The organism is Streptomyces sp. ISL-98 (assembly GCF_018614055.1).
GTDB classification, from domain to species: Bacteria; Actinomycetota; Actinomycetes; order Streptomycetales; family Streptomycetaceae; genus Streptomyces; species Streptomyces spiramyceticus.
Map to the genome: position 1 here is coordinate 56,388 of NZ_JAGGPB010000012.1, position 56,714 is coordinate 113,101.

Consider the following 56,714-nt stretch of genomic DNA (forward strand, 5'->3'; position numbering starts at 1 on the left):
GGACCGTCCCTGCCGCACCTGCGGCAGCGAGGGCTGGATCGAGCTGGGCGGCTGCGGCATGGTCAACCCGAAGGTGCTCACCGCCTGCGGCGTCGACCCCGAGAAGTACAGCGGATTCGCCTTCGGGTTCGGCATCGAGCGGATGCTGATGTTCCGCCACAACGTTGAAGACATGCGAGACATGGTCGAGGGTGACGTCCGGTTCACTCGGCCCTTCGGGATGGAGATCTGATGCGGGTCCCGCTTTCCTGGCTGCGGGAGTACGTCGATCTCCCCGCCACCGAGACCGGCCGTGACGTACAGGCCAAGCTCGTTTCCGCGGGCCTGGAGGTCGAGACGGTCGAGCAGCTCGGCGCCGGCCTCAAGGGCCCGCTGGTCGTCGGCAAGGTCCTCACCATCGAGGAGCTGACGGAGTTCAAGAAGCCCATCCGCTTCTGCACCGTCGACGTCGGCACCGCCAACGGCACCGGTGAGCCGCAGGAGATCGTCTGCGGCGCCAGCAACTTCGCCGTCGGCGACAAGGTCGTCGTGGTCCTCCCGGGCGCCGTCCTGCCCGGCGACTTCGCGATCGCCGCGCGCAAGACGTACGGCAAGACCTCGCACGGCATGATCTGCTCCGGCGACGAGCTGGGCATGGGCGACGACGGCACGCACGGCATCATCGTGCTGCCGCCCGAGTACGAGGTCGGCACCGACGCCATCGAGCTCCTCGAGCTGGTCGACGAGGTCCTCGACATCGCCGTCACGCCCGACCGCGGCTACGCCCTGTCGATCCGCGGCGTCGCCCGCGAGGCCGCCACCGCGTACGGCCTGCCGCTGCGCGACCCGGCGCTGCTCGACGTCCCCGGCCCGAACTCGTACGGCTACCCGGTGAACATCGACGACCCGCAGGGCTGCGACCGCTTCACCGCCCGTACGGTCGTCGGGCTCGACCCCGAGGCCCACTCCCCGATCTGGCTGCGGCGTCGGCTGCAGAAAGCCGGGATGCGCCCGATCTCCCTCGCGGTCGACGTCACCAACTACGTGATGCTGGAGCTCGGCCAGCCCCTGCACGCGTACGACCGCTCCCGCATCGAAGGTGCGATCGGTGTCCGCCGGGCCGAGCCGGGCGAGCACTTCGTCACCCTAGACGGTGCCCACCGCGCCCTCGACTCCGAGGACCTCGTCATCACCGACGACCGCGGGCCCATCGGCCTCGCGGGCGTCATGGGCGGTGCCAACACCGAGATCGCCGACTCGGAGACGGACCCCGAGACCGGCGCCGTCAAGGGCACCACCGAGATCGTCATCGAGGCGGCGCACTTCGACGCGCTGTCCATCGCCCGTACGGCGCGTCGCCACAAGCTGTCCTCCGAGGCGTCCAAGCGCTTCGAGCGCGGCACCGACCCGCAGGCCGCGTCCGCGGCCGCCCAGCGGACCGTCGACCTGCTGGTGCTGCTCGCCGGCGGCACGGCCGAGGCCGGCGTCACCGAGGTCGTCGCACCCTCGGCGCCTCGCACGATCTCCATGTCCGCGGACCACCCGGACCGCGTGGCAGGCGTCGACTACGGCCGCGAGACCGTCGTACGCCGCCTCCAGGAGGTCGGCTGCGACGTGTACGGGCAGGACGAGCTCATCGTCACCGTGCCGTCCTGGCGCCCCGACCTGGCCTTCCCGAACGACCTGGCCGAAGAGGTCATCCGGCTCGAAGGCTACGAGAACCTGCCGTCCACCCTGCCGACGCCGCCCTCGGGCCGCGGGCTCACCGACCGGCAGCGGCTGCACCGCCGCATCGGCCGTGCGCTGGCCGGTGCCGGGTACGTCGAGGCGCTGAACTACCCGTTCATCGGCGAGACCGTGCTCGACCAGTTCGGTCTGGACGCCGACGACGCCCGCCGTCGTACGGTCAAGCTGGTCAACCCGATCTCCGACGAGGAGCCGGCGCTGCGCACCACGCTGCTGCCCGGCCTCCTCGGCGCGCTGCGCCGCAACGACGGCCGCGGCTCGCACGACCTGGCGCTCTTCGAGACCGGCCTCGTCTTCCGGCCGACCGGCGAGGAGCACAAGGCCGCGCGGCTGCCCGTCGACCGCCGCCCGACCGACGAGGAGATCGCCGGTCTCAACTCCACGCTGCCGCGTCAGCCGCGCCGCGCCGCCGTCGTTCTCGCGGGCGCCCGCGAGCAGGCCGGCTGGTGGGGCAAGGGCCGCCCGGCCGACTGGGCGGACGCCGTCGAGGCCGCTCGTACGCTCGCCCGCGAGGCCGGTGTCGAGCTGACCGTTCGCAACGACCAGCACGCCCCGTGGCACCCGGGCCGCTGCGCCGCGCTGTTCGTCACGGTCAACGGCGAGGAGACCCTCGTCGGGCACGCCGGTGAGCTGCACCCGCGCGTCATCAAGGAGCTCCACCTGCCCGAGCGCACCTGCGCCATGGAGGTCGAGATCGACGTACTGGAGCAGGCCGGCGACGGCGTGCTGCGGGCGCCGCGGATCTCCACCTTCCCGGTGGCTACCCAGGACGTCGCGCTCGTCGTCTCCGCCGATGTTCCTTCCGCGGACGTCGAGTCCGCGCTGCGCGAAGGCGCCGGTGAACTCCTCGAATCGCTACGGCTGTTCGACGTATTCACCGGCGAGCAGCTCGGCGAGGGCAAGAAGTCCCTCGCGTACGCGCTGCGCTTCCGGGCACCCGACCGCACGCTGACCGTCGACGAGGCCTCGGCCGCCCGCGACGCCGCCGTCGCGCTCGCCGCCGAGCGTACGGGAGCGGTGCTGCGCGGGGCGTAACGCCTGGTGAAGCAGTACTGAGGGGCGCGTCCGGAGTTACGGACGCGCCCCTCACTCATTCGGGTGAGAATTGCGGGCGATGTACGCAAACGGGTACGGACGGTCGACACAATCATTCCGGCCGCGAGGGCCAGTGTTGTACAGGGGCCAGGGCCTAGGGGGCCGTCGCGATGATCCGTACCAGGACGACCCGGCGGGGTGGATGCTCGGGTGTTCCGTACGCCCGGCGTGCCCTCGTTTTCGGCCTCCCCACCGTCTGGCTCGTCGCCGCCACCGTCTGGGAGCTGGCCTGCCCGTTCTCCTCCCACGACGGGATGGCACCCCGCTTCGTGACCTGCGCGGCCTTCCTCGCGCTGGTCGCGTATCTGCTCACCGGCGTCCGGCTCGGCCCGGTGCGGGAGTTGCGCCGGATCCGCGAGGTCGCGCGCGCCGCCCAGCAGGTGCTGCTGCGCCCGCTGCCGCCCCGGCTCGACGGGCTCGCCCTGGCCGCGGGGCAGCTGTCCGCCAGCCGTGGTGCGATGGTCGGCGGTGATCTGTACGAGGCCGTGGCCACCCTGCACGGAGTACGCGTCGTCATCGGCGACGTACGGGGCCACGGGCTGGCCGCCATCGGGGCGGTGGCCGCGATCCTCGGCAGCTTCCGGGACGCCGCACACGACGAGGACACCCTGGAGAACGTCATGCGGCGGCTGGAACGGGCGCTGCAACGGCATCTGCGGGACAGGTCGAGGTCCGAGCACCCGGCGGTGAACGGCACGGACCCGGACAATCCGCTGGCCGAAGAATTCGTCACCGTACTCCTGCTGGAGATCCACGAGGACGGAGAGGTACTCGCGCTCAACTGCGGCCACCCGTGGCCCTACCGGCTGCGCAGGACCGCCGAACCGCTCGCGGGCGGTGACCCGCTGCCGCCGCTGGGGCCCTTTCCGCTCCCCGCCGACCTGTCCGCACACCGGTGTACGCGCCTGCTTCCCGACGAGGCGCTGGTGCTGCACACCGACGGCGCCGAGGACGCCAGGGACGCGAACGGGCACTTCTTCAGCCTGCAGCGGGCGCTGACGGAGGCCGCCGCGCTCGGCTCGCCGGTCTCACCGGCCGTCGTGGTGCAGCGCGTTCACACGGCGCTGCTGCGGCACACGGGCGGGCGGCTCGCCGACGATGTCGCCCTGCTCGTGCTGCGCAACGACCGCAGGCGGGTCCCGGCGCAGCCCGGTGACCCGGCGCTGCGCCGCTCCCGCGTGGAACCCTCCAATCGGTGACCGGTGTCGTCGTTCCGGCCGCGACTCCGTCCGTCCTGCTGCGGAGTGTCGGGCAGACCAACAGGACGGACGGTGCGGGATCGGGCCGCCGCACTGTACGAGGGGGAGCCGGCGGCCCGGCCGCCTCCCGTGAGAGGCGCTTCAGTTAAGCGCGCGCATCGTGTGGCGCGGGAGAGCACGCGGGGTACGAATGCGGGCACTTGGTTCACACCCCGTGTGAAAGCAGCTCCACTACCCTGACGTACGGCGCCCACCGAGCCACCGGAGAGGCCATGCAGCCGAACACTCTGCTCGACGCCCTGCTCGACGAGGCGGGGATCTCCAACGCCGGTCTCGCCGCCCATGTGAACCAGGCGGGCTGCGCGAGAGGACTCGCGCTGCGGTACGAACACACCGCCGTGGCAAGATGGTTGAAGGGCCAGCGCCCGCGCGGCCAGGTGCCCGACCTGATCTGCGAGGTCCTCGCCGCCCGACTGCACCGCCCCATAACGCTGGACGACATCGGCTTCGGGGCGCCAGGCGAAACGGTCATGCAGCACGGATCGCCGCTGACCGGATTCGTGGAGCGGGCCACCGCCCTGTGGCGTTCCGACGAACAGCAGCGCCCGCACGTCCTGGGCGCACCCGCCGTTACCGGCACGCCTGCCGTGATGCCCGTATGGGAGTGGGAGAACCCGCCCGAGGACTCGGACGTCTCGCGCAAGGGCCAGATGCGGGTCAGCGTCGCCGACATACAGATGCTCCGCGCCGCCAGGGCGCACTACGAGCTGATGTACCGCAAGGCGGGCGGCGTCGCGACCAGGTCGCGGATCGTGTGCTTCCTCAACACCGAGACCGCCCCACTGCTGCGCGGCAGTTACTCCAACGCCATGGGACGCCATCTGCACCGCGCCACGGGCGGCCTGGTGGCGGTGGCCGGCATCTGTGCGTACGACTCGGACGCCCAGGGGCTTGCCCAGCGCTACTTCCACCAGGCCCTGCGGCTCGCGAAGGCCAGCGGGGACAGGGGACTTGGCGCGTACATCATCGCGCTGCTCGTCAACCAGTCGCTGTTCATGGCCGAATACCGGCAGGCGGTGGCTTTCGCGGAGGCGGCCCTGCGGACCGCGGGCAGCCAGATCACCCCGGCGCTGGCCGCCGATCTGCATGCGATGCAGGCCAAGGCGTACGCCCATCTCGGCGACGGCAAGGGGGCGTTGTCGTGCATCCGGCGTGCGGAGGCGGAAGCCGAGTGCATCAGGCCGGGGAGCGAGCCGGACGAGACCGGGTACGTACAGCCGGGCCTGGTGAACGTACAGGTGGCCGAGGCACTGCTCAGCCTGGGTGACCTGCCGGCCGCGCGGGAGCACGCGGACGCGGCGGTGGGCAGTCCGGCGCACGACCGGGGGCGCGTCCACCGGCTCGCCATGCTCACCCACATCGAGCTGCGCCAGGGCAAGGCCGACCGGGCCGTGGAGATCGCCACGGAGATGGCCGAGCGGGCCCGCGGAATGGAGTCGCAGCGGTTGCGCGACCGCTTGCGGGCGGTGCGCGAGCACCTGGTGGGGAGCGGATGCGCCGGTGCCGAAGAGGCGGCCGAACTGATCGACGGGGCACTGCGCGTTCCCCTGTGACCGTTCCGCTGTGACCGTGCTCCTGCTGCGATGTTGCCATCGACTTGTCGGAAGGTGGCAGAACAGTGCAGTGGACGAACTTAAGCGAACAAAGTGTGTACAAGAACCGCTGGTTCCAGGTCAACCTCGCGGATGTCGAGCTCCCCGACGGCCGGCACCTCGACCACTTCGTCATCCGGCTGCGCCCCGTGGCCGTGGCGACGGTGGTCAACGAAGCGAGCGAGGTGCTGCTGCTGTGGCGGCACCGCTTCATCACCGACAGCTGGGGCTGGGAACTCGCGGCGGGTGTCGTCGAGGACGGTGAGGACATACGGGACGCGGCGGCGCGGGAGATGGAGGAGGAGACCGGCTGGCGGCCCGGTCCCCTCCGCCATCTGCTCACCGTCGAGCCGTCGAACGGCCTCACCGACGCCCGGCACCACCTCTACTGGGCCGAGGACGCGACGTACACCGGCCATCCCGAGGACGACTTCGAGTCCTCACGGCGCGAGTGGGTCCCGCTCAAGCTGGTCCCCGACATGGTGGCCCGCGGGGAAGTCCCTGCCGCCAATATGGCGGCCGGACTGCTGATGCTGCACCACCTGCGCCTCGGATAGAGGGCAGCCCGCTAGGGGGTGTCCCCCTAGTGGCCGAGTGCCTGCCAGACAGTCACCGTCAGAGCTCCGACCGCGGTCAGCGCCGCCACGGTGGGCAGCGGCCAGCGGGTGTGCTCCAGCGCCGTCACGCGTGCGGCCAGGCCGGTCAGGTCGTTGTCGGCCTGACCGCTCCGCTGGGCCAGCAGCGCCAGCTGGCCGTCGATCTTCACCAGACCGACGTCCAGGTGGCGCCGTAACTCGGCGACTTCTTCTACGACCACGGTCTGATCGGGGTCGATACTCACGGTCCGCTCCTTTTCAACAAGGTCGTCCAGCGTCCTTGTGCATGTGACGCAGAGTCAACTAGCCCTGTGCCCATGGCGGGAGCGTGTGTGCGGGGCATATGCGTGTACGCCCCGCACACTCCGTGCGAATCAGGAGTACGGGTAGAACCCGGAGCCCGTCTTACGTCCGAGCCTGCCCGCGTCCACCATGCGCTGCAGCAGCGGGGGCGCGGCGTACAGCGGCTCCTTGAACTCGGCATACATCGAGTCGGCGACCGAGGCGACCGTGTCGAGGCCGATGAGGTCCGCGAGCTTGAGCGGGCCCATGGGGTGGGCGCAGCCCAGCTCCATGCCGTTGTCGATGTCCTCGCGGCTCGCGATGCCCGACTCGAACATCCGGATCGCCGAGAGCAGATACGGGATGAGGAGCGCGTTCACCACGAAGCCCGAGCGGTCCTGCGCGCGGATCGCGTGCTTGTCGAGCACGTTCTGCACGACGGCCTCGGCGCGCTTGACCGTCTCCTCGGAGGTGGTCAGCGCCGGGATCAGCTCGACGAGCTTCTGCACCGGGGCCGGGTTGAAGAAGTGGATGCCGATGACCTGGTCCGGGCGGGAGGTGGCGACGGCCAGCTTCACCAGGGGGATCGAGGAGGTGTTGGAGGCGAGGATCGCGTCCGGCCGGGTCACCACCTGGTCGAGGACCTGGAAGATCTCGGTCTTGATCGCCTCGTTCTCGACGACGGCCTCGATGACGAGGTCGCGGTCGGCGAACTCCCCGAGGTCGGTCGTGAAGCTGAGGCGGGCGAGCGTGGCGTCGCGCTCCTCCTCGGTGATCTTGCCGCGTTCGGCGGCCTTCGAGAGGGAGTTGTAGAGCCGGGTGCGGCCGATCTCCAGGGCCTCGCCCGTGGTCTCGGCAACCTTCACCTCGAGGCCGCTGCGGGCACACACCTCGGCAATGCCTGCGCCCATCTGGCCGCAGCCCACTACTCCGACGCGTTGCACATCCGCCATGGAGTCCGTCACATCGTGCCTTTCGCTGATCAACAGTTCGGCAGGCATACCGTGTGGTTACGGTGCCCGCCTCGGCCCCCGACGTTACTCCGGACCTACGTGTGCGTGAGGGGCCGGGGCGGGAATGCTCTGCGGGTACGACGGGACGTACACATCGACCGAGGGACGAAGCATGGTGCATATCGGGCGAAGAGGGCTATTGATGGGCGCGGCCGGGGCGCTGTCCGTGCTCGCGGTTTCGGGAGACGCAGCGGCGGCCGCCCGGCGGCGCCGCGACCCGAAGCGCGAGTTCCGCGGCATGTGGCTGGCGAGCGTCGTCAACCGGGACTGGCCGTCCAGGCCGGGCCTCACCGCCGACCAGCAGCAGACCGAGCTCCTGGCCCACTTGGACGCAGCGGTACGGCGCAGGCTGAACGTGGTGGTCTTCCAGGTGCGGCCGACGGCCGACGCCCTGTGGCCCTCGCCGTACGAGCCGTGGTCCCAGTACCTCACCGGCGTCCAGGGCAAGGACCCCGGCTGGGATCCGCTCGGGACGGCGGTGCGGGAGGCGCACGAGCGCGGCCTTGAGCTGCACGCCTGGTTCAACCCGTACCGGGTGGCGACGCACACGGACCCCTCGAAGCTGGTGGCCGACCATCCCGCGCGCGTGCACCCGGACTGGGTGCTGCCGTACGGCGGGAAGCTCTACTACAACCCGGGGCTGCCCGAGGTCAGGCGCTTCGTCCAGGACGCGATGCTCGACGCGGTGAGCCGCTACGACATCGACGCCGTGCACTGGGACGACTACTTCTACCCGTATCCGGTGGCGGGACAGACCTTCGCCGACGACGAGGCGTACGCCCGCTACGGATCCGGATTCCCGGACCGGGCCGCCTGGCGGCGCGACAACACCGACCGTCTGGTCAGCGAGATGGCCACCCGGATCAAGCAGGTCAAGAAGGATGTGCGCTTCGGGATCAGCCCCTTCGGGGTGTGGCGCAATGCCTCGACCGACCCGCTGGGCTCGCCGACCCGGGCCGGTGCGCAGACGTACGACGATCTGTACGCCGACACCAGGAAATGGGTCAAGGAGGGCTGGCTCGACTACATCGTCCCGCAGCTGTACTGGAACATCGGCCTCGAAGCCGCCGACTACGCCAAGCTGCTGCCCTGGTGGTCGGACGTCGCACGCGGCACGGGCGTCGACCTGTACATCGGCGAGGCCCTCTACAAGGCCGGCGACCCGGCCCAGCCCGCCGCCTGGCAGGATCCGGCGGAACTCTCGCGCCATCTGACGCTCGCCAAGAACCACGCCGAGGTGCGCGGCCATGTTTTCTTCTCGGCGAAGGAGGTCACGGCGGACCGCATCGGGGCAATGGACCGGGTAGTGGCGGACCACTACCCGGACAGGGTCAAACCGCCCCGCTGACTCTTATTGCCAAAGGTGCTGGGTGCTCGTGCTCGGTGCTTACTTTGTCGGGCCCTTGTGCTGTACGACAGCGTCCGGCCCCGGCGACACCACCGCCTCGTGTCCGTCGTCGAAGCGGACACGGAACGGCGGGTTGCCCTCGGGGCCCATCACCTCGACGATCTTCGCGACCTTGTCCTCGTGACCCACGGTCCTGCCATGCACCAGCAGCTGGTCGCCCACGCTCGCTTGCATCGGGAGTGCCCTTCTTGAGGCTTCCGGTAGGTACGGCCAGTCTAAGGCCGTGGGCGGGAGTTGGGCCTGTCCTGTTCAGCCGTTCAGGTCCGCGCGCGTTCAGGCCCGTGCCCGCTGGGTGACCGCGATGCAGACCAGCACGCCGACGGCGGCGAGCGGGGCGGCGGGGGAGAGGTGCTCGCCGAGCAGGGCGACCGACCAGACCAGGGTCAGCAGCGGCTGGGCGAGCTGGAGCTGGCTCGCCTTGGACACGCCGATCTCGGCCATGCCGCGGTACCAGACCACCAGGCCGAGGAACTGCGAGCCCGCGGCGACCCACAGGAGCCCCGCGATGCTGTGCGCCGTGAGGTGCACCGGTTCGCAGGTGAGCGCAACGGCCGCCGCGGGTACGGCGAGCGGCAGGCAGAGAACCAGCGCCCAGCCGATGACCTGCCAGCCGGGCATCTGCCGCGCCAGCCTGCCGCCCTCGGTGTAGCCCGCCGCGCACACCAGCAGCGCGCCGAAGAGATACAGGTCGCCGGCGGACAGTGCACCGCCGCTCTGCTGCACCGTGAACGCGATCACCACGGCGGCGCCGGCCAGGGCCGCCAGCCAGAAGGCGCGGGACGGCCTGGCTCCGGTGCGCAGCGCCGAGAGGGCGGCGGTCGTCAGGGGCAACAGGCCGACCACCACGGCGGCGTGCGAGGTCGTCGAGGTCTGGAGGGCGAGCGTCGTCAGCATCGGGAAGCCGAGCACAACCCCGCCGCCGACCACTGCGAGACCGGCCCAGTGGCGGCGGGCGGGCAGCGGGACGCGCAGGGCGATCAGGGCTGCGCCGGCTATGACGGCGGCGAGGACGCTGCGTACGGCGACGAGCGACCAGGGGCCGAAGCCTTCGAGGCCCCAGGCGGTGGAGGGGAACGTGAGCGAGAAGGCGGTGACGCCCAGCGCGGCGAGGAGGGTGCCGGTGCGGCTGCTGCTTCGGGCGCCGGGGGTCGGGCTGTCGCTGTGGGTGCTGGTCGCCGGGCTTTTGCTGCGGGTGCCGGTGGCCTGGCTGCCGCTGACCGCTACTGCGATTCCGTTGGTAGCGCTATTCTGTGCTGTCATGTATGAGCGTAGCAGTGTGGCCGAACTGGCGAAATCCCTCAGGCAAGAGCTCAACCGCTACTCGCCTGGTGGAAAGCTGCCGTCGAGCCGGGTACTTGTCGAGCGCTACCGGGTGAGCCCGGTGACGGTCTCCCGTGCACTCGCCCAGCTCGCCGCCGAGGGCCTGGTCGTCACCCGGCCCGGCGCCGGTGCCTTCCGGGCGCAGCCGCGTACGGACGCCGCCGATGCCGCGCCCGGTGACACGTCCTGGCAGGAGGTGTCGCTCAGCGCCGACGGAGCCATCGAACTCGTACCTCGCTCGGTCGACGCCTCGGGCGTCCTCGTCACGCTGGCCGCACAGCCGCCCGGCGTCATCGAGTTCAACAGCGGCTACCTCCACGCCTCCCTCCAGCCCGAGCGGGCCATGGCCGCCGCGCTCGCCCGCGCGGGGCGGCGGCCCGGCGCGTGGGGGCGGCCGCCCGTCGACGGCGTCCCCGAGCTGCGGGAATGGTTCGCCCGGGGGATCGGCGGCGCCGTGACGGCCGCCGAGGTGCTGATCGCTGCGGGCGGCCAGAGTGCGTTGACCACGACGCTGCGCGCGCTCGCCCCGCCCGGCGCACCGGTGCTGGTCGAGTCGCCGACGTACCCCGGCATGCTGGCGATCGCGCGGGCGGCGGGGCTGCGGCCGGTGCCGGTGCCGGTGGACTCGGACGGTGTACGTACGGACCTCCTCGCGGCGGCCTTCAAGGCCACCGGCGCCCGGGTCTTCGTCTGCCAGCCGCTCTTCCAGAACCCGACCGGCGCGGTGCTCTCCGCCGAGCGCCGGCCGGAGGTGCTGCGGATCGCCAGGGAGGCCGGGGCGTTCGTCGTCGAGGACGACTTCGTACGGCGCTTGGTGCACGACGATGCGGGGCCGCTGCCGAGGCCGCTCGCCACTGATGATCACGACGGTGTGGTGGTCCACGTCTGCTCGCTCACCAAGGCCACTTCGCCCAGCTTCCGGGTGTCTGCGCTGGCCGCGCGGGGGCCTGTGCTGGAACGGCTGCGTGCGATTCAGGTGGTCGAGAGCTTCTTCGTGCCGCGGCCGTTGCAGGAGGCGGCCGTCGAACTGGTCGGTTCGCCGGCGTGGCCGCGCCATCTGCGGAGCGTGGCGGCGGAGTTGAGGGCGCGACGCGAGGCGATGACTGCGGCGCTGCGGCTGAACCTGCCGGAGCTTGCTCTGCCGCATGTGCCGACGGGCGGCTACCACCTGTGGCTGCGGCTGCCGGACGGGGCCGACGAGGGTGCGCTGGTCTCGGCCGCGCTCCGGGCGGGGGTGGCGATCGCCCCGGGTCGCCCGTACTTCAGCGCGGAGCCGACGGCGGGGTATGTCCGGCTGAGCTTTGCGGGGGTGGCGGGGGTGGCGGAGATCGGGGAAGGGGTGCGGAGGCTGCGCAGCGCGGGGGAAGGGTTGCTGGGGAGGTAGGGGGGTGCGGGGCGGTTGAGGGTGTGAGGTGCGGGCGGTTCGGTGCGCGGTGCCGTGCGGGTTGCCTGCGGCGCGGTTCCCCTCCCGCCCCTTCCCGAATGTCACAGCGGGTACGGGCGGGTAGGGGAAAAGCGCCGCGGACCGGCAAAGCCTTGACCCGCCGCGCTTTCCGATCCACGATCGCCGCCATGAACATTCGGGTCACCCTCGTCGCCGCCGCCCGCAGCTCCGCGCGGCTTGCTGAGCGGTTCGAGGACGACCGGCCGCTCGACCGGACCGGCTGGGAGGAGGTGCAGCTCGTCGCGCACACCCTCGTGCCGCTCGCCGCGGCCGACCTGCGCTACTGCTCGCCCAGCGCCCGTAGCCGCGCCACCGGCGAGGCCCTCGGCCTCTGGCCCCTCGTCCAGCCCGCGCTGCGCGACTGCGACATGGGCCGCTGGCGCGGCCGGACGCTCGGCGAAGTCGCGGCGTACGAGCCGGACGCCGTCGACCTCTGGCTCTCCGACCCCCGCTCCACCCCGCACGGCGGCGAGTCCCTGCTGGCCTTCATCTCGCGCATAGGCCGCTGGCTGGACACCCGGCCCGCCGACGACGGGAGCGCCGTCGTCGCGGTCGCCGAGCCCGCCGTCGTACGGGCCGCGCTGGTGTACTCCCTGAAGGCGCCGCCGTCCGCGTACTGGAACGTGGACGTCCGGCCCCTTTCGACCGTGCGGCTCAGCGGGCAGCCTGGGCGGTGGAGTCTCTGCCTCGAAGCAGGGATCTGAGCGGTGGGATCCGACGTCAGCGCTTGACTGCTCGCAGCACTACGAACTTCGGGTCGCTCGCCACCAGCTCGCTGTTGCCGAAGATCCTGCGCAGCGTCACGTGGTAGCCCAGGTGCCGGTTGCCCACGACCCACAGCTCGCCGCCGGGGCGCAGCGCCGCCCGCGCGCCGGTGAACATCCGCCGGGATGTCGCGTCGGTCGTCGCCTGGTGGCTGTGGAACGGAGGATTGTTGAGTACGAGATCCACCGACCCCGCCGGTACGCCCGACAGGCCGTCCCCGACGAGGAATTCCGCCTTGGCGTCCGCCTCGGCGTTCGCCCGGAACGTGGCCTCCGCCGACGCCACCGCCTGGAACGACTCGTCGACGAACAGCGTCTCCGCCTCCGGGTTGGCCAGCGCCGCCGCCGTACCGACCACCCCGTTGCCGCAGCCCAGATCCACGACCCGCTCGGAGCCCCGGCGCTGCGGGAGGTGTCGCAGGAAGAACCTCGTACCGATGTCGAGACGCTCGGCGCAGAAGACGCCCGCGTGGTTCGTGACGGTCCGTCCGGACACCACTCCGACGTCGGCGGGCAGCGCATAGCTGTGCGGCCACGGGTTGCCGCCCCGGGGGAGCCCGGGGTCCGGCGTACAGAAGATGAGACGCGCCTTCTTCGCCGCCAGCGACGTCCTCGTCGTGCCGAGGATCCGCTCGAACAGCCTCAGCGTGGAGGTGTGGATCTCCTTGACCATGCCCGTACCGACGACGACGGTGTCCGCGTGGATGTGCGGCGCCAGACGGTGCAGCTGGTCCTCCAGCAGCGCGAGGCTCTTCGGTACGCGGATCAGCAGTACGTCGATCCGGTCCGGTGGCGTCTCCCGCGTCGAAAGCAGCCGCACCACCGCCGCGTCGATGCCGTTGCGCTCCAGGTTCGCCCGGGTGGCCCGCTGGGCGAGGTACGAGTCGGTGATCTGCACGGGGCGGGACCCGGCGAGCGCGGTGGCCAGCGCGCCCCACCGGTCGCCCACCACGACGACGGTGCCGGACAGGTCGGTCGCCGGACCGTCGCCCGTTCCCTCGAGATGCCGCAGCAGATATTCGTCGGCTGCGTCCCAGGCGCGAAGCCTGTCGCGGGGGTCCTCGGGGAAACGGGCGAGGGCGAACTCGCCCAGTGACGTCGTCAAATGGTTCATTGTGCCCTCAGGCTAACCGAGCCCCCGACCTGCTCACCCCGTGGTCACGGGCCTCGCGATCACGCTGAAGCGAGTGCCGAAGGGGTCGGTGATCTCCGCCGTGCGGCCGTACGGCGAGTCGGAGGTGGCACCGGCCGTTCCTCCCGCCGCGACGGCACCCTCCACCAGGGCGTCGGTGTCCGCGACCTCGAAGGTGGTCTGCCAGGCGGAGGACGAGGCACCGGGGTCACCGAAGATGCCGCCGATCTCGTGGCCGTCCGGGCGGCGCAGGAAGGTGAAGTCGAAACCGGGGAGGTCGTCGTTGCCGTCGAGGGTGAAGCCGAACACGGCCGTGTAGAAGTCACGGGCGGGTCCGGGAGCCGGGGTGGCGAGGTCATTGCGTACGAGCGAGGCGGGCTCGTTCACGATCTGGCAGCCGGGATGGGTGTCACCCTGCCAGAGCCCGAACTCGGCTCCGACGGAGTCCTTGGCCAGCGCCGTACGGGCCAGGGCCGCGACGCCAGGCGGGCTCGGCAGCAGGGTGCCGCCCGCGTCGACGACGCGTTTGGCGGTGTCGTCGCAGTCCTGCGTGGCGAAGTACATGCGCCAGAGGGGAGGGGCTTCGGAAGCCGGCGCGGGGCGCAGACCTGCGACGGGCAGGCCGCGCAGGAGGCATGTGGTGTAGCCGCCCGCTTCCGTCGGTGTCCGGCTGAACTCCCAGCCGAACAGCGTTCTGTAGAACTCCCTCGCGCGTGCGATGTCCGGGACGTCGAGGTCGATCCAGGTGGGGGTGCCGTCGGGCTGGTATGTCGTGACGAGGCTCATCCGCTGCGCTCCTGATGTCCGGGGCCGGGCGTTCGACGCTAGACCGGAAGGAGGTCAGTGGCTGTCCTAGAACCTCCGAAGTGCGGGTGGTGCCCTGCGGGGCTGTTCCCCTTCCCGCCCGTTCCCGAACTGGGGGCAAGCCCCCAGGCCCCGGGACGCCTTTGGGGGGTCCCCCCGGACGAAGTCTGGGGAGTGTCCTCAATCGCCGGATGGACTGGATTTTCCGGCCCGGCCGGAAAGTCTCAGCCCCTGGGGGTCCCCTGGACGTAGCCCTTGGGGGAGTTTGAGGAGCAGGGTCTTGGGCGGAGCCCCCGCGCGGCGGCAGCCGCAAACTGTCACAGCGGGAAGGGCGGGGCGAGGAAAGGCCCGCCCCCGCCTACCGCGCCCCCGGCCCCAGCCGCAATTGCAGCATCGCTTCGAATCGTGCCTCCGGGTCCGTGAGGTCGAGGCTCGCCACCTCCGCCAGGCGCTTCAGGCGGTACCGGAACGTGTTCGGGTGGACGTGCACCGCGGCAGACGCCGCGATGACGTCCCCGAACGTGCTCAGCCACGCCGCCAGCGTCTCCGTGAGCGCCGTGTTGTGTTCGGCGTCGTAGGCGCGCAGGCGTACGACGGGACCGTCGGGCAGGTCGTCCTCCGCCGCCATCCGGTCGCCGAGCTCGACCAGGAGGGACGCGACGTACACGTCCGAGAGCCGGGCGGCCCTGACCGGGGAGCGTCCGTCGCGCAGCACCCGCAGTGCCCGGTCCGCGTCCGAGCGCGACCTGCGCAGTTCGGCCGGCCGCATCGCCAGCCTGCCGATGCCGATGACCGCGGGGACGCGGGTGCCGATCCGGCCGAGAAACGTTTCCGCCACCCGTAGCGCGGGCTCGTCGGAGGCGGTCGGCAGGATCGCGTACGCGACGCCGCCGAGCGAGGCCGTGGCGGTTCGCGGGTGGATGGCGGCGAGGTGCAGAGCCAGCGCTTTGGAGACGCGGTGGCCGACCGCCACGCGGTCGGGGGCGGACGAACCGCCGGTCACCGCCAGCGCCAGAACGCAGGCGGGCTGGTCCGAGAGCCCCAGCCGTACCGCCGCGTCCGGCGCCCCCGCACCGCCCTCCAGAACCGTCGCGAGCAGGTCGGCCTGGAGCCGGTGCTCGACGTCTTCCCCCGCCCTTCGGCGCAGCAGATGCAACGCGGCCACCTTCGCCGCCTCGGCGAGGGACCGCTCCCGGTCCTCGGTGAGCGGCTCGCGGACCACGACCCAGATGGAGCCGAGGATTTCCCCGCCGGCCCGCACGGCGATCGCCACCCGGGGCTTCTCCGCGACACCCTCCACATAGACCGGCCGGTCGCTCCGGTAGAGCGCGTGGAAGGCGCCGCGTTCTTCCAGGATGCGGAGCTTCTCGCCGGGCACCTGGCGCTCCAGGATCGTGGCGATCCTGGCCTCGTCGCCCTCCTCCTGCCTGCTGGAGAAGGCCAGCACCCGGCCGTTGCGGTCCTCCACGGTCACCGGGCCGTCGAGCAGCGCGGCGACCGCGTTGGCCAGGGCGAACAGATCTCCGGCGAGCGGCTCGCCCGGGTCGTCCGCCTCGCCCGTACCGTCCACGGCGAGCAGTGACCGCAGCAGCGTGGCGACCGGGGCCCACGACGCGCCCGGCGTCAGGCCGAGGACCGGGATGCCGGTACGGGTGACGGCGTCCTTCACCGCGCCGTCCACCGCGACGGGGGACCGTACGATCACGGCCGCCGCCCCGAGACCCGCCGCCCGCTCGACCAGTGCGGCCACCTGGTCGGCGCCGTAGACCCCGACGCCCAGGACCACCGCGTCGGGCAGCCGGGTCGGTTCGTCCTGGGGGTCGTGGATGAGTACGCTGCCGACGGGCCGCGTCGGGTCCGGCTCGCCCGCCACGACCTCGACCAGCGTCGACCCGAGGTCGGTGAGGATGCGGCCAAGTACGGACCTCGGCGGCGCCGTCATGAACCGGGAATGTCGACCGGGATCCGGGCGGCGGCGGCAGTGCCGGTCAAGCGGTCGTCGGCGGGCGTCGCACCGCCCGCCTCGTCGACTTCGCTCACCGGCCTATCCACTCCGTGGACACGGTGACTTCGGCGAGCCGTTCGGGGACGGGCGAGACCCCGATCCCCGGGCCCTGCGGGACCAGTAGATGCCCGTCCTGGAGGACGAAGGGCTCGGTGATGTCGGTCATGTAGTACCTCCCAGAGGCCGAGGTGTCGCCGGGCAGAGTGAATCCGGGCAGTGCGGCCAGCGCGACATTGGCGGCCCGGCCGAGCCCGGACTCCAGCATTCCGCCGCACCAGACGGGGACCCCGTGCGCCGCGCACACGTCGTGGATGCGCCGGGCCTCCAGATAGCCTCCTACCCGGCCCGGCTTGATGTTCACGATGGAGCAGGCGCCGAGCGCGATGGCGTCGGCGGCGGCCCGCGCCGAGACGATCGACTCGTCGAGGCAGATCGGGGTGCGCACGAGTCGCGCGAGCTGTGCGTGGCCCCTGATGTCCTCCTCGTCCAGCGGCTGTTCGATGAGGAGCAGCCCGAACTCGTCGAGGCGGGCCAGGTGTTGTGCGTCGGCCACGGTGTAGGCGGTGTTGGCGTCCACCTGGAGGAGTACGTCGTCGCCGAAGCGTTCGCGGACGGCACGGACCGGTTCCACGTCCCAGCCCGGCTCGATCTTGAGCTTGATCCGCAGGTAACCGTCGGCGAGATAGCCCTCGACCGCGTCGAGCAGTTCCGGCACCGAGTCCATGATCCCCACCGAGACTCCGGCGGGCACCCGGTCGGCCGTCGCCCCGAGCCACTCCCCGAACGACAGTGCGCTCGCCCGTAACCAGGCGTCGAGCACCGCCGTCTCCAGGGCAGCCTTGGCCATCCGGTGGCCCTTGAACGCGGCGAGCGCCGGCGCCACCGCCCGCGGGTCGAGCTCGGGCGGCCCCAGCAGCGCGGGGACCAGGAAGCGGCGCAGTACGTCGATGGCCCCGTCGGTGTACTCCGGCGAGTACACCGGGTCGGTCATGGTCACGCACTCGCCGTAGCCTTCGCCGTCGGCGGTCTCGATCCTGACCAGCAGGATGTCCCTGGTCGTCTGCGTCCCGAACGACGTACGGAACGGCGACACCAACGGCATTGCGATTCGGCGCAGTTCCACACCGACAGGTTTCACCGGAATTCACCTCCCGTGGGCGGTGCGGGTCGCCCGGCTGACCTGCTTGTCCGGCCGGGGGTCCGGGGGTTGTCCCCCGGGGAAATGCAGCATGACCGCCCTTCCTGAGCTTCCTGAGGTCGTTCGATCACGTACCAGCCGTCCCGGATGAAGCCGGTAACGGCCCGCCCTTCGGACATTAGCCCGCCGAGCACCTCCCGAACCGCGGATCTCCAGTCCCGTGCGGCCTCCGGGTCGGCGCGGCGCAGCGCCTCGATGTCCGACGGCACCCGGACCAGGACGACTTCGCCGTCCCCCCGGCCCGCCACCGGCCGCCCGTCGGGCTTGGCGTCGAGGCCGACCACCGGCTCCGCGCCGAGCCCGGCGAGGTCCACGGCGGCCGGCTGCCCGGCGCAGGCGCGTGCGGTGCGCTTACCGGCCAGCTCCCAGTGGACGAGCAGGCGGTCGGTCTCGGTGCCCGCGTTCACCTCGTCCCGCATCGCGCCGTAGAAGTTCGACAGGTACTCGGCGGGAGTGGCGCCCAGCTTCGCCAGGTTGAAGTAGGCATTGCGGCCGACCAGCGGGTCGTACGTCCATGTCACCGTCGTGATGCCCCGCTCCAGCGACCACGCCCGCTGGTGCAGCTTGATCGCGAAGCCCACATTCCGGCCCCGCGTCACGCCCTCCACGGCGGCGATGTGCGAGTGCAGCCCCGCCGTCGCGAGGAAGCCGAGGCATGCCCCGACCATCCGGCCGTCCTCGTAGGCGCCGACGGCGTAGCTGCCCGAGTGCGCCACCACGCGCAGAAGTTCCGGCGTCATCAGCGGGTTGTCCGGCTCGGGCCGCCACACCCGGTCGAGGAGCAGGCACGCCTCGCGCATCTCCGTCAGCTCGTGCAGCTCGCGGATACGCACTCCGGCGACCGAGGCGGCCCGGTCCGCCGCCGTCACCGCGTCTCGCACCACGCTCTGCGGGTTCGGGTCAGTCACTTGCGCTCCCCGGCCAGTTCGTGGACCAGGGCGGTCACCAGGGCTGCGCGGCGCGGGAGTTCGGCCACGACCACGTGCTCGTCGTCGGCGTGTGCTCCTCCGCCGACCGCGCCGAGCCCGTCCAGGGTGGGTGCTCCCGCGCCGGCCGTGAGGTTCCCGTCGGAGCCGCCGCCCACCGATACGCCCTGGAGGTCCCCGTACCCCAGCGCGTCGTACAGCTTGCGGGCTCGTACGAACAGCGCCGCCGACGACTCGTGCTGCAGAGGCGCCCGGGCCGGCCCGCCGGACAGGCTGAGCGTGGCGCCCGCGAGCACCGGCGGCAGGCCGCGGAACGCCGCGTCCACGCGAGCCTGTTCGGCGGTGGTCCATGCCCGGACGTCCACGAGCACCTCCGCCGAGGCGGGGACCGTGTTGCGCGTGGTGCCCGACGTCAGCACGGTCGGGGTCACCGACGTACCGGCGCCCGGATCGGCGAGCGCGGCGATCGCGAGGACCTGGTGGGCGAGTTCGACACTCGCATTCACCCCGAGGTGCGGTTCGAGACCGGCGTGCGCCGCCCGGCCTGTGATCCGCAGGTCGTACGTCGAAACGCCCTTGCGCGCGGTCTTCAGGGCACCTTCCGCACTGGCCTCAAGGACGAGGACGGCGCCGGTGCGGCGTGCCGCGGCCTCGATGAGTTCGCGCGACGTCGCCGAGCCCGTCTCCTCGTCGCTGGTCGCCAGAACGGTCACCCCGTCGAGGTCGTCGAGCACCGACAGGGCGTGGAAGAGCTGAACGAGACCGGACTTCATGTCGAAGCAGCCGGGCCCGGTGAGCCGCCCGCCGGTGACGGCATACGGATGGGTGGCGAGCGATCCCACGGGCCACACCGTGTCGAAGTGGCCGAGCAGCAGCACCCGGTCGCCGGAGCCGAACCGCCACCGCAGATGCGGTCGTCCTCCGGCGGTGAGGCGCTCGGGCGCCGAGCCGGTCAGCCGGGCTCCCAGGGCCGCGACCACCTCGGCGCACTTGGCGACGGCCGCCGGGTCGGCCGTCGGTGACTCGGTGGTGACCAGTTCCTCGATGTCGGCGAGGATGTCCGGCAGCCGGGCCTCCAGCGCCGCGCCGATGCCGCGCATGTCAGCTCACCTTCGGGGTCGCTCGGCCGCCGTGGTGCAGATAGCGGGAGCCGTCGGCGAGGGCGTAGAAGACCACAGGGAACCACTCCTTCAGGCCGTCCCGCCGTACGACGAACAGGCCGGGCTCCACCGGGTGCAGCTCGTGCTCCTCCTCCGGCTCGACATGGTCGACGAGGTCGGCCAGCTCGGCCGTGATCCGGTTGTTCAGGACGAGCTTGCCGTCCCGCTCCAGGACCTCCATGCGGGCCGAGGTCCGTTCGTACACGCCGAGGTAGTCCGCCGGGTCCACCGGCACAGGTTCCTTCGCGGGCGCGATCGGCGTGGGCATCGTGACGCCTGCCAGCTCGGCGAAGATCTCCCGGAAGAGGTCCTCGTAAAGGCCCATCGTGTCGCCGCCGTTGGTGAGCAGGCACACCGCGAGCTCCGCGTCGGGGAGCACGCGCAGGAACGCGGACTGCCCGATGGTGTCGCCGTCGTGCCCGTACAGCCGCCGCCCGTCCCACTCGCACAGGATCCAGCCGAGCCCCCACGCGTCGCCGAACAGGTACGGGTCGGGCAGCTTCACCTGGGGACTGCGCATCGCCTCGGTGCTCCCGGGCGCCAGCAGCCGCCTGCCGTCGGCGGCGAGCCCGCCGCTCAGGTGCAGGGCCGCGAAGGCCAGCACGTCCCTGGGCGTCGAGCAGATCAGCCCGGCGGGTCCGGCCGACCGCATCAGCATCCAGCGCGGCGCCACTTCGAGCGGCTCACCGACATGCCCGGCGGCGGCCCGGAAGCGCAGGGCGTCCTCCGGCAGGGTCACCGTGTGGGTGAGGCCGAGCGGGCGGTAGAGGCGCTCACGCATCAGCTCGTCCCACTGGACGCCGGTGACCCGCTCCTGGACCCGGCCGAGCAGCGAGAATCCGGCGTTGCAGTACGACATGGTCGCGCCGAGCGGGTGGTTGGCGGCGACGCCGGGCAGCAGGGCGGCGTACTTCTCCAGGCAGTCGTCGCCCCGGCCCGTGTCGGCGAAGAAGTCTCCGTCGATACCGCTGGTATGGGTGAGGAGGTGACGCAGCGTCACGCCTTTGGTGAGCGCCTCGTCGGCCAGGCGCAGTTCGGGGAGCACCGAGACGATGGGCTCGTCCAGGTCGAGTACGCCCTCGTCCACGAGGATCATGGCGACCGTGGTGGTCCACACCTTGGAGATCGAGCCGATCTGCCACAGGGTCTCGGTGGTCGCCTCGATCCCGGCGCCCGCATTGGCCAGCCCGGTGGCAGCCTCGGTCAGCTGCCCGCGGGAGAGGATGCCGAGGCTCGCGCCGGGCACTCCGTGACGGGCTGCCAGCTCGGCGAGCCGGGCCGGCCAGTGGCCCGTGGTCTGTTCAGTCATGATCAGCTCCTGCCGTACGGAGGGCGGTGTGACCGGTGACCCAGCCGGCGAGGCGGCGGGAGTAGTCGGCGCGGTGAGAAGGCCTGCCGCTGAGGATGAACAGATGCGACGCGCCCGGATAGCGCACCAGGCGGACGGGTACGTCCCGGACCCGCAGCGCGTGGAACCACTGCTCGGCCTGGCCGACGGGACAAGTGTCGTCGGCTTCGCCGTGCAGGATCAGCGTCGGCGCGCGCACCGCGTCCACGTGGCTGAGCGGGGACAGCGCGACCTGCCGGTCGCGGTCGCCGATCTCGGTGGTGAACAGGTCGTGACCGGTGTCGGAGGTGCCGGCCATGCTGATCAGATCCGTGACGACTCCGCCCGGTACGACGGCGGCGAAGGCATCGCTGCGGGCCGACAGCCAGCAGGCCAGGTAGCCGCCGTAGCTGTAGCCGGTCAGTGCGATCCGCCCGGGGTCGGCGAGCCCCTCGGCGACCAGCTCGGCGACCGGTTCGAGTACGTCCTTCTCGTCGGCGTCGCCCCAGGCCCCGATCGCGGCGGTGTAGAACGCCTCGCCGTAGCCGTCGCTGCCCCGGATGTTCAGCGCGAGGATCGTCCAGCCGCGTGACGCGAGTTCCTGGTGGTAGAGGTGCACGGGGTCGGCGTGCGGAGACCAGGCGTTGTGCGGTCCGCCGTGCACGTCGACCAGCAGGGGGCCGTGCGGTGCCGCCTTGGGGTCCCGTACGACGAAACCGTGCACCCTGGTGCCGTCGGAGATGGTGAACTCCCGCTCGGTGGCGGGATGGAGCGTCACGCCGGGGAGGGCCTCCGCCGTGTGCTCGGTGACGCGGGTGGTGCTGCCGGTGTCGAGGTCGAGGAGTGCGATCTCGCCGAAACTCGACCGGTCGGACACCAGCAGCGCGGCTCGTCCGGCCTTCGCGGCGACCGAACAGCCGCCGACCCCGGTCCCTTCGGCCAGCGGGAATTCGGTGATTTTGTCTGCGGACAGCTGGTAGAGACGGGTTACGCCGCGGTCCCGGGCGCAGAAGACGATGTCGCCGCCCCGGAACTGCGGCAGTGCGCCCGGGTAACCGGGCCCGCCCGGCATCACGTTACGGTCCAGAGCCCCCGTCAGCGCGACGGGCGCCCCACCGTCCAGCGGCTGTCGCAGCAGGGCCAGATGACCGGCCGATACGGTCGTCCGCCCGACGACCAGAAGTGCGGTCCCGTCGGCGAACCAGTCGACGGGTCCTGTCAGGCCCGTGGCGGGCCCGGTGAGCCGAGGCATCGCGCCTTCCGCGTCCACGTCGATCACATAGGCGGCCGAAGCCCCCGTCACGTCGGTGTCGCCGCCGATCGACGCCGAGAAGGCGAGCCGGGAGCCGTCGGGCGACCAGGCGGGCGGGCCCGCGTGGAAGTCCCCGTCGGTCAGCTGCCGGGTCTCGCCCGTCGCCACGTCCGCCACGAACAGGTGCGTACGGACCGGGCCGAACGCCCCGTCGCCGTCGGCCTTGTAGCCGAGCCGGTCGATGACGACGGGCGCGGCCGGGTCGGGCCGGCACGCCGGTGCGGCGAAGGCGATCCGGGTCCCGTCCGGGCTCCAGACGGGCACACCGCCACCGTGCTCCTGCTCCCCGGTGGCCAGCGGCTCGGCCTCGCCGCCCGCGGCGGGCAGCAGATGGATCCGGCCCTCGCGCAGGAACGCCACCGTCGTGCCGTCCGGCGACCAGCGCGGCGCGGCATCGGCGGGCCCGCGGGTGAGGCGGCGTGCGGGGCCGCCGTCCGTGCGGACTTCCCACAGCGAGCAGGCGGGGCGGTCCTGTTCGGCGTCCTGGGTGGTCAGGGTGTAGACGACCCGGTCGCCGTCGGGCGACAGGACCGGGTTCGCGGGTATCGCGAACCGGTACAGATCGTCGATGTTCAGTGGCCTGGTCACGGGGCCTCCTCCAGGGTCGGCACGCAGGACAGCAGGGTCTTGGTCAGCTCGTGGTGGGGCCGCTCCAGCACGTCGTAGGTGGGTCCGCTCTCCACGACGCGGCCGGAGTCCATCACGGCCACCCGGTCGGCGAGATAGCGGACGACCGCCAGGTTGTGGGAGATGAAGAGCAGCGCGAAGCCCAGCTCGCGCTGGAGCCCGCGCAGCAGATTGAGGATGGCGCCCTGTACGGACACGTCGAGCGCCGAGGTGATCTCGTCGGCGATGAGTACGTCGGGCCGCGCGGCCAGCGCACGGGCCAGCGCCACCCGCTGCCGCTGACCGCCCGAGAGCGCCGCCGGAGTGAGGAGGGCGCGGCCGGGGTCGATGCCGACCAGCTCCAGGAACCGTGCCACCTCCCGGGTTCTGGCCGCCCGGCCGGTGCGCGGGAGGGCTTCCCCGACGGCGGCGCCGATGCTCATACGGGGATCGAGTGACGCGTACGGATCCTGGAAGACCAGCTGGACGGGGCCGCGGCCGGGACGCCTGCCGATGGGCCTGCCGTCCACGAGGATCTGGCCGGACGCGACAGGTGCGAGCCCCACGGCTGCCTTGCCGAGCGTCGACTTGCCGGACCCCGAGCCGCCGACCAGGCCGGTCACCGTACCGTCGAGGACATCGAGGTCCACGTCCCGCACTGCGGTGAAGCGCCCGTACCGCACGGTGATCCGGTGCATCTGGAGCGAGCTCACCTCGCCACCTCCAGTCCGGCCGGAGCCGTCACGGGGTACCAGCAGGCGACCCGCTTGTGCGGCCCGTGCTCGGCGAGGCCGGGAGCCGCGCTCCGGCACCTGTCTCTGGCCCGGTCGCAACGCGGCGCGAAGGGGCATCCTTCGGGCCGTTCGGCCGGTTCGGGCGGCCGGCCGGGGATGGTCGCCAGCTCGCGTTCCCGGTCGGTGGCCATGGTCGGGACCGCGCCGACCAGTGCGCGGGTGTACGGGTGCGCGGCCCGGGTGAGGAGGTCGTCGACGGGCAGTTCCTCGACGACGTGTCCCGCGTACATGACCAGGACCCGCTCGCAGACCTGCGCGACGACCGCGATGTCGTGGGAGATCAGCAGCAGCGCGGCCCCGGACCGGGCGCGTACCTCCGCGAGCAGGTCGAGGACCTGCTTCTGGACCAGCATGTCCAGTGCAGTGGTCGGCTCGTCGGCGATGATCAGCCTGGGTTCGCCCATCAGCCCCATGCCGATCATGGCGCGCTGCCGCATACCGCCGGAGTACTCGTGCGGCCGCTGTCTGGCCCGGCGGGCGGGTGAGGGGATCCGTACGGCCGTCAGCCGGTCGATCGCGCGGGCCGCCGCCCGCGAGCGGGAGGCGCCGAGGTGGACCTCCGCGACCTCGGCGAGCTGGCGGCCCACGCGCAGCGCCGGGTTGAGGGAGGCCATGGGGTCCTGGAACACCATGGCCAGGGACGTACCGAGTCGCGGGTTCGCGCGAAGGTCGTGGCCGTCGAAGCGGAGCGTTCCGGTCGAGACGCGGCCGGGGTGGGGGACCAGGCCCGCCAGCGCCAGGGCCGTGAGGCTCTTGCCCGATCCGGACTCGCCCACCAGGCCCACGGCTTCGCCCTCGGCGATGGCCAGGGAGATCCCGCGTACCGCCGCCTGACCGTCCGGGAACGACACCCGCAGGTCGTCGGCCTGGACCAGGACATCGCGCGGCGCCACCGGCTCCGGGGCCGGGACTTCATGGGCGGAGGCGCGCGGTGCGCTGTGCCCGCTGGCCTTGGCGACGACCTCGCCGGCCAGGCTGAACGCCATCCCGGTCAGTACGACGGCCACGCCGGGGGCCAGTGCGGCGACCGGGTTGACGTAGATACGGTCGAGCTCCTCGTTGAGCAGGCGTCCCCAGTCGTAACCGGGCGACTGCACGCCGAGTCCGAGGAACGACAGGCCCGAGAAGGCCACCACGATCCCGGCCGCCGCCTGCGCGGTGAACAGGACCGCCGGTTCGGCGATGTTCGGGAGCACATGGCGCAGCACCAGACGGAAACGGCCGACGCCCAGGATCCTCGCGGCCGCGACGTAGTCCGAACCCGCCACCGCTGCCGTCAGGTTCTGCACCAGCCGGGCCGACGGCGGGACCATCGCGAGGCCGACCGACAGCACCGCGCCGGTGGTCCCCACCCCGAAGATCGTCGCGAGGAAGAGGACGAAGAGCAGCCCCGGGAACGCCACAAGAACGCCCACGGCCGCCGTGATGAGACGGCCCGCGCGCCTGCCGAGCACCGCCGGGGCCAGGCCGAGCAGCAGTCCGCCCACGACGCCGATCGCCGTGGCCAGCAAGGTGAGTTGGAGCGTCAGCCGGGTCGCGACCACCACACGGGCGGCGATGTCCCGGCCCAGGTTGTCGGTGCCGAAGAGGTGTTCGGCGCTGCTGCCCTGGTTGATCGCGTCGGTGTTCACGCGGCTCGCGGCGGAGCCGAACAGCGGCGGGCCGAGGACGGCCACCAGGACGAGCACAGTGAGGGCGGCCAGCGCCGCGATGCCGAGTGGGGTCCTGAGGGTACGGCGGAGCCGGCCCGCGAACGACATATCAGCTCCCGCGGATCGTGGAACGGGGATCGGCGACGGCGACGGCCACGTCGACGGCGAAGGTGATGACGAGCGCCGCCGTCCCGTAGACCAGCACCACGCCCTGCACCAGCGGGTAGTCCTTCTGCGTGATCGCCTGGACGATGGTGGTGCCGAGTCCCGGCCAGGCGAATACGTTCTCGATCAGGACGGTCCCCGCGATCAGCGAGGTGAACAGCAGCCCGCCCAGCGTCAGTGAGGACGTCAGCAGATTCGGCAGCGCGTGCCGCAGGTAACGCAGCCGCGCGGGAAGCCGCTTGGCCCGGGCCGTACGCATGTAGTCCTCGCCGAGCACCCGGAGCGTCTCCACTCGTACGATCCGGGCCAGCACCACCGCCGGGATGATCGCGAGGGCGAGGACCGGCAGGACGTACGACGAAGGCCCGCCGCGCGACGCCACCGGCAGAACCGGGAACGCCACACCGAACAGCGCGACCAGCCCCACGGCCAGCAGGAATTCGGGCACCGCACCGAGCGTCCCGGTGACCGCCGTGAACACGAGCTCGCCGCGCCGCCGCTTCCCGTCCCTGGTCAGCACGGCCGCCGTCATCCCGACCGGGATCGCGATGAGCATGATCAGGACGAATGCCGGTACGGCGATCTCCAGGGTCGCGGGGAGGCGGCCGGAGATGATCTGCGACACCGGCAGGTCGGCGGTGATCGACTGGCCGAGACGGCCCTGCAACAGGCCGCTGACGAAGGCCCCGTACTGCTCCGGCAGGGACTGGTCGAGCCCGAGCGCGTGGCGCCGGGCGTCGACCAGCGCCGGATCGGCGGTCGGGCCGAGCGCCGCCCGTACCGGGTCCCCGGGAACCAGGTGGATCATCGCGAACGACGCGGTGACCAGCACGCCCAGCGACACGAACAGCCGCACGACCCGCCGTACGACGAACCCCGCCCACGGCCCCCGTACGCCGAGCCGGGCAGGCAGTGCCAGGGCCGCCATCAGCCCGACGTCCTTCGCAGACTCGACGGCACGATCCCGCCGTCGGACCTGAAGGTGACGCCCTTGCCGTAGACGGTCTGCGGGTTGGTCACGATCGGGACGACGTCGACGCGCTTGATGAGCGCGGCGTCCGCCGCGTCCCACAGGTCGCATCCCGCCTTGCCCGGCTTGGTGGCCGCCTCGGCGGTGAGGCGCTGGTACTCGGGGTTGTCGACGCGGCCGAAGTTGGTGCCGCGCGGCGGCACGGGACCGTCGAAGAACCTGGTGAGCTGATCGGGCAGGGACACACCGATCGGCGACCAGGCCACGTCCCAGGTGTCCGCGCTCAGCGTGGAGACCACCGTCGCCTGGTCCATCGTTCTGGTGGTCACCATCACCCCGAACTCGGTCCACTGCTGGGCGGCCAGTTCCATCGCGGAGCTCACCCGCGGCCCCTGGGTGGAGGGGTACGGCGCGGTGATGCTGAGCGGTTTCCCGTCCTTGGTCCAGGTCTTGCCGGTCTTCTTCCACCCCGCGGAGGTGAGGGCCTCGGCCGCCCGGGCGGTGTCGTGCGCGGGCAGGTTCCCGGTGACGGTGTCGCCGGTACAGGGAGTGGGGGCGATCTCGCCGAGGTTGGTGGCGGGCTTGCCCGTTCCGCCGGTCGCGACGGAACCGATCTGTTTCAGGTCCAGCGCACCCACCAGGGCTTTGCGCACCGCAGGATCGGCGGTCGGGTGTCCGGAACCCTCGTTGAAGATCAGCTCGCCGAAGAGGAGCCGGGTGCTCCGCGACATGACCTTGGCCGCCTCGAGACGGTCCCGGTCGGTCCCGTTGATCTGGGCCGCGTTGACCTCGCCCGCGAGCAGCAGGTTCGTGGCCGTGGACTCGTTGGCCACCACCTTGAAGACCACCGTGTCGGGCATCTCGTCGCCGGTGGCGCCGTCCGGGCCCCAGGTGTAGCCCTTGCGTTTGACGTACGTGAAGTGGTCGCCGGCCACCGCCTCCTTCAGCCGGTACGCGCCGGTCGCGTCGGAGGCGCGGGCCAGCGCCTTCGGGTCGGACAGCCCCTTCTTGCAGGTGAGGGGGAGCAGTTGGGCCATCTCCACGAAGAAGGGGGCGGGCTGCTTGGTGCGTACCGTGACCGTGCGCCTCGCGTCGTCGGCCTTGGCGGTGGCCGTCGGCGGTACGGCGACCCCGAGGAGCGGCGACTGGTTCTTCGGGTCGGCGACGTAGTTGTACACGGCCGCCACGTCCGACGCGGTCAGCGCCGAACCGTCCTGGCAGGTCACGCCCTTGCGTAAGGTGAAAGTGGCCGAAGTGGGGGTGGCCGACCAGCGCTGTGCGATGCCCGGGACCGTGGAGCCTTTGGGGCCCCGGTGCACGAGGGTGTCGTAGGCGAATCTGTTCATGGACAGTGCGGAAGAGGCCACTGTGCCCAGCGGGTTCAGGGTCCCGGGGTCCGAGGCGATCGCGATGGTGACGGTTCCGCTGCCGCCGCCTCCGGTCACGCCGCCGCTGCACCCGGTGGTGGCCAGTCCGATCGCCGCGATCGCCGCGGCTGCCGCACCGGTGGTCGTGGTGGTTCTCATCTCATCTGCTCCTCTGCCGGCCTGCGCGAGGGGACGGGGGATTCAGGCACTTCAGGCGTGGGGGTGTTGGAGCGGGCGCGTTGGTCGGGCGCGTGGTTCAGCGCGTCGGTCAGGCGCGTGGGACGGCGCGGCCCAGGTGCAGGAATTGAGCCCTGTCGCCGTCGCCGAGGAAGGTGTACGTCTGGTACCGGCCGTCCGTCTCTCTGAGGGCGACCAGCGTGCGGGCGTCCAGCGGCACCATGACCGTGCTGGACGGGGCGTCCTCGCCGGGCAGGGCGGCGGCCGGGCCGAGGGGCCGTACCACCACGGACAGGGCCTCGCCGACCTGCACGACCTCGGCCTCGCAGGTCACCGACTCGTACCGGCCGGTGAAGAAGCGCAGGTCGACCGTCGGCGGTTCGTCGGGCGGGACCGGCAGCGGCGGCACACTCACCCCGGCCAGGTCGCCCAGCAGCTCGGTGACCAGGACGTGCAGGCCGAAGAACCCGCCCCCGTTGGTGAGGATCGCGACGGCCACGTCCTGATCCGGCACGATGCGCAGGAGCGCGGACTGGCCGATGGTGCCGCCGTCGTGCCCGATGACCGGGCCGCCCTTCCAGTCGAACAGCTCCCAGCCGAGCCCCCAGTGATCCGCGAGCGGCCCGACGCCCGGCACGGCCGCCTGCGGCTCCCGCATCGCCCGGATGCTCGCCTCGGAGAGCACCCGCATGCCGTCGGGGGCCACACCGCCGCTGATGTGCATCTGCGCGAAGCGGAGCTGGTCCCGGACGCTGAGCGTCAGCGTCGAACCGGCGGGCGCGTTGGAACGCGGCATGTTCCACAGCGGCGCCTTGACCAACTCGCCGTCCGGGCCGGGCACATGACCCATCGCCACCCGGTACCGGATCGCCTCACCCGGCGAGGTCGCGAGCTCCGTCATGCCGAGCGGGACGGCGATACGCTCGCGGAGCGCCGCCTCCCAGGTCAGACCGGTGAGCACCTCGACGATCCGGCCGAGGACCACATAGCCGCTGTTGCAGTACGACCACAGCTCACCGCACGTGAACAGCTGCCGCGAAGGACCCGCCAGGCCGGCCACGAACCGCTCGACCGCATCGTCGCCCGGCCCGTGATCGTCGAAGATGTCGCCCTCGAAACCACCGGTGTGACACAGGAGTTGGCGCAGGGTCACGGACGCGCTCACGGCCTCGTCCGTGACCCGGAAGTCCGGCAGATAGCGCGCAACCGGCGCGTCCAGGTCGGCCAGGCCCTCGTCGACAAGCTGCATGATCAGCGTCGCCGTCCAGACCTTGGTGATGGACCCGGTCTGGAAGATCGAGTCGGTGGTCGCCGGGTAGCCGGTCTCCTTGTCGAGCACGCCGTAGGCCGCCTCGACGATCTCGTCGCCACGCTGGACGGCGACGGTCGCGCCGGGGATGCGATGCCTCTCGGCCAGTTCGGCAAGGCGTGCCCGCAGATCTTCGGTATTGACCATGACCACCTCCGTGGAGAGCAGTGAGGGCACAGTAGGCGCCGGCCCGGCGGCGCCGGATCGTCGTGGGAGACGAAAAAGGCGCCCGGGACCTGTGCGTACGTCCGATGACGCCCGATCGCCGGGGTCGGATGATGCCGGAGGCCACAGGAGAGGAGACCCATGGACGTCTACATCTCGGTCGACATGGAAGGCATTTCGGGGATCGCCACCGTTGACCAGATCGCGCGCGGCGGCCACGGATACCCGCGAGCCCAGCAGTTGATGACCGCCGAGGCGAACGCGGCGATCGAGGGGGCGTTCGACGCCGGCGCGGACTCGGTCGCGGTGAACGACAGCCACGGCACCATGGACAACTTCCTGCAGGAAGGGCTCGACGAGCGGGCCCGCCTGATCACCGGCAGCCCGAAGGCGCAGTGCATGGCGCACGGCATCGGCGGCGACCACGGGGTGGCGCTGTTCGTCGGTTACCACGCGGCGGGCGGCTGCCCCGGCGTACTCGCCCACAGTTTCTCGTCGTTCTTCGCCTGGCTGAAACTGGGCGACCGTATCGTGTCGGAGGCCGAGATCAACGCACTGCTCGCCGCCGAACACGGCGTCCCCGTAGGCCTGGTGACCGGCGACGACCAGATCTGCGCGCTGGCACAACGCCGGTTCCCCGGCGTGGTCACCGCCACGGTCAAGCGCGCCGAGGGCTACACCGCCGCCGACAGCCTCCACCCCCGCCGGGCACAGGCCCTGGTCCGCGCCGAGGCGGCCGAGGCGGTGAAGAACGCCGGCGCGCTCCGGCCGGTGGAGATCCCCGAACGGCTCGTGCTGACCGCAGGCTTCCAGATCCCGACGGCGGCCGAGTCCGCGGCGGACGTGCCGGGTGCGGTGCGGGTCGACGAAACGACGGTGACGTGCGAGGTCTCGGATCCCAGCAGCCTGATCGGCCTGATCAGGGTGTGGTACTCAACGGCGGCACTGGCCGCGAGATCGCGCCTGCCGATGATCGACGTGCGGTAGGTACCGACCGTCCGAAGGACGTCCTGGGTGGGGACGCCGGTGGGACGCCCTTACGCCGCTCACCTCGGCGGCGCCACCATCCCCGTCTCGTACGCGATGATCACAAGGTGAACCCGGTCGCGCGCGCCGAGTTTCGTGAACAGCCGCGCCACGTGCGCCTTTACGGTGGCCACGCTGATGCACAGATGGCTCGCGATCTCGCTGTTCGACATGCCGCGTCCGACAAGGGTCATCACCTCGCGTTCCCGCCCGGTGATGCCCTCGACCGACCGGGGCGGCCGGGCCGGTTCCGGGCGGGCGGCGAACTCCTCGATGAGGCGGCGCGTGACGCTCGGCGCGATCAGGCCGTCCCCGGCGGCGACCACGCGGATCGCCGCGAGGATGTCTTCCAGGGCCATGTCCTTGACGAGGAACCCGCTCGCCCCGGCGCGGAGCGCGGCGTAGACATAATCGTCGTCGTCGAACGTGGTGAGGACGAGGACGCGCGCCGCATCCGGGCCCGCCGTGATCAGCCGGGTGGCCTCGATGCCGTCCATACCCGGCATGCGGATGTCCATCACCACCACATCGGGATGTACGTCCCCGGCCAGCCGGACCGCCTCCGTCCCCGTTCCGGCCTCTCCCACGACGTCGATGTCCGGGGTGTCGGCCATCAGGACGCGCAGGCCGGCGCGTACCAGCGGCTGGTCGTCGGCGAGCACGATACGGACCGTCATCCGGCTCCTTCGGAGAGGGGCAGCCTGGCCGCCACGTGAAAGCCGCCTTCGGGCCGGGACCCGGCGGTGAAGTGTCCGCGCAGCAGGCTGACCCGCTCCCGCATGCCGACGATGCCCCAGCCGGTGTCGCCGCCGCTGCCGGGGACCGGGCCGCCGCGGCCGTCGTCCTCGACCTCTATGGACAGCTCGGCGTCCCGGTAGTCGACGGTCACCCGGCAGTCGCGGGTGCCCGCGTGGCGTACCACGTTGGTGAGCGCTTCCTGAAGGATCCGGAACGCCGCCAGGTCGATGTCGGCGGGCAGCGGCCGCCGCTCTCCCCGCCACCGCACATCGACCCGTACGCCTGCGTCCAGCGTCGACGCGGCCAGCCGGCCCACGTCGGCCAGCCCGGGCGTCGGGTCGAGCGGCGCGGCCCGGCGCCCGGGCCCGGATCCGGAGCGCGATTCGGAGCCGGGTTCGGAGCCCGGCTCAGTGCGGCGCAGCGCACCCAGCGTCCGCCGCAGCCCGGCGAGGGTTTCCCTGCTGGTGGCTTCGATGGTGGTGAGCGCGTTGCGCGCCTCGTCCGGCTGCGTGTCGATGACCCGGCTGCCGACACCTGCCTGGATGGCGATGACGCCGATGCTGTGCGCGATCATGTCGTGCAACTCGCGGGCGATGCGCAGCCGTTCCGCGGTGACGGCCTGAGCCGCGGTCTGCGAGCGCAGCGCCGCGGCGTGCTCGCGGCGCTCGCGGACCGAGTAACCCGCCAGCCAGGCGGCGAGGACCGCCAGAACGAGAAACACGACAGCATTGGTGTATTCGCCCGACCCGTCCGTGTAGTAGCGGACGGAGCTGATCTGCACGCCGAGCGTCAGGACGGCGGCCGCGATCGCGGTGCGGCGCGGACGGTTGGCCACGAGGAAGCCGACGGCGAGATCGTTCACCAGGACCAGCAGATAGACGATCTCCCAGTACGGCCATGTGGTCGCGGCGGCGAACGTACCGACGAGCATCAGCGCCACCGCAGGCAGCGGACTGCGCCGCAGCAGACCGACGACGAGGACGGTAGCGACGCCCGACAGAAAGACCCGCAGGGGAACGGAGCGATAAGGCCCGGCCTGCACCGAGAAGAACAGGACGAACGGGTACGCCACCGCCCCGCCCCAGGCCAGGACCGTCCACGCGACGGGCGGTCCGACGCTCCTCACCCGTGCAGGGCGTCGAGAACTCGTCGTCGTGGTGGGCATGAGGGGATCGTAACCGCCTGACCTGCGGCAGAGCATTGGTCCGTGGACCTACGCCCACGGGCTACAACGGCCCCCGAGAGTGTGGCCGACGGCCCGATGCCGTACGGGCACGGCTCCGGGCACCGTTGGCCGGGTGATCGAAGTCAACGAACTGACCAAGCGATACGGCGCAACCACCGCCGTGAACGGCCTGACCTTCACCGTGCGCCCCGGGCACGTCACCGGGTTCCTGGGCCCCAACGGCGCCGGGAAGAGCACCACTTTGCGGCTGCTCCTCGGTCTGAACGACCCCACGGGCGGAACCGCCACCATCGACGGCCGCCCGTTCCGCGACCGCCCGCGCGGCCTGCGCCACGTCGGCGCGCTGCTCGACGCGGGCGATGTCCACGGCGGGCACACCGCGCGGGCTCACCTGTCCGCCCTGGCCCGCAGCAACCGCATCCCGCGCGGCCGGGTGGACGAGGTCCTGCGGGAGGTCGGTCTTGCCGAGGCGGGGCGGCGCCGCATCGGCGGGTTCTCCCTCGGCATGAGGCAGCGCCTCGGCATCGCCGCCGCGCTGCTCGGCGACCCACCGGTGCTGCTGTTCGACGAGCCGATCAACGGCCTTGATCCGGAAGGTGTGTTGTGGGTGCGGCGCCTGTTCCGCCGACTGGCCGCCGAGGGGCGTACGGTCTTCGTCTCCAGCCACCTGATGACTGAGATGGAGCACACCGCCGACCATCTGGTCGTCATCGGCCGGGGCGAGCTGATCGCGGCGGAGAGCGTCACGGAGTTCGCGGCCCGCGGTACGCGTGCGAGCGTGACCGTGCGTACGCCGGAGAGCGCCGCGCTGACGGCCGTACTGAGGGCGGCAGGCGCATCCGTACAACCGGACGGACATCCGGACGGACATCCGGACCGCGGCGAGGCCCTCACGGTGACCGGCCTGACCGCGGCCCGTATCGGCGAACTCGCCCTCCACCACCGGATCCTGCTCCACGAACTGGCCACCCGCGCCTCCTCGCTGGAAGAGGCATTCATGGAACTCACCGCCGACAGCGTCGAACACCTCGCCGGAGAACCCCGATGACCACACTGACCATTGAGCCCCGCGCCCGCTTCGCCGACCTCCTCGCAGCCGAGTGGATCAAGCTCTGGTCGCTGCGCTCGACCCCCTGGGCCTTCGCGGTCGGCGCGCTGATCGTCATCGGCATCAATGTGAACGCCGCCGTCGCCGACCACAACAACTGGCCGGGCTACCCCGACGGCATCAAGGCCCTCTTCGTGCCCATCTGGGCCATGCGGGACGCTTACACGGCCGGGGCCTCCATGGTCCTCATGCTCGCCGCGGGCAGTATCGGCGCGCTCACGATCGTCAGCGAGTACAGCACCGGACAGTTCCGTACGACCTTCGCGGCCGTCCCCGCCCGTGGCTCGGTGGTGGCCGCCAAGATGTCCGTTGTGACGGCGATCATGCTGGTGTACGGCGCTGTCCTCGCGGTGACGTCGTTCGGCGTGACCCAGGCGATCCTGTCCGGACGGCACGTCGGCCTGCCCTTCGGCTACCCCGGCGCGCTGCGCGTCATGGCGGCGTCCGCCCTGCTCGCGCCGGTGTGCGCGCTGACGGGTATGGCTCTCGGCGCGGTCGTCCGGCACACCGCGGCCACCGTTGTCACGCTCACCTTCGTGCTCCTGGTGCTGCCGTCGCTCATCAACGCCCGCAACCACTTCTCGGCCACCGTCCTGCACGCCCTGCCCCAAGGGGCGTGGGAGCAGCTGACCGAGGTCGGCGACCACTCCTTCATGCCGGACCGCCACCCGGCGACGATCACCGGGTCGTGGATGGTGTTCGCGGCCTGGGCACTCGTATCGGCAGTCGTCGCCATGGCCGTCGTACGCCGCCGCGACCTGTGAACACACCGGCCCGGCGGCGCCCGATCCGCAGAATTCCCGGGGTCTAGATACCGAACGGTGCGGCGTAGCGGACGGTGCCGCTGGGCAGCGGGTGGCCGGCGTCGAGGGCGAGGGCCATCATGGCCTCGTCCGGGACGTCGACGGTGAGGCCGATGCCGTGGGCGGAGGCGCGGGTGAAGCCGAACCGCGGGTAGTACGCCGGGTGTCCGAGGACGGTGACGAAGTGTTCGCCCATGTCCTTGGCGGCCTGGAGGGCGGTGCGGATGGCGGCGGAGCCGGCGCCGGTCCTCTGGTACTCGGGGAGTACGGAGACGGGGGCGAGGCACAGCGCAGGGGTGTCGTCGATGTGACAGCGGGTCAGCAGCGCGTGGCCGACGAGCTTGCCGTCCTGGTCGGTGGCGACGATGGACAGTCCGTCGATCCAGGAGCTGTCGGTACGCAAAGCGTCGACGAGATCGGCTTCCAGCGCGGTCTCGAAGGCCGCCAGGACGATCTCGCGGACGGCGGAGACGTCGGCGCTGGTCTCGGCGCGCGTGTTCCAGTGGGTGCGAGTGCTCATGATGGGATGCAGATTAGCGGTGGGGGGGGTATCACTACCGGTTGTGACTGATTCCCAATCATGTTTGTCAAGGGTGCGAGTGACACAGGGTGAGGGTGTTATGCCGTGGCGAGGTTGGGGTGGGGCGGCTCGGTGGTGAAGGTGCGGTGGTCGCGGATGAGGGCCCATAGGACGTCGAGCCGGCGGCGGGCGAGGGCGAGGATCGCCTGTTTGTGGTTCTTTCCCTCGGCTCTCTTGCGGTCGTAGAACGTCTTCGACGTGGGGCAGAAGCGGGCGGCGATCTGGGCGGAGAGGTAGAAGACGCGCAGGAGCCGACGGTGGTAGCGATGTGGCCGCCGCATGTTGCCGCTGATACGCCCCGAATCCCGTGGGACGGGTGCGAGGCCGGCGACTCCGGCAAGTCGGCCCGCGCTGCCGAAGGCGTCCATGTCTCCGCCGGTGCAGGCGATGAACTCCGCACCCAGCAACGGGCCCATGCCGGGCATGCTGAGTAGCACTTCCGCGTCGCGATGCTCTCGGAACCGGGCCGCGATCTGTGCATCGATGGCGGCGATCTCTTGGTCCAGGGCCAGGACCGACCGGGCCAGGGTGTTGACCACGGCGGCGGCTGTGCTCTCCCCGGCCACGGCGGTGTGCTGGGCCTGCGCCGCGGCGACGGCCGCATCGGCCATCGCCTGGGCGCCACGGACTTTGCGATTCTTCAACCAGGTCGCGAGCCGGCTCGGGCCGACCCGGCGCAGGCCGGCCGGGGTCTGGTAGCCGGTCAGCAGGACGAGTGCCGCTTGGGAGGCTGCGTAGTCGAAGGCCCGTTCCAGGGCCGGGAAGTACTCCAGCAACTGGGCTCGCAGTCGGTTGATGGCGCGGGTTCTGTCGGCAGCGAGGTCGTAGCGTCGGGCGGTGAGGATCTTCAGGTCCACCGCGATCTCGTCCCACTCCTGCAAGGGCTGCAGGTCCCGGCGCATCCGTGCCTGATCGGCAATGACGTAGGCGTCCTTCGCATCGGTCTTGCCGTCGCCGCGGTAGCCACGGGAGGCGTGGTGGACGGTTCGGCCAGGGATGTAGAGCAGCCGCTGACCGTGGCTGGTCAGCAGAGCGATCAGCAGCGCGCCCCCGCCGGCGTTCAGGTCGACGGCCCAGGTGACCGGGCTGTCCTCAGCCAGTGCGAGGACGTCGCCTATCAGTTCCAACAGCTCGGGCTCATTGTTGGGGACCCGGCGCCGCCGGCGCGAGAGCACCTTCGTTCCGTCCGTGTCGATCACCGTGCAGTGGTGCGCGGCCTTGCCCGCGTCCGTCCCCGCCCAGAGCTCGGGCACCCGAGCCTCCCTCGTCGATCGGTTGACTGGTCCCTGCAGACGACCACGCCGACGTGTCCTTACGAAGCGATCTCTGTTCGCTCATCCCAATGAGTGGCCGTGTCGTCGCGGGGCACTGGGCGGCCAATCAGTCAAAGCCACAACCACGGCATGAGCGCTGTAAAGCCACACCCAGGCCCCTGGGTCTCCCGATCGTACGAAGGACCGGAATCAACCCGCCAACAAGGTAAGGAGCGCTGTAGCTGGCCGGGCCGGCCAACTACAGCGCTCATCGCGAAGTCAGGGGGTCCGCCGAGATCAGACCGCCGGGGCCGGGTAGGTCGGGTACTCCACCCCGGATACGTGCTGGACGACGCGGATGACCTGGCAGGAGTAGCCGAACTCGTTGTCGTACCAGAGGTAGAGGATCGCGTTGTCGCCCTCGACCTTGGTGGCGCCGGCGTCGACGATCGAGGCGTGGCGCGAGCCGATGAAGTCGCTCGAGACCGCGTCGGGTGCCGTGGTGAAGTCGATCTGGCGCTTGAGCGGCGAGGTCAGCGACACGTCGCGAAGGTAGTCGAGGACCTCCTCGCGGTTGGTCTCGCGCGCGAGCTGCAGGTTGAGGATCGCGATCGAGACGTCCGGCACCGGAACGCGGATCGAGCTGCCGGTGATCTTTGCCTTGAGGTCGGGCAGCGCCTTGGCGACGGCGGAGGCAGCACCGGTCTCGGTGATGACCATGTTGAGCGCTGCCGAGCGGCCGCGGCGGTCGGCACCGTGGTAGTTGTCCAGCAGGTTCTGGTCGTTGGTGAACGAGTGGACGGTCTCCACGTGGCCGCGCAGGACGCCGTACTCGTCCGCCATCGCCTTCAGCGGCGGGGCGATCGCGTTGGTGGTGCAGGACGCGCAGGACAGGATCTGCTCGTCCGGCTTGATCGTGTCGTGATTGACGCCGTGCACGATGTTGGGGACGTCACCCTTGCCCGGCGCGGTCAGGACGACCTTGTCGATGCCGGGGCGCAGGTGCTTCGACAGGCCCGCGCGGTCGCGCCACTTGCCGGTGTTGTCGATGAGGATGGCGTCCTTGATGCCGTACGCCGTGTAGTCGACCTCCGACGGGTCGCCGGCGTGGATCACCTTGATCTCGTTGCCGTTGGCGATGATGGTGCCGTTCGCCTCGTCAACGGTGATCGTGCCCTGGAACTGGCCGTGGATGGAGTCGCGGCGCAGCAGCGAGGCGCGCTTGACGAGATCCTCGGCGGCCCGGCCGCCGCCCGGGCGGACGACGATGGCGCGCAGCCGCAGGCCGTTGCCGGAGCCGGCCTTCTCGATGAGCAGGCGGGCGACGAGGCGGCCGATGCGGCCGAACCCGTAGAGGACGACGTCGCGCGGCTCGCGGCGCTCGATCTTGTTGGCACCCGTGGCGCCGACGACGGCCCCGGCGGTGAACTCCTCCACCGAAAGACCGCGGTCGTCGGTCTTGTACGTCGCGGCGAGCATGCCGATGTCGATCTGGGACGGACCGAGATCGAGCGTGGTGAGGGCCTGCAGGAACGGCAGCGTCTCGGTGACCGAGAGCTCCTCACCGGCGATCTGCCGGGCGAATCGGTGGGTCTTGAGGATGCTGACCACCGACTTGTTCACCAAGGAGCGGCTGTGAAGCAGGACGGTGACGTCCCGCTCCCGGTGCAGCTTCCCGATGATCGGGATCATCGACTCCGCGATCTCCTCGCGGGTCTTCCAGTTGGTGAACGAGTCATCATTGACAGTCACAGGTTTATCTTTCGAGCTAGGCGGCGCTCATATGCTAACCCCCCGCCATTTTGATCGTTCATACGGTGTCACTTGCGTGAACCGCCCCTTGATGTCATTGCATAAAAGTGCGGTGCTGCGTATAGTCATGCCATCGACGAGGAGGGCTCGATGACGGTACGTGCAGCAGTGGCTGGAGCGAGTGGGTATGCGGGCGGGGAGCTGCTCCGCCTGCTCATCGCTCACCCCGGGGTCGAGATCGGCGCCCTGACCGGCCATTCCAACGCAGGCCAGCGCCTCGGCGGACTCCAGCCGCACCTGCTGCCGCTCGCCGGGCGGGTGCTGGAGCCGACCACCGCAGAAGTGCTCGCAGGGCACGACGTCGTCTTCCTCGCGCTCCCGCACGGCCAGTCCGCCGCCGTCGCCGAGCAGCTCGGCGACGATGTGCTCGTGGTCGACATGGGCGCTGACTTCCGGCTGACGGACGCCGCCGACTGGGAGACGTTCTACGGTTCGCCGCACGCCGGTACCTGGCCGTACGGCCTCCCCGAGCTCCCCGGAGCCCGCGCCGCCCTGGCCGGTTCCAAGCGCATCGCCGTGCCCGGCTGCTACCCGACCGCCGTCTCGCTCGCCCTCTTCCCGGCGTACGTCGCCCAGCTCGCGGAGCCGGACGCCGTGATCGTCGCCGCCACCGGCACCTCCGGCGCGGGCAAGGCGCTCAAGCCGCACCTGCTCGGCAGCGAGGTGATGGGCTCGATGACGCCGTACGGCGTCGGCGGAGGCCACCGGCACACCCCCGAAATGATCCAGAACCTGAGCGCGGCGGCGGGGGAGCGGGTCACCGTCTCCTTCACGCCGACGCTGGCGCCGATGTCCCGCGGCATCCTCGCCACGTGCAGCGCCAAGGCGAAGCCGGGGACGACGCCCGAGAGCGTACGGGCCGCATACGAGAAGGCGTACGCCGACGAGCCGTTCGTGCACCTCCTCCCCGAGGGGCAGTGGCCCGCGACGGCGTCCGTCTACGGTTCCAACGCCGTTCAGGTGCAGGTCGCGTACGACGCAGCGGCAGGCCGCATCATCGCGATCAGCGCCATCGACAACCTCGCCAAGGGCACGGCCGGCGGCGCGGTGCAGAGCATGAACATCGCCCTCGGACTTCCCGAGGACACCGGACTTTCCACTACGGGAGTGGCTCCGTGAGCGACGCACGCGCAGCCGCCGGGCTGCAGGCAATGACGAAAGCCGCGCCGCTGCGCTGCGCGGGCGACAGTGACATCAGCCGCTACCGCGGCGGGGCGAACGAGGAGATGCAGTGAGCGTCACGGCAGCAAAAGGATTCACCGCGGCGGGCATCGCCGCGGGGATCAAGGACAGCGGTAACCCCGACCTGGCCCTCGTGGTCAACAACGGGCCCCGTCTGGCCGCCGCGGGCGTCTTCACCTCCAACCGTGTGAAGGCCGCCCCGGTCCTCTGGTCCGAGCAGGTCGTCAAGGGTGGTCGGATCTCCGCCGTCGTGCTCAACTCCGGTGGCGCCAACGCCTGTACGGGCCCGAAGGGCTTCCAGGACACACACGCGACGGCTGAGAAGGCCGCCCAGGTTTTGAACAAGGGGGGCCTGGAGGGGCACAGTGCCGGCGAGATCGCCATCGCCTCCACCGGCCTCATCGGCATCAACCTCCCCATGGACAAGCTCCTCCCCGGCATCGAGAAGGCCGCCACCGAGCTCTCCGCTCACGGCGGTGAGAAGGCCGCCATCGCCATCAAGACCACCGACACCGTGCACAAGACGGCGGTCGCGGGCGGCGAAGGATGGACCGTCGGCGGCATGGCCAAGGGCGCGGGCATGCTCGCACCCGGCCTTGCCACGATGCTCGTCGTGCTGACCACCGACGCCGACGTCGAGGCCGACGGACTTGACACGGCGCTGCGCGACGCCACCCGTCAGACGTTCGACCGCGTCGACTCCGACGGCTGCATGTCGACCAACGACACCGTGCTGCTGCTCGCCTCCGGCGCGTCGGACGTGACGCCCGGCTACGACGAGTTCGCCGCGGCCGTACGCACCGTCTGCGACGACCTCGCCCGCCAGCTCATCGGCGACGCCGAGGGGGCCAGCAAGGACATCCGGATCGAGGTCATCAACGCCGCGACCGAGGACGACGCCGTCGAGGTGGGCCGCTCCATCGCCCGTAACAACCTCCTCAAGTGCGCCATCCACGGCGAGGACCCCAACTGGGGCCGTGTCCTCTCCGCGATCGGCACCACGCAGGCCGCGTTCGACCCCGACAAGCTCAACGTCGCCATCAACGGCATCTGGGTCTGCAAGAACGGCTGTGTCGGCGAGGACCGCGACCTCGTCGACATGCGCTACCGCGAGGTCAAGATCACCGCAGACCTCGCCGAAGGCACCGAGTCGGCCGTCATCTGGGCCAACGACCTCACCGCCGATTACGTCCACGAGAACAGCGCGTACAGCTCATGAGCACTCGTAAGCACACCGCACTGCCCAAGGCGCAGATCCTCGTCGAGGCGTTGCCGTGGCTCACCCGCCACCACGGCCGTACCGTCGTCATCAAGTTCGGCGGCAACGCCATGATCGACGAGGACCTCAAGGCCGCCTTCGCCCAGGATGTCGTCTTCCTGCGCCACGCCGGCCTCAAGCCGGTCGTCGTGCACGGCGGCGGGCCGCAGATCAGCGCGCAGCTCGACCGGCACGGCCTGGTCAGCGAGTTCAAGGCGGGGCTGCGGGTCACCACGCCCGAGGCCATGGACGTCGTACGCATGGTCCTGGCCGGGCAGGTGCAGCGCGAGCTCGTCGGGCTGCTCAACCAGCACGGGCCCCTCGCAGTCGGCATGACCGGCGAGGACGCGCACACCATCACTGCCACCCAGCACTTCCCGCAGATCGACGGCGAGTCCGTCGACATCGGGCGGGTCGGCGAGATCACCGAGATCGACACCGGCGCGATCCAGGCGCTGCTCGACGACGGCCGCATCCCGGTCGTCTCCTCCATCGCCCGCAGCGCCGACGACCACCACGTCTACAACGTCAACGCCGACACGGCAGCGGCCGCGCTCGCCGCCGCGCTCGGAGCGGAAACGCTGATGGTGCTCACCGACGTCGAGGGTCTCTACGAGGACTGGCCCAACAGCGACGAAGTGATCAGCAGGCTCACCGCGAAGGAGCTGGAGAAGCTGCTGCCCGACCTCTCCAGCGGCATGGTCCCCAAGATGGAGGGCTGCCTGCACGCCGTACGCAACGGGGTCAACACCGCCCGCGTCATCGACGGCCGTGTCCAGCACTCGATCCTGCTGGAGATCTTCACCGACGAGGGCATCGGCACGATGGTCGTGCCCGACGAGCACGAAGGGGGAGCGAAGTGACCGAGAACCAGACCGAGAACCAGGAGCTGACGCAGCGCTGGCAAGGCGTCATGACCGACAACTACGGCACGCCCAGACTGCCGCTCGTACGCGGTGAGGGCGCCAAGGTCTGGGACGCCGACGGCAAGGAATACGCCGACTTCGTCGGAGGCATCGCCGTGAACGCTCTCGGCCACGCCCACCCGGCCATCGTCGAAGCCGTGTCCCGCCAGATCGCCTCCCTCGGCCACGTCTCGAACCTGTTCGTCGCCGAGCCGCCCGTCGCGCTCGCCGAGCGGCTGATCCAGATCTCCGGCCGCCCCGGCCGCGTCTACTTCGCCAACTCCGGCGCCGAGGCCAACGAGGCAGCCTTCAAGATCGGGCGGCTCACCGGCCGTACGCACATGGTGGCCACCGACGGCGGCTTCCACGGCCGCACCATGGGCGCCCTCGCACTCACCGGCCAGCCTGCCAAGCGGACGCCGTTCCTGCCGCTCCCCGGCGATGTCACGCACGTCCCGTTCGGAGACGTCGACGCCCTGCGCGCAGCCGTCACCACCGAGACCGCGCTGCTGGTCATCGAGCCGATCCAGGGTGAGATCGGCGTCGTGGTCCCGCCCAAGGACTACCTGAAGGCCGCCCGCGAGATCACCCGCGCCACCGGCACCCTGCTCGTACTCGACGAGGTCCAGACGGGCATCGGGCGCACGGGCCACTGGTTCGAGTACCAGGCGCACGACGGCGTCGATCCCGACATCGTCACCCTCGCCAAGGGCCTCGGCGGCGGACTGCCGATCGGCGCGACCCTCGCCTTCGGCGCGGCCGCCGACCTCCTCAAGCCCGGCCAGCACGGCACGACCTTCGGCGGCAACCCCGTCGCGTGCGCCGCCGGACTCGCCGTCCTGGACACCATCGCGGCCGACGGACTCCTCGACCACGTCAAGCGGATCGGGGAGAAACTGCGCGATGGAATCGAGTCACTGGGGCACCCTCTCGTCTCCCACGTCCGTGGTGCGGGACTGCTCCTGGGTATCGTGCTCACCGAGTCCCTTGCTCCCCAGGTGCAGCAGGCGGCTCAGGACGCCGGTCTCCTGGTGAACGCGCCCGCCCCCGATGTCGTACGCCTCATGCCGGCGTTCGTCATCGGCGACGAAGAGGTGGAAGCGTTCCTCCGGGCCATCCCCGGCGTTCTCGACACCGCACACGGGGACCAACGATCCGGAGAATGACACCGATGACCGAGGCGCAGGCGCAGGACCACGAGCACGGCGGCCCTGCCGTACCGCAGACCCGCACCGCCAGGCACCGCCGGATCGTGGACATCCTGAACCGGCAGCCGGTGCGCTCGCAGAGCCAGCTGGCGAAGCTCCTCGCCGACGACGGGCTGAGCGTCACCCAGGCGACGCTCTCCCGAGACCTCGACGAGCTGGGCGCGGTGAAGATCCGCAACACGGGCGGCGAGCTGATCTACGCCGTCCCGAGCGAGGGCGGCTACCGCACCCCGCACGCGCCGCTCGGCGAGTCCGCCAAGGAGGAGCGCATGCGGCGCCTCTCCGGCGAGCTGCTGATCTCCGCGGAGGCCTCGGCGAACCTCGTTGTCCTGCGTACGCCGCCGGGGGCCGCGCAGTTCCTGGCCTCGGCCATCGACCAGGCGGAGCTGAACGCGGTCCTCGGCACGATCGCGGGCGACGACACGCTGCTCCTGATCAGCCGCGACCCGGCGGGCGGCCAGGCGCTGGCCGACCACCTCCTGCGCCTGGCCCAGAACGACCGCTAGCCCGCCTGCGGCCACGGGCTGAATGCAGCCCGTCCGCAGGTGGCCAGCGGGTCAGTAACGGGTGATCGCGACCGGCCCCGACCGCGTCCCGATCGCGATGTGCGGATCGCGGTCCGGATCCGCCCACGCCAGGATCCGGGCCATCGCCGGCGCCGGCACGGACACGCAGCCCGCGGTAGACCCGGGCCCATTGACGTGCAGGAAGATGCCCGCGCCCCGCCCCCGCACAGGCCGGTCGTAGTTGAACCCGATGACCATCGCCCAGGCGTACTGCTCTCCGTACGAGATGAGCCGTTCCGACTCACTCGCCAGGCAGTCGTCCGGCAGCCCCTCGGCCCACCGGTTGTACAGGTGCGAGCGATTGTCCTGGCACCACCACGACTTGTCGGTCACCCGGCGGTACGCCATCTCGGTCCCGGCCGGCGCCGGCTTGATCCCGAAGGCGTACGGCAGGTCGTAGAGCCCGGTGGGCGTCGTGTTCGTGCCTTGCTCGCGCGCGCTGCCCGCCACGAGCCCCTTCGAGCCGAACCTCGCCTCGGAGGACCCGACGGCGACCCACCGCCCGTACCGCCGACCGCCCCGCCGCTCCCACCACGTCACCCGCCCCGTGCTGGAGCCGGTGCGCGGAGCCTCGGCCGTGATCAGCTGGGTGCCGCCGCCCGTGTCGGCCATCCGCTCGGGCAACAACTCGTCGCAGCCGGGCGCGGCGGCGACGGAACAGACGGACAGGAACGCGGCACCCAGTGCGAGAGCCGCTGTACGCACGATTCGCATGCGGCGACCGTAAACGGCCGACGACGGCCTCCTAAACCGCCGTTCGGCTCAATCCGTACGCATCGGCAGCGGAAGCGGCAGCGCAGGCAGCCCGTCCAGGCTCACGCCGATGGTGTCCTTCTTCTCGCAGTACGCCGCGAACTCCTCGTCCGTCTTACGGGCGAAGTACTCGGCGTGCTGCGTCCGCTCCTCCTGATACTCCATGAAGGGGACGGCGAAACCGCAGCTGTCGCTGATGCGCCGGGCATGAACCACGACAATGGCACGCGCACTCGGCCCGTCGACGCCCGCGTCCTTGAACCGCATGATGAGCTCCGCCCACCGAGGATGGTCCCGGAACACGGCCTCCCCCTCACCGTGCACCCGCAGCACCTTCGGCGGCCCGTTGAACGCGCACCACATCAGAGTGATCCGCCCGTTCTCCTGCACATGCGCGACGGTCTCGGCGGTGCTGCCACCGAAGTCCAGATACGCGAGCGTCATCTCGTCCAGCACGACAAGCGTCCCGGCCCGGCCCTTGGGCGAAAGGTTGACATGCCCGCCGGCGGCCAGCGGAGCAGTGGCTGTGAAGAAGACGGGCTGATCCTCGATGAATGTACGAATCCTGCCGTCTATTCGTTCGTAATGCTTTCCCATGCCACGCATTATGCGTGTCAACTTCCCGCGTCGGCGTGGTATTTCACCTGCTGGGCGCGGCACAGGACCGGTAGTGATCACTGGTGTCCAGCAGTTCCTCATGACTTCCCGTCGCTACGACCTCGCCCCCGTCGAGGACCACGATCAGATCCGCTGCGCGGATGGTCGAGAACCGGTGTGCGATGACCAGCAGCGCGCATTCGGCGGAGGTCTGGCTGATCGAACGGCGGAGCGCCGCCTCGTTGACCGCGTCCAGGTGGGCGGTCGGCTCGTCGAGCAGCAGGAGGCTGGGGCGGGTGAGCAGGGAGCGGGCTATGGCGATGCGCTGGCGTTCGCCGCCCGAGAGCGCCATGCCGTGTTCGCCGGCGTCGGTGTCGAGCCCGCGGGGGAGCCGGGATGTCAGCTCGGTCAGCTGGGCCAGCTCCACCACGCGGTCGAGCTCCGCCTCGCCGGCGTCCGGGGCGGCGTAGAGCAGGTTTTCGCGCAGTGTGCCGTACAGCACCGGGGCGTGCTGCTCTACGAGACCGATCCGGGCGCGGTGCTGTGCGCGGGTGAGGGTTCGTACGTCGCCGCCCTCGAACAGGACGAGGCCGCCGTCGGGGTCGTAGAAGCGTTCCGTGAGCGCGAAGACGGTCGATTTGCCGACGCCGGAGCTGCCGATCAGGGCGACGTGGCCGCGTGGTGGCACCTGGAACGAGACCCCGCGCAGTACCGGCCGGTCCGGGTCGTAGCCGAACCACACGTCCCGGAACTCCAGTACCGGTGGGCGGCGGGCGTCGACGTCAGGCCGGGAGGTGAGGTGATTGTGGTGCTGGGCGGCGGGCTCGGTGTCCGGTTCCTTCGGCAGGTCGAGGATCTCGGTGATCCGTCGCAGCGCGCCCGCGCCCTGCTGCATGGTGCTCACCGCCTGGAAGACCGCGCCGACCGGCCCCACCAGATAGAGCATGTAGAGCAGGAAAGCGGCCAGGTCTGCGACGGAGCCGCCCTCGCCCGCGACCCGTACGCCACCGATGAGCAGGACCACCAGGAAGGAGCCGTGGATCGTCAGTTCGATCGCCGGCGCGACCACGGCGTCCAGCTTCCCCACCCGTACGCCCGCGGTGAAGGCGGACCTGGCCTCTGCACCGATGCGGTCCGCCTCCCGCCGTTCGGCGCGGCTCGCCCGTACGGTGCGGATGGCGCCCAGGGCCCGCTCCAGTTCCGCGGTCATCGCGCCGGTGGCCTGCTGGGCGCGGAGCGAGGCGCGGGCGATTCCGTGCAGCACCGAGGCGATCATCAGTGCCCCGAAGGTGATCAGGGCGATGACGACGAGGAAGAGAGCCCAGTCGAGCCAGACCATCAGGGCGACCACACCGACGAGGCCGATGCTGCCGGTGACCGCGTCGGTGAAGCCCTGGGCGATGAGCAGGCGCAGGGCCGTGCTGTCGGTGCCCGCGCGCGAGATCAGGTCGCCGATCCGATGCCGGTCGTACGTCCTCATGGGCAGCCGCAGCAGGTGGTCGATGAGGTCGAGGCGCACGCCGAGTACGACCCCTTCGCCGGTACGCGCCAGGACGTAGCCCGCCACGGCCTGGACGAGCGCCTGGGCGGCGAACAGTGCGATCAGCAGGCCGACGGGGTCGGCGATGCCCGTCCCCGCACCGGACGACTCGATGACGCGTTTGACCACGAGCGGCTGGGCCAGCCCCAGCGCCGAGGCGAGCAGCGTCAGCGTCACCGCGCCGGCGACCCACCGCCGGTGCCCGCGCAGTACGCGAAGGACCTCCCGGGGTCCGGTGAGGCGTTCGCCGCTCATGCCGCTCACACCTCTCATGGCACGGTGAAGAAGGCACGGAAGTAGTCGGGCGGGACGCCCTCCCCGACCGGCACCCCTTCGGCCTCCACCCAGGCGTGCGCGGCGAACGGCGGCAGCATCCGGGCCCCCACGCACCAGGTCGGCCACCGCCCGTGCAGGCGGCACAGCATGGCCGTGGCCAGTGACCTGGCCAGGCACCCCTCCGGCGCCGCGCAGGTGAGGCTGACCGCGACCACCGCATCGCGGGCCGCCCGGGCTTCACCGTAACGAGCCGGACGGGCACCGTGGCTCACCCTGCGGAGCACCGCGCGGATACGTCGCGGAGGGCGGCCCGCCAGCAGCCGTGCCAGTACGACGACAAGACGGACCTCGACCCGGCGACCCAGAGGCACCGTGCGCGGTTCGTGGGTGACAGCTTCGGGAAGGGTCACCGGAACTCTCCTCTCACCGGCCTGACGAGTCGCTACCGTTCCACCAGCCCGGACGAGTCGAGCGCCTCGACCAGATCCTGTACGTCCTCACGCGCGGTCGCCGCATCGACGTCGCAGGCACCGCTCAGCTCCTGCGCCGCCTCCTCCGAGGTGTTGCCGGACAGCAGGCTCCGCAGGACCTGGGCACCGGTGGGGTTCAGTTCCCAGTACTCGCCGTTGTCCTCGTCGAGCAGCGCGATCCCGTACTCGGTATCGGCACAGGACACGCCGGTACGCAGCTTGAGTGTCATGGCTTCGCTCCCGCCTTCGGGTGGGTGGTGGCCCGTTCCCAGGCGCGCAGCCACACTTCACAGGCCACGGTCTGGTAGAGCCCGCCGTGCAAGTCGTGGGGATGGTGCGGGTCGAGCGGGCGCGTGCACAGCCTGCGCAGTTCCCCCGCGTCGATCAGTCCGAGCCGGCCCAGCCGGGAGTCCTCCCACAGGGCGAGCAGATCCGCCCGGTTCGACCGCAGCGCTACATTCAGGTCGCAGATGCCCCCCGACTTGGTCTGCCGCGTCAGGCTCTCCGCAGGGACGATGCCGCGCATCGCCTCCAGGATCAGCGGCTTGTACCGCCAGGGAGTGTCCTTCTCCTCCGGACGGACGGCGAGGCCGGCCTCGAACACCCGGTCGTCGAAATAGGGCGCGGCGAGGGTGATCCCGTTCCGGGCTGCGAGCCGGCCGATCTGACGGACGGGACGGGCCGCGTACTGGATTCCCTCGATCTCCAGGTGCTGCCCCTGGCGTTCGGCCAGCGGCTCGCTGGTGGGCGCTGCGGCGCGGATCAACTCCCGTACGGCGTCCACCGCTTCCGATGTCACCCATGGCGGCAGGCTGGGTGCGGGCCCCCAGCCGAGTACGGGCCCTCCCTCCGGCGGCGGTGTGGTGAGCCGGTCCGCCGTTCCCCTCAGCCAGCTGCGGTACGGGCGGCTGTCCGCGAGCTGTCGGAGCATCTGCTTGCGGGACCATCGGTGCTTCGCCGCGAGGGCATTGAGCTGCCGCAGTGCGACGGCCGGACGCGTGCGCAGCACCGTACGCAGATGAGAGGTCGAGGAGGCCAGCAGCTCGTCTCCGCCGAAGCCCGTCAGATGCAGCCGGGATCCGCGGGCCGCGCCGCGGCGGGCGATCGTGAGCCAGCGTGCGTAGTCCGCGATGCTCCCGCACGGCTCGTCCAGCAACTCGTCCATGTCCAGCAGCCCGTGGTAGATCAGCGGCATCTCGTCCTGCGCGATGACGTGGTGCTCCACGCTGTCCAGCGCGGCGGCCGTGCGGGTTGCCCAGAGGACGTCGTCGTCGAGCGGATCCGGGCTCGCCGCGGTGCAGGCGACCACCTTGGACCGCCGGGCCGCCAGACTGCACACCGAGGTCGAGTCCAGCCCGCTCAGATCGCAGCTGACCAGCTCACGGCCCCCGGTCCGGACGTCCACGGCGGCCGTCAGCGCCGCCCGCAGCTTTTGACCGCCTTCGGCCAACGGCAGCTCGGGCTCGGGTGGCGTCCACCAACCGACCTGCTGTGCATGCCCGTTCTCGTCGAGCAGCAGAAAGTGATCGGTGGGCAGGAAGGTCACACCGCGCCACACCGGTTCGTTCGTCAGAGGATGAAGAAGGGACGGCACCAGCAGATGGACCGCGAGTCGCCGTTCGTCCATAGCGGATCCGAGGAGGAACGCCAGGACATCGGCCCGGTCAGATGCGGCCGCGACTCCATTGATATCGGCGGAGAACACCCGCCGGAACCCGGTGACGGTTCCCTGAACGCGTACCTTCCCGTCCGCAGAAGCGACCAGATGCGAATTGCCCGCCAACTCACCGGCCGGCCCGTCGAGATCGCGGGGCGTCCGCACGCGCGCAGCGGAGTCCGCCAGCCGGCGGCCGACGACCGCGTGCTCGCCCAGCACCACGATTTTGTTACGTCCCGCCTCGCCGACGGCCATCTCTTCCGCGGCCCACCGCCCCAGCAACCAGGGCCGGCCTGACGGATGATGAATTCTGTTCTCTGCGACGTCGCGCAACGCCGATTCAAGAAATCCGGCTGCTGCGCAATCGGGAAGAACGACGAACCATGAGGGAACGGAAGCGAGTCCGGTGAATCCCGCCATAGGTGCGCCGCCTTCGCTGGACGAGTGCTGGACGAGCCTGGCGGCGGCAATCACAGCCGCCACCAGAATTTCCGATTCCTTCGGGTCGCTTTCCAGTCAGCTCCCGTTCGTTCCCAGTCAGCCGATGAGACGGTGACGGCCCAGAATGTCCGGAGGTCCTGTTCGCTTGACCAAGCCGGTCATCTTCCGGAAGGAACCCACCGAAGACAAGGTCGGGCGCTCGTAGCTGCGCATCTCGGTACACCTCCTCTCGCTCTCGTTCCTCACGGCGTGCGCCTCTCGCGCAGGCATAAGCGCGTGAGGGCAAAGGAACCTTGAACCTGAGAGGGTCTTGGCCGGACACCAGCACTTACGCAGTCGCTTACGCATTCAACTGCGAGGCGTCGTCAGCCCTGCGGCGCCGGCACCGTGCCTCGATGGGCCCGATCGCCTTGCCGCACTTCAAGGCTAGACCCCTGTCCATGTTTGTGCCATTTCGTTCCGTTGTCCGCGACGCCCGGCGGAACCTCGAGAGGCAAGGTTGACGAAACATACGGACCACTGCATACTTATACCCATCACCGCATGCATCGTAAGGAGAAACCCGTGACCGAGCGCGTCGTACTCGCCTACTCGGGCGGCCTGGACACCTCCGTCGCCATCGGCTGGATCGCCGAGGAGACGGGCGCCGAGGTCATCGCCGTTGCCGTGGACGTCGGCCAGGGTGGCGAGGACCTGGACGTCATCCGCAAGCGCGCTCTCGCCTGCGGTGCCGTCGAGGCCGAGGTCGCGGACGCCAAGGACGAATTCGCCGACGAGTACTGCCTCCCGGCGATCAAGGCCAACGCCCTCTACATGGACCGCTACCCGCTGGTCTCCGCCCTCTCCCGGCCGACGATCGTCAAGCACCTCGTCGCCGCCGCCAGGAAGCACAACGCCGGCATCGTCGCCCACGGCTGCACCGGCAAGGGCAACGACCAGGTCCGCTTCGAGGCCGGTATCTCCGCTCTCGGCCCCGACCTGAAGTGCATCGCGCCGGTCCGTGACTACGCGATGACCCGGGACAAGGCCATCGCGTTCTGCGAGCAGAAGAACCTCCCGATCGCGACCACCAAGAAGTCCCCGTACTCCATCGACCAGAACGTCTTCGGGCGCGCTGTCGAGACGGGCTTCCTGGAGGACATCTGGAACGCCCCGATCGAGGACATCTACGAGTACACCTCGAACCCGGCCGTCCCCCGCGAGGCCGACGAGGTCGTCATCTCCTTCAAGGAGGGCGTCCCGGTCGCCATCGACGGCAAGCCCGTCACCGTCCTCCAGGCGATCCAGCAGCTCAACGAGCGGGCCGGAGCGCAGGGCATCGGCCGGATCGACATGGTCGAGGACCGGCTCGTGGGCATCAAGTCCCGTGAGGTGTACGAGGCCCCGGGCGCGATCGCACTGATCACCGCCCACCAGGAGCTGGAGAACGTCACCGTCGAGCGCGAGCTGGCCCGCTACAAGCGGCAGGTCGAGCAGCGCTGGGGCGAGATGGTCTACGACGGCCTGTGGTTCTCCCCGCTCAAGCGCGCCCTGGACGGCTTCATCAACGAGGCCAACCAGCACGTCACCGGCGACATCCGGATGACCCTGCACGGCGGCCGCGCCGTCGTCACGGGACGGAAGTCCGACGAGTCGCTGTACGACTTCAACCTGGCGACGTACGACTCGGGCGACACGTTCGACCAGTCCAAGGCGCAGGGCTTCATCGAGATCTTCGGCCTGTCGTCGAAGATCGCCGCGAAGCGTGACCTCGCCTGATCACGACTCGTTCGACAGCCGCCTCCCCGTTCTTCGCCTCGGGGAGGCGGTCGTACATCCCCACCCTTGAGGAGCAGTAGCTGTGAGCAGCAACAACGGTGACGTCCGGCTCTGGGGCGGCCGCTTCGCCGACGGGCCGGCCGAGGCCCTCGCCAAGCTGTCCGCGTCCGTCCACTTCGACTGGCGTCTCGCGCCGTACGACATCGCGGGCTCCCGGGCCCACGCGCGCGTGCTCCACAAGGCGAACCTGCTCACCGCGGACGAACTCCGGCGCATGCTGGCCGGACTCGACCAGCTCGAGGCGGACGTCGCGGCAGGCACCTTCGTCGGCACCATCGCCGACGAGGACGTGCACACCGCCCTGGAACGCGGCCTCCTGGAGCGCCTCGGCGCCGACCTCGGCGGCAAGCTGCGCGCGGGCCGGTCCCGCAACGACCAGGTCGCCACCCTCTTCCGGATGTACCTGCGCGACCACGCCCGCATCATCGGCGGCCTCGTCGCCGAACTCCAGGACGCGCTCGTCGGCCTCGCCGAGGCGCACCCGGACGTCGCCATGCCCGGCCGTACGCACCTCCAGCATGCCCAGCCGGTCCTCTTCGCCCACCACGTCCTGGCCCACGTCCAGTCGCTGTCGCGGGACGCGGAGCGGCTGCGTCAGTGGGACGAGCGGACGGCCGTATCGCCGTACGGTTCGGGGGCCCTGGCCGGTTCGTCCCTCGGCCTGGACCCGGAGGCGGTGGCCGCCGACCTGGGCTTCGAGCACGGCTCGTCCGCGAACTCCATCGACGGCACGGCGTCGCGCGACTTCGTCGCCGAGTTCGCCTTCATCACCGCGATGATCGGCGTCAATCTCTCCCGGATCGCGGAAGAGATCATCATCTGGAACACGAAGGAATTCTCCTTCGTCACCCTCCACGACGCCTTCTCCACCGGGTCGTCGATCATGCCGCAGAAGAAGAACCCGGACATCGCCGAGCTCGCGCGCGGCAAGTCCGGCCGCCTCATCGGCAACCTGACCGGCCTGATGGCCACCCTCAAGGCCCTCCCGCTCGCGTACAACCGCGATCTCCAGGAGGACAAGGAGCCGGTCTTCGACTCCTGCGACACCCTTGAGGTCCTGCTGCCCGCCTTCACCGGCATGATGGCCACGCTCACCGTCAACCGCGAGCGCATGGAGGAGCTGGCCCCGGCCGGGTTCTCGCTCGCCACGGACATCGCGGAGTGGCTGGTCAAGCAGGGTGTGCCGTTCCGGGTGGCGCACGAGGTCGCGGGCGAGTGCGTCAAGGAGTGCGAGCTGCACGGCATCGAGCTCGACCAGCTCACCGACGAGCAGTTCGCCAAGATCTCCCCGCACCTGACCCCCGAGGTCCGTACGGTCCTGAACGTCGTGGGCGCCCTCGCTTCCCGCAACGGCCGCGGCGGCACCGCGCCCTCCGCGGTCGCGGCACAATTGGCCGAGGTGAAGGACGATTTGGCCGCCCAACACGCCTGGGCCACCGCCAAAAAGTAAGCCACGTGTCCGATTGAGTACGGTGGGGAAGGACGTACTGGACCGTACTCGATCGCATACGCGCGGAGGCCCCGATGCCCTTTGCCCGTCTGGCCAAGGCGACCACTGCGACCGCCCATGTCGGACTCGGCCTCGCAGCCGTCGGACGCCCCGGGTACATCACCCTCGGCCGGGACCGTGACCTGCCGGAAGACCGCACCCCCGACGCCCTGCGCGAGCGCGCCCACGAACTGCTGGACGCCTCCTACGCGCAGGGCGTCCGGTATTTCGACGTCGCCCGGTCGTACGGCCGCGCCGAGGAGTTCCTCGCCGGCTGGCTGCGCGACCACCCCGACGTCCAGGACGTGGTGATCGGCAGCAAGTGGGGCTACGCGTACACCGCAGACTGGCGCACCGACGCCGAGGTGCACGAGGTCAAGGACCACAGCGTGGAGGCGTTCGAGAGGCAGCGCGCCGAAACCGGCGAGCTGCTCGGCGAGCGGCTCGACCTGTACCAGATCCACTCCGTCACGCCCGACAGCCCGGCCCTCACCGACACCGCGCTGCACGCCCGCCTGGCCGACCTCGCCGCCTCCGGCGTGACCGTCGGCATCTCCACGAGCGGCCCCGCCCAGGCCGACGCGATCAGGGCGGCGCTGAGCGTCGTGGTCGGCGGCAAGCCGCTGTTCCGTACGGTGCAGGCCACGTACAACCTGCTGGAGACCTCGGCGGCGGAGGCGTTGGCGGAGGCCCATGAGGCGGGCCTGACCGTGATCGTGAAGGAAGCCCTGGCCAACGGCCGCCTGACCCCGGACGCGGCCCCGCCGGCCCTGCGAGCCGTCGCCGCGGAAGCCGACGCCACCTGCGACGCCGTCGCCCTCGCCACGATCCTGCGGCTGCCGTGGGCGGGGGTGGTCCTGTCGGGCGCGGCGACCGTGCTCCAGCTCGCGTCGAACCTGCACGCCGCGGTGGTGGACCTCGACGACGACCAGCTGGCCCGCCTCGCCGGGATGCGGGAGGAGCCGGCGGCGTACTGGAAGCACCGCTCGGGGCTGCCCTGGAGCTGACACGGCCACAGGGCACTAAATGACAATACTGACATAAGTGGTCACTCTCTGTTTCACTGTCGCTGAGTTGCCGGTTGCGGCACCCGTGAAGGAGAGAGAAGCAGTATGAAGATCACGAGCGGCATCCTGAAGCGTGTGGCCGTCCCGGCCGTCGTCATGGGCATGGCACTGCCCCTTACCCTCGCCACGTCCGCTGCCGCGCAGCAGCCGGGCCCCGCCTCTACGGTTTTCCGCATCTTCGGGTACGTCGCGTACTCCGCGTACAGCGGCGAGAACAACAAGGTCACCGTCAGCGTCGGCCCCGGCAACACCCTGGTTGTCGAGGACAAGGAGGGTATCGTCGCCGGACGGGGATGCCAGCAGGCGACCGACTTGGTTGCCGTGTGTGGGGCCGCCCAGACGGTCACGCGGATCGTCGCGCAGCTGCGTGACGGCACGGACGTCCTGTTCGTCGGAGTGGACAAACCCAGCTCGGTCGACGCCGGACCCGGTTCCGACGTGGTGGAGACCTCGGGCGGCAACGACACGATCGATGTCCGGGACGGCGTGAACAACAACGACACGGTGACCAGCTGCGGCGGGGGCACCGATACGGCCGCCGGTAACCCCGGCGACTACCTCGACCTTTCCTGCGAGCGCCGGATCATCAACTGACGCGGAGCGCGAGGCGTATGACCCTGGCGACGCGCACGGGCTCCGGACGGACGGGGCGTACGCCGTGCGCGTCGCGCGTTTCGAGACCTGCATTCCGAGCATTTCGAGACGTGCATGTCTCATTCGGGTTATGGTCGTCTCATGACTGTCGACCGCGAGCAGGTGCTCCGCACCGCTGCCGCCCTCCTCTCCCGCAAGGCGACCGCGACCATGGACGAGGTCGCCAAGGCGGCCGGCATCGGCCGGGCCACCCTGCACCGGCACTTCGCAGGGCGTGAAGCCCTCGTCAAGGCCCTCGAAGACCTGGGCATCCGGGAGTTCGAGGCGGCGCTCGACGCCGCCGGGCTCGACGAGGGAACCGCCGCGGCGGGGCTGCGCCGCCTCGTCGCCGAGATCGAGCCCGCCGCCGGCCTGCTCGCCTTCCTCGTCACCGAGAACCAGCTCTTCGAGGGCACCCAGGTGCACGAGGGATGGGGCCGACTGGACGCCCGCGTCTCCGCGCATTTCCGGCGCGGACAGGAACAGGGCGAGTTCCGGATCGACCTCACCCCGGCCTGGCTGACCGAGGCCCTGTACGGGCTGATCGGCACGGCCGCGTGGGCCGTCCAGGACGGGCGGGTCGCCGCGAAGGACTTCCAGTACATGATCGTCGAGTTGCTGCTCGGCGGCGCCCGACGGAGCGTGGAGCAATGACCAGTACCGCCCGGCCCGAGGCGGAACCGGGGGCCGGGCACCGCGCGAGCCGCTGGCTCGCGCTGTCCGTCCTCGTCCTCGCCGTGCTGCTGGTCGCCGTCGACGCGACCGTACTCGGCCTCGCGACGCCCTTCCTCAGCGAGGACCTCAAGCCGTCCGGCACCCAACTGCTGTGGATCGGCGACGTCTACTCGTTCATCATCGCCGGCCTGCTCGTCTCCATGGGCAGCCTCGGAGACCGGATCGGCCGCAAGAAACTGCTGCTCACGGGCGCGGTCGCGTTCGGTGCGGTCTCCGTGCTCAACGCCTATGCCACCAGCCCCGAGATGATGATTCTGGCCCGGGCGCTGCTCGGTGTGGCCGGTGCGACGCTGATGCCGTCGACCCTCGCGCTCATCCGCAACATCTTCCACGACCCCAAGGAACGCAGCGTCGCCGTCGGCATCTGGGGCGCGGCGGCCTCCGCCGGAGCGGCAGTCGGCCCGGTCGTCGGCGGCTTCCTGCTCGAACACTTCTGGTGGGGCTCGGTCTTCCTGATCAACCTGCCCGTCATGGCGATCCTGGTCCTCGTCGGGATCAAGCTGCTGCCCGAGTCGAAGGACCCGGCGCCGGGCCCGTGGGACCTGACCAGCGTCGGCCTCTCGCTGGTCGGCATGGTCGCCGTCGTATACGCCGTCAAGGAAGCGGCGGTGCACGGCTTCCGCTGGGACACCGCGGCGGCGGCGGTCCTCGGGCTGGGTGCGCTCTTCTGGTTCGTACGACGCCAGCTCACGCTTCCCGCGCCGCTGCTGGACATGCGGCTGTTCCACCACCGGGGGTTCTCCGGCGCGGTGCTTGCGGATCTGCTGACCATCCTCGGGCTGTCCGGCCTGGTCTTCTTCCTGTCCCAGTTCCTGCAACTCGTCCAGGACCGCTCGCCCCTCGAAGCCGGGCTCATCGAGCTGCCCGCCGCGATCGGCGCGGTCGGAGCGGGCCTGATGGCCGGATATGCGGCGCGCAGGGCATCGGTCCGCAGCACCGTGTCCGGCGGCCTTGTGGCGCTCGGCCTCTCCCTGGCGGCCTGCACACTGATCGCGGCGGACACGGGCGTGGTGGCGCTGGGCGTAGCCCTGTTCGTGGGTGGCATGGGCGCGGGTCTGGCGTTCACCGTGACGGCGGACGTCATCCTGTCCAGCGTTCCCAAGGAGCAGGCGGGGGCCGCGTCGGCCGTCTCGGAGACGGCGTACGAACTGGGCGCGGCGCTCGGCATCGCACTGCTCGGGTCCATCGTGACCGGCATCTACCGCGACTTCGCTGCCCCCGCCGGCATCCCCGGCGACGTGTCCGCCGCGGCGCACGACTCGCTGGGCGGCGCCGTGGAATCGGCGTCGGCACTGCCGCAGGAGCAGGCCGCGGCGCTGCTCGCGGCGGCGCGGGACGCGTTCACCGACGGTTTCCAGACGGCGGCCATGGCGGGCTCGGCGGTGCTGTTCGCGACGGCGGCCGCGGCGTGGTTCATGCTGCGGGGCCAGAAGCTGGAAGACGGCGTCGAGCACTGAGCGAAACGTGGGAGGGGCTTGTGCCACCGACCGGTGGCACAAGCCCCTCCCACGTTCTGACCACGTTGCTCAGGCGGCCTTCGCCTTGGTGGCGCGGCTCTGTCTGCCGTCCTCGCGGGCTCGGCGCCGGGGGCGCCTCACAAGCTTCGGAACGGCTGCGCCGGCCTCCGGCCGTCGGGCAGCGCTCAGGCGGCCTTCGCCTTCGTGGCGTACATGTCCACGTACTCCTGGCCGGACAGCCGCATGACCTCGGCCATCACCGAGTCCGTCACCGCCCGCAGCACATAGCGGTCGCGGTCCATGCCCTCGTAGCGCGAGAACTCCATCGGCTCGCCGAAACGGACCGTGACCTTGCCCGGGCGCGGCAGCCCCGCGCCGCCCGGCTGCAGCTTGTCCGTACCGATCATCGCGAACGGCACCACCGGAGCGCCCGTCATCAGCGTGAGGCGCGCGATGCCCGTGCGGCCGCGGTAGAGCCGGCCGTCGGGGGAGCGGGTGCCCTCCGGGTAGATCGAGAAGATCTTGCCCTCTTCCAGCACCCGGCGGCCGGTCATCAGTGCCGCGACACCGCCGCGGCCGCCGTCCCGGT

At 70.9% G+C, this 56,714-nt stretch carries 52 protein-coding genes (2 of these 52 cut by a window edge); 22 read left to right on the forward strand and 30 right to left on the reverse strand.

Annotated elements, in window-relative coordinates; all coding sequences use genetic code 11:
- The 5 genes from pheS to J7I98_RS08990 all read left to right on the forward strand — a co-directional run.
- On the forward strand, window positions 1-232 hold the end of the coding sequence (gene pheS / locus J7I98_RS08970; RefSeq protein WP_214920077.1) for a phenylalanine--tRNA ligase subunit alpha. It extends 908 nt beyond the left edge of the window; the window shows 232 of its 1,140 coding nt (coding positions 909-1,140); its start codon lies beyond the left edge, outside the window; it ends in the stop codon at window positions 230-232.
- Window positions 232-2,760, forward strand: coding sequence for a phenylalanine--tRNA ligase subunit beta (pheT, locus tag J7I98_RS08975; RefSeq protein WP_214920078.1), 2,529 nt, complete (start codon window positions 232-234; stop codon window positions 2,758-2,760). Before pheS ends, pheT begins: the two co-directional genes overlap by 1 nt.
- 170 nt (window positions 2,761-2,930) lie before the next feature.
- Complete coding sequence (locus tag J7I98_RS08980; protein ID WP_214920079.1) at window positions 2,931-4,019, forward strand: PP2C family protein-serine/threonine phosphatase; 1,089 nt, start codon at window positions 2,931-2,933, stop codon at window positions 4,017-4,019.
- Window positions 4,020-4,291: 272 nt separating this feature from the next.
- The gene (locus tag J7I98_RS08985) at window positions 4,292-5,632 is read left to right on the forward strand and encodes a lipopolysaccharide assembly protein LapB (protein ID WP_214920080.1); all 1,341 of its coding nucleotides are present in this window, start codon (window positions 4,292-4,294) and stop codon (window positions 5,630-5,632) included.
- Window positions 5,633-5,697: 65 nt separating this feature from the next.
- A complete protein-coding gene (locus J7I98_RS08990; protein WP_214920081.1) occupies window positions 5,698-6,228 on the forward strand; it encodes an NUDIX hydrolase in 531 nt (176 codons plus the stop codon).
- Window positions 6,229-6,254: 26 nt separating this feature from the next.
- On the opposite strand, the gene J7I98_RS08995 is transcribed toward J7I98_RS08990, so the two are convergent.
- Together J7I98_RS08995 and J7I98_RS09000 are read right to left on the reverse strand one after the other, a co-directional pair.
- On the reverse strand, window positions 6,255-6,512 hold the full coding sequence (locus J7I98_RS08995; protein WP_214920082.1) for a hypothetical protein: 258 nt from the start codon (window positions 6,510-6,512) through the stop codon (window positions 6,255-6,257).
- Between the two features lie 129 nt (window positions 6,513-6,641).
- Window positions 6,642-7,502 carry a 3-hydroxybutyryl-CoA dehydrogenase gene (locus J7I98_RS09000; protein ID WP_214920140.1) on the reverse strand — a complete coding sequence of 287 codons (861 nt, stop codon included), beginning with the start codon at window positions 7,500-7,502 and terminating at the stop codon, window positions 6,642-6,644.
- A 172-nt stretch (window positions 7,503-7,674) separates the two neighbouring features.
- Here J7I98_RS09000 and J7I98_RS09005 point away from each other — a divergent pair, with 172 nt between their 5' ends.
- Window positions 7,675-8,910, forward strand: a complete 1,236-nt coding sequence (locus J7I98_RS09005; protein WP_214920083.1) for a glycoside hydrolase family 10 protein — start codon at window positions 7,675-7,677, stop codon at window positions 8,908-8,910.
- A gap of 39 nt (window positions 8,911-8,949) precedes the next feature.
- On the opposite strand, the gene J7I98_RS09010 is transcribed toward J7I98_RS09005, so the two are convergent.
- Window positions 8,950-9,144 (reverse strand): DUF1918 domain-containing protein, encoded by a 195-nt coding sequence (locus J7I98_RS09010; RefSeq protein ID WP_214920084.1) that lies wholly within the window; start codon window positions 9,142-9,144, stop codon window positions 8,950-8,952.
- 99 nt (window positions 9,145-9,243) lie between these two features.
- On the reverse strand, window positions 9,244-10,230 hold the full coding sequence (locus J7I98_RS09015; protein ID WP_214920085.1) for a DMT family transporter: 987 nt from the start codon (window positions 10,228-10,230) through the stop codon (window positions 9,244-9,246).
- On the opposite strand from J7I98_RS09015, the gene J7I98_RS09020 reads away from it, so the two are divergent.
- Together J7I98_RS09020 and J7I98_RS09025 are read left to right on the forward strand one after the other, a co-directional pair.
- On the forward strand, window positions 10,229-11,674 hold the full coding sequence (locus tag J7I98_RS09020; protein ID WP_214920086.1) for a PLP-dependent aminotransferase family protein: 1,446 nt from the start codon (window positions 10,229-10,231) through the stop codon (window positions 11,672-11,674). The genes J7I98_RS09015 and J7I98_RS09020 overlap by 2 nt on opposite strands.
- Window positions 11,675-11,862: 188 nt before the next feature.
- Window positions 11,863-12,438, forward strand: coding sequence for a histidine phosphatase family protein (locus J7I98_RS09025; protein WP_214920087.1), 576 nt, complete (start codon window positions 11,863-11,865; stop codon window positions 12,436-12,438).
- 16 nt (window positions 12,439-12,454) lie between these two features.
- On the opposite strand, the gene J7I98_RS09030 is transcribed toward J7I98_RS09025, so the two are convergent.
- The 13 genes from J7I98_RS09030 to J7I98_RS09085 form a co-directional block, all read right to left on the reverse strand.
- The gene (locus J7I98_RS09030; protein WP_214920088.1) at window positions 12,455-13,612 is read right to left on the reverse strand and encodes a methyltransferase; all 1,158 of its coding nucleotides are present in this window, start codon (window positions 13,610-13,612) and stop codon (window positions 12,455-12,457) included.
- 33 nt (window positions 13,613-13,645) lie between these two features.
- Window positions 13,646-14,416 carry a VOC family protein gene (locus J7I98_RS09035; RefSeq protein ID WP_214920089.1) on the reverse strand — a complete coding sequence of 257 codons (771 nt, stop codon included), beginning with the start codon at window positions 14,414-14,416 and terminating at the stop codon, window positions 13,646-13,648.
- 376 nt (window positions 14,417-14,792) lie between these two features.
- Window positions 14,793-16,376: a CdaR family transcriptional regulator gene (locus J7I98_RS09040; RefSeq protein WP_214920090.1), complete on the reverse strand. Its 1,584-nt coding sequence runs from the start codon at window positions 16,374-16,376 to the stop codon at window positions 14,793-14,795.
- A gap of 94 nt (window positions 16,377-16,470) precedes the next feature.
- Window positions 16,471-17,577, reverse strand: coding sequence for an o-succinylbenzoate synthase (gene menC, locus J7I98_RS09045; RefSeq protein ID WP_214920091.1), 1,107 nt, complete (start codon window positions 17,575-17,577; stop codon window positions 16,471-16,473).
- Window positions 17,574-18,545 carry a GNAT family N-acetyltransferase gene (locus J7I98_RS09050; RefSeq protein WP_214920092.1) on the reverse strand — a complete coding sequence of 324 codons (972 nt, stop codon included), beginning with the start codon at window positions 18,543-18,545 and terminating at the stop codon, window positions 17,574-17,576. The genes menC and J7I98_RS09050 overlap by 4 nt, the downstream gene beginning before the upstream one ends.
- Entirely contained in the window at window positions 18,542-19,663 is a 1,122-nt protein-coding gene (locus tag J7I98_RS09055) for a M20/M25/M40 family metallo-hydrolase (RefSeq protein ID WP_214920093.1), read from the reverse strand. The genes J7I98_RS09050 and J7I98_RS09055 overlap by 4 nt, the downstream gene beginning before the upstream one ends.
- Window position 19,664: 1 nt before the next feature.
- Complete coding sequence (locus J7I98_RS40890; protein WP_251020355.1) at window positions 19,665-21,032, reverse strand: serine hydrolase; 1,368 nt, start codon at window positions 21,030-21,032, stop codon at window positions 19,665-19,667.
- Window positions 21,025-22,950, reverse strand: a complete 1,926-nt coding sequence (locus J7I98_RS42545) for a S9 family peptidase (RefSeq protein WP_308377711.1) — start codon at window positions 22,948-22,950, stop codon at window positions 21,025-21,027. The genes J7I98_RS40890 and J7I98_RS42545 overlap by 8 nt, the downstream gene beginning before the upstream one ends.
- On the reverse strand, window positions 22,947-23,681 hold the full coding sequence (locus tag J7I98_RS09065) for an ATP-binding cassette domain-containing protein (RefSeq protein WP_308377712.1): 735 nt from the start codon (window positions 23,679-23,681) through the stop codon (window positions 22,947-22,949). The genes J7I98_RS42545 and J7I98_RS09065 overlap by 4 nt, the downstream gene beginning before the upstream one ends.
- Complete coding sequence (locus J7I98_RS09070; protein ID WP_214920094.1) at window positions 23,678-25,522, reverse strand: dipeptide/oligopeptide/nickel ABC transporter permease/ATP-binding protein; 1,845 nt, start codon at window positions 25,520-25,522, stop codon at window positions 23,678-23,680. The genes J7I98_RS09065 and J7I98_RS09070 overlap by 4 nt, the downstream gene beginning before the upstream one ends.
- Window position 25,523: 1 nt before the next feature.
- Entirely contained in the window at window positions 25,524-26,507 is a 984-nt protein-coding gene (locus tag J7I98_RS09075) for an ABC transporter permease (RefSeq protein WP_214920095.1), read from the reverse strand.
- Window positions 26,507-28,075 carry an ABC transporter substrate-binding protein gene (locus J7I98_RS09080; RefSeq protein WP_214920096.1) on the reverse strand — a complete coding sequence of 523 codons (1,569 nt, stop codon included), beginning with the start codon at window positions 28,073-28,075 and terminating at the stop codon, window positions 26,507-26,509. The genes J7I98_RS09075 and J7I98_RS09080 overlap by 1 nt, the downstream gene beginning before the upstream one ends.
- A 109-nt stretch (window positions 28,076-28,184) precedes the next feature.
- A complete protein-coding gene (locus J7I98_RS09085; RefSeq protein WP_214920097.1) occupies window positions 28,185-29,549 on the reverse strand; it encodes a serine hydrolase in 1,365 nt (454 codons plus the stop codon).
- A gap of 159 nt (window positions 29,550-29,708) precedes the next feature.
- Between J7I98_RS09085 and J7I98_RS09090 the strand changes: the two genes are divergently transcribed.
- Complete coding sequence (locus J7I98_RS09090) at window positions 29,709-30,554, forward strand: M55 family metallopeptidase (RefSeq protein WP_214920098.1); 846 nt, start codon at window positions 29,709-29,711, stop codon at window positions 30,552-30,554.
- Between the two features lie 59 nt (window positions 30,555-30,613).
- Here J7I98_RS09090 and J7I98_RS09095 read toward each other — a convergent pair whose 3' ends face one another.
- Window positions 30,614-31,270 (reverse strand): response regulator transcription factor, encoded by a 657-nt coding sequence (locus J7I98_RS09095; RefSeq protein ID WP_214920099.1) that lies wholly within the window; start codon window positions 31,268-31,270, stop codon window positions 30,614-30,616.
- A complete protein-coding gene (locus tag J7I98_RS09100; protein WP_214920100.1) occupies window positions 31,267-32,496 on the reverse strand; it encodes a sensor histidine kinase in 1,230 nt (409 codons plus the stop codon). Before J7I98_RS09100 ends, J7I98_RS09095 begins: the two co-directional genes overlap by 4 nt.
- A gap of 133 nt (window positions 32,497-32,629) precedes the next feature.
- On the opposite strand from J7I98_RS09100, the gene J7I98_RS09105 reads away from it, so the two are divergent.
- Both J7I98_RS09105 and J7I98_RS09110 read left to right on the forward strand, forming a co-directional pair.
- Window positions 32,630-33,565: an ATP-binding cassette domain-containing protein gene (locus J7I98_RS09105; RefSeq protein ID WP_214920101.1), complete on the forward strand. Its 936-nt coding sequence runs from the start codon at window positions 32,630-32,632 to the stop codon at window positions 33,563-33,565.
- Complete coding sequence (locus J7I98_RS09110) at window positions 33,562-34,389, forward strand: ABC transporter permease subunit (protein WP_214920102.1); 828 nt, start codon at window positions 33,562-33,564, stop codon at window positions 34,387-34,389. The genes J7I98_RS09105 and J7I98_RS09110 overlap by 4 nt, the downstream gene beginning before the upstream one ends.
- A gap of 43 nt (window positions 34,390-34,432) precedes the next feature.
- Here the strand turns inward: J7I98_RS09110 and J7I98_RS09115 are convergent, their stop codons facing one another.
- The 3 genes from J7I98_RS09115 to J7I98_RS09125 form a co-directional block, all read right to left on the reverse strand.
- The gene (locus J7I98_RS09115; RefSeq protein ID WP_214920103.1) at window positions 34,433-34,948 is read right to left on the reverse strand and encodes a GNAT family N-acetyltransferase; all 516 of its coding nucleotides are present in this window, start codon (window positions 34,946-34,948) and stop codon (window positions 34,433-34,435) included.
- 98 nt (window positions 34,949-35,046) lie between these two features.
- A complete protein-coding gene (locus J7I98_RS09120) occupies window positions 35,047-36,261 on the reverse strand; it encodes an IS110 family transposase (RefSeq protein WP_214920104.1) in 1,215 nt (404 codons plus the stop codon).
- 297 nt (window positions 36,262-36,558) lie between these two features.
- The gene (locus J7I98_RS09125; protein WP_214920105.1) at window positions 36,559-38,013 is read right to left on the reverse strand and encodes a glyceraldehyde-3-phosphate dehydrogenase; all 1,455 of its coding nucleotides are present in this window, start codon (window positions 38,011-38,013) and stop codon (window positions 36,559-36,561) included.
- Between the two features lie 150 nt (window positions 38,014-38,163).
- Here J7I98_RS09125 and argC point away from each other — a divergent pair, with 150 nt between their 5' ends.
- From argC to J7I98_RS09150, 5 genes are all read left to right on the forward strand, one after another.
- Window positions 38,164-39,192 carry an N-acetyl-gamma-glutamyl-phosphate reductase gene (gene argC, locus J7I98_RS09130; protein ID WP_214920106.1) on the forward strand — a complete coding sequence of 343 codons (1,029 nt, stop codon included), beginning with the start codon at window positions 38,164-38,166 and terminating at the stop codon, window positions 39,190-39,192.
- Between the two features lie 112 nt (window positions 39,193-39,304).
- The gene (gene argJ / locus J7I98_RS09135; protein WP_214920107.1) at window positions 39,305-40,474 is read left to right on the forward strand and encodes a bifunctional glutamate N-acetyltransferase/amino-acid acetyltransferase ArgJ; all 1,170 of its coding nucleotides are present in this window, start codon (window positions 39,305-39,307) and stop codon (window positions 40,472-40,474) included.
- The gene (argB, locus tag J7I98_RS09140; RefSeq protein WP_214920108.1) at window positions 40,471-41,376 is read left to right on the forward strand and encodes an acetylglutamate kinase; all 906 of its coding nucleotides are present in this window, start codon (window positions 40,471-40,473) and stop codon (window positions 41,374-41,376) included. Before argJ ends, argB begins: the two co-directional genes overlap by 4 nt.
- Complete coding sequence (locus J7I98_RS09145; RefSeq protein WP_308377713.1) at window positions 41,373-42,584, forward strand: acetylornithine transaminase; 1,212 nt, start codon at window positions 41,373-41,375, stop codon at window positions 42,582-42,584. The genes argB and J7I98_RS09145 overlap by 4 nt, the downstream gene beginning before the upstream one ends.
- Before the next feature lie 5 nt (window positions 42,585-42,589).
- Window positions 42,590-43,132 carry an arginine repressor gene (locus J7I98_RS09150; RefSeq protein ID WP_214920143.1) on the forward strand — a complete coding sequence of 181 codons (543 nt, stop codon included), beginning with the start codon at window positions 42,590-42,592 and terminating at the stop codon, window positions 43,130-43,132.
- Between the two features lie 51 nt (window positions 43,133-43,183).
- Here J7I98_RS09150 and J7I98_RS09155 read toward each other — a convergent pair whose 3' ends face one another.
- From J7I98_RS09155 to J7I98_RS42865, 7 genes are all read right to left on the reverse strand, one after another.
- Window positions 43,184-43,906 (reverse strand): L,D-transpeptidase, encoded by a 723-nt coding sequence (locus J7I98_RS09155; RefSeq protein ID WP_214920109.1) that lies wholly within the window; start codon window positions 43,904-43,906, stop codon window positions 43,184-43,186.
- 48 nt (window positions 43,907-43,954) lie between these two features.
- The gene (locus J7I98_RS09160; protein WP_214920110.1) at window positions 43,955-44,542 is read right to left on the reverse strand and encodes a pyridoxamine 5'-phosphate oxidase family protein; all 588 of its coding nucleotides are present in this window, start codon (window positions 44,540-44,542) and stop codon (window positions 43,955-43,957) included.
- A gap of 43 nt (window positions 44,543-44,585) precedes the next feature.
- Window positions 44,586-46,337: an ABC transporter ATP-binding protein gene (locus J7I98_RS09165; protein ID WP_251020356.1), complete on the reverse strand. Its 1,752-nt coding sequence runs from the start codon at window positions 46,335-46,337 to the stop codon at window positions 44,586-44,588.
- Window positions 46,338-46,351: 14 nt separating this feature from the next.
- Window positions 46,352-46,768, reverse strand: coding sequence for a lasso peptide biosynthesis B2 protein (locus J7I98_RS09170; protein ID WP_214920112.1), 417 nt, complete (start codon window positions 46,766-46,768; stop codon window positions 46,352-46,354).
- 32 nt (window positions 46,769-46,800) lie between these two features.
- On the reverse strand, window positions 46,801-47,058 hold the full coding sequence (locus J7I98_RS09175; RefSeq protein ID WP_214920113.1) for a lasso peptide biosynthesis PqqD family chaperone: 258 nt from the start codon (window positions 47,056-47,058) through the stop codon (window positions 46,801-46,803).
- Window positions 47,055-48,740, reverse strand: coding sequence for an asparagine synthase-related protein (locus J7I98_RS09180; RefSeq protein WP_285438009.1), 1,686 nt, complete (start codon window positions 48,738-48,740; stop codon window positions 47,055-47,057). The genes J7I98_RS09175 and J7I98_RS09180 overlap by 4 nt, the downstream gene beginning before the upstream one ends.
- Before the next feature lie 282 nt (window positions 48,741-49,022).
- Complete coding sequence (locus J7I98_RS42865) at window positions 49,023-49,274, reverse strand: keywimysin-related RiPP (protein ID WP_374225094.1); 252 nt, start codon at window positions 49,272-49,274, stop codon at window positions 49,023-49,025.
- A gap of 216 nt (window positions 49,275-49,490) precedes the next feature.
- On the opposite strand from J7I98_RS42865, the gene J7I98_RS09185 reads away from it, so the two are divergent.
- The 6 genes from J7I98_RS09185 to J7I98_RS09210 all read left to right on the forward strand — a co-directional run bounded on the left by J7I98_RS09185 (window position 49,491) and on the right by J7I98_RS09210 (window position 56,125).
- Window positions 49,491-50,684 carry an argininosuccinate synthase gene (locus tag J7I98_RS09185; protein ID WP_214920114.1) on the forward strand — a complete coding sequence of 398 codons (1,194 nt, stop codon included), beginning with the start codon at window positions 49,491-49,493 and terminating at the stop codon, window positions 50,682-50,684.
- Window positions 50,685-50,766: 82 nt separating this feature from the next.
- Complete coding sequence (argH, locus tag J7I98_RS09190; protein WP_214920115.1) at window positions 50,767-52,194, forward strand: argininosuccinate lyase; 1,428 nt, start codon at window positions 50,767-50,769, stop codon at window positions 52,192-52,194.
- A 74-nt stretch (window positions 52,195-52,268) separates the two neighbouring features.
- Entirely contained in the window at window positions 52,269-53,240 is a 972-nt protein-coding gene (locus tag J7I98_RS09195) for an aldo/keto reductase (protein WP_214920116.1), read from the forward strand.
- A gap of 105 nt (window positions 53,241-53,345) precedes the next feature.
- Complete coding sequence (locus tag J7I98_RS09200) at window positions 53,346-53,894, forward strand: hypothetical protein (protein ID WP_214920117.1); 549 nt, start codon at window positions 53,346-53,348, stop codon at window positions 53,892-53,894.
- 141 nt (window positions 53,895-54,035) lie between these two features.
- A complete protein-coding gene (locus tag J7I98_RS09205) occupies window positions 54,036-54,587 on the forward strand; it encodes a TetR/AcrR family transcriptional regulator (protein WP_214920118.1) in 552 nt (183 codons plus the stop codon).
- Window positions 54,584-56,125 carry an MFS transporter gene (locus J7I98_RS09210; protein ID WP_214920119.1) on the forward strand — a complete coding sequence of 514 codons (1,542 nt, stop codon included), beginning with the start codon at window positions 54,584-54,586 and terminating at the stop codon, window positions 56,123-56,125. The genes J7I98_RS09205 and J7I98_RS09210 overlap by 4 nt, the downstream gene beginning before the upstream one ends.
- 185 nt (window positions 56,126-56,310) lie before the next feature.
- Here the strand turns inward: J7I98_RS09210 and J7I98_RS09215 are convergent, their stop codons facing one another.
- On the reverse strand, window positions 56,311-56,714 hold the 3' portion of the coding sequence (locus tag J7I98_RS09215) for a 1-acyl-sn-glycerol-3-phosphate acyltransferase (RefSeq protein WP_214920120.1). It continues 268 nt past the right edge of the window; 404 of the gene's 672 nt are visible here — the last part of the coding sequence; the start codon falls outside the window, past its right edge; its stop codon occupies window positions 56,311-56,313.

Bases quoted from the DNA above. Each gene is read 5' to 3' on its own strand.
- J7I98_RS08980 (WP_214920079.1), top strand. From the start codon at position 2,931: ATGATCCGTACCAGGACGACCCGGCGGGGTGGATGCTCGGGTGTTCCG.
- argB (WP_214920108.1), top strand. From the start codon at position 40,471: ATGAGCACTCGTAAGCACACCGCACTGCCCAAGGCGCAGATCCTCGTC.
- J7I98_RS09100 (WP_214920100.1), bottom strand. From the start codon at position 32,496: ATGCCCACCACGACGACGAGTTCTCGACGCCCTGCACGGGTGAGGAGC.
- J7I98_RS09075 (WP_214920095.1), bottom strand. From the start codon at position 26,507: ATGGCGGCCCTGGCACTGCCTGCCCGGCTCGGCGTACGGGGGCCGTGG.
- J7I98_RS09085 (WP_214920097.1), bottom strand. From the start codon at position 29,549: ATGGTCAATACCGAAGATCTGCGGGCACGCCTTGCCGAACTGGCCGAG.
- J7I98_RS09110 (WP_214920102.1), top strand. From the start codon at position 33,562: ATGACCACACTGACCATTGAGCCCCGCGCCCGCTTCGCCGACCTCCTC.
- J7I98_RS09080 (WP_214920096.1), bottom strand. From the start codon at position 28,075: ATGAGAACCACCACGACCACCGGTGCGGCAGCCGCGGCGATCGCGGCG.
- J7I98_RS09070 (WP_214920094.1), bottom strand. From the start codon at position 25,522: ATGTCGTTCGCGGGCCGGCTCCGCCGTACCCTCAGGACCCCACTCGGC.
- J7I98_RS09210 (WP_214920119.1), top strand. From the start codon at position 54,584: ATGACCAGTACCGCCCGGCCCGAGGCGGAACCGGGGGCCGGGCACCGC.
- J7I98_RS09180 (WP_285438009.1), bottom strand. From the start codon at position 48,740: ATGGCCGTCGGCGAGGCGGGACGTAACAAAATCGTGGTGCTGGGCGAG.
- pheT (WP_214920078.1), top strand. From the start codon at position 232: ATGCGGGTCCCGCTTTCCTGGCTGCGGGAGTACGTCGATCTCCCCGCC.
- J7I98_RS09195 (WP_214920116.1), top strand. From the start codon at position 52,269: ATGCCCTTTGCCCGTCTGGCCAAGGCGACCACTGCGACCGCCCATGTC.
- J7I98_RS09005 (WP_214920083.1), top strand. From the start codon at position 7,675: ATGGTGCATATCGGGCGAAGAGGGCTATTGATGGGCGCGGCCGGGGCG.
- J7I98_RS09175 (WP_214920113.1), bottom strand. From the start codon at position 47,058: ATGACACTCAAGCTGCGTACCGGCGTGTCCTGTGCCGATACCGAGTAC.
- J7I98_RS09035 (WP_214920089.1), bottom strand. From the start codon at position 14,416: ATGAGCCTCGTCACGACATACCAGCCCGACGGCACCCCCACCTGGATC.
- J7I98_RS08985 (WP_214920080.1), top strand. From the start codon at position 4,292: ATGCAGCCGAACACTCTGCTCGACGCCCTGCTCGACGAGGCGGGGATC.
- J7I98_RS09200 (WP_214920117.1), top strand. From the start codon at position 53,346: ATGAAGATCACGAGCGGCATCCTGAAGCGTGTGGCCGTCCCGGCCGTC.
- J7I98_RS40890 (WP_251020355.1), bottom strand. From the start codon at position 21,032: ATGACTGAACAGACCACGGGCCACTGGCCGGCCCGGCTCGCCGAGCTG.
- J7I98_RS09000 (WP_214920140.1), bottom strand. From the start codon at position 7,502: ATGGCGGATGTGCAACGCGTCGGAGTAGTGGGCTGCGGCCAGATGGGC.
- argC (WP_214920106.1), top strand. From the start codon at position 38,164: ATGACGGTACGTGCAGCAGTGGCTGGAGCGAGTGGGTATGCGGGCGGG.
- J7I98_RS09165 (WP_251020356.1), bottom strand. From the start codon at position 46,337: ATGAGCGGCGAACGCCTCACCGGACCCCGGGAGGTCCTTCGCGTACTG.
- J7I98_RS09155 (WP_214920109.1), bottom strand. From the start codon at position 43,906: ATGCGAATCGTGCGTACAGCGGCTCTCGCACTGGGTGCCGCGTTCCTG.
- J7I98_RS09030 (WP_214920088.1), bottom strand. From the start codon at position 13,612: ATGAACCATTTGACGACGTCACTGGGCGAGTTCGCCCTCGCCCGTTTC.
- J7I98_RS09115 (WP_214920103.1), bottom strand. From the start codon at position 34,948: ATGAGCACTCGCACCCACTGGAACACGCGCGCCGAGACCAGCGCCGAC.
- J7I98_RS09205 (WP_214920118.1), top strand. From the start codon at position 54,036: ATGACTGTCGACCGCGAGCAGGTGCTCCGCACCGCTGCCGCCCTCCTC.
- J7I98_RS09095 (WP_214920099.1), bottom strand. From the start codon at position 31,270: ATGACGGTCCGTATCGTGCTCGCCGACGACCAGCCGCTGGTACGCGCC.
- J7I98_RS09015 (WP_214920085.1), bottom strand. From the start codon at position 10,230: ATGACAGCACAGAATAGCGCTACCAACGGAATCGCAGTAGCGGTCAGC.
- J7I98_RS09160 (WP_214920110.1), bottom strand. From the start codon at position 44,542: ATGGGAAAGCATTACGAACGAATAGACGGCAGGATTCGTACATTCATC.
- J7I98_RS09010 (WP_214920084.1), bottom strand. From the start codon at position 9,144: ATGCAAGCGAGCGTGGGCGACCAGCTGCTGGTGCATGGCAGGACCGTG.
- J7I98_RS09020 (WP_214920086.1), top strand. From the start codon at position 10,229: ATGTATGAGCGTAGCAGTGTGGCCGAACTGGCGAAATCCCTCAGGCAA.
- J7I98_RS42865 (WP_374225094.1), bottom strand. From the start codon at position 49,274: ATGCGTAAGCGACTGCGTAAGTGCTGGTGTCCGGCCAAGACCCTCTCA.
- J7I98_RS09150 (WP_214920143.1), top strand. From the start codon at position 42,590: ATGACCGAGGCGCAGGCGCAGGACCACGAGCACGGCGGCCCTGCCGTA.
- J7I98_RS09025 (WP_214920087.1), top strand. From the start codon at position 11,863: ATGAACATTCGGGTCACCCTCGTCGCCGCCGCCCGCAGCTCCGCGCGG.
- J7I98_RS09055 (WP_214920093.1), bottom strand. From the start codon at position 19,663: ATGCGCGGCATCGGCGCGGCGCTGGAGGCCCGGCTGCCGGACATCCTC.
- J7I98_RS09040 (WP_214920090.1), bottom strand. From the start codon at position 16,376: ATGACGGCGCCGCCGAGGTCCGTACTTGGCCGCATCCTCACCGACCTC.
- J7I98_RS09090 (WP_214920098.1), top strand. From the start codon at position 29,709: ATGGACGTCTACATCTCGGTCGACATGGAAGGCATTTCGGGGATCGCC.